The 56,149-nt window shown below is 66.6% G+C and carries 52 protein-coding genes, 1 tRNA gene, 1 pseudogene and 1 riboswitch (2 of these 55 running past the window's edge); of the genes and pseudogenes, 31 read left to right on the top strand and 23 right to left on the bottom strand.

Going from position 1 to position 56,149, the window contains the following annotated elements:
• Positions 1–658 carry the 3' portion of a 16S rRNA (uracil(1498)-N(3))-methyltransferase gene (locus POR01S_RS14280; protein WP_042136619.1) on the top strand. 53 nt of this gene lie to the left of the window's left edge, so only the last 658 of its 711 coding nucleotides appear in the window; its start codon lies beyond the left edge, outside the window; the stop codon is at positions 656–658.
• 71 nt (positions 659–729) lie between these two features.
• Here the strand turns inward: POR01S_RS14280 and mdoH are convergent, their stop codons facing one another.
• The 4 genes from mdoH to pip form a co-directional block, all read right to left on the bottom strand.
• A complete protein-coding gene (gene mdoH, locus POR01S_RS14275; RefSeq protein WP_042136617.1) occupies positions 730–3,327 on the bottom strand; it encodes a glucans biosynthesis glucosyltransferase MdoH in 2,598 nt (865 codons plus the stop codon).
• Positions 3,320–4,840: a glucan biosynthesis protein G gene (locus tag POR01S_RS14270; RefSeq protein ID WP_222932115.1), complete on the bottom strand. Its 1,521-nt coding sequence runs from the start codon at positions 4,838–4,840 to the stop codon at positions 3,320–3,322. The genes mdoH and POR01S_RS14270 overlap by 8 nt, the downstream gene beginning before the upstream one ends.
• A gap of 213 nt (positions 4,841–5,053) precedes the next feature.
• On the bottom strand, positions 5,054–5,491 hold the full coding sequence (gene dtd, locus POR01S_RS14265) for a D-aminoacyl-tRNA deacylase (RefSeq protein WP_027602894.1): 438 nt from the start codon (positions 5,489–5,491) through the stop codon (positions 5,054–5,056).
• Positions 5,488–6,453, bottom strand: coding sequence for a prolyl aminopeptidase (gene pip / locus POR01S_RS14260; protein WP_027602893.1), 966 nt, complete (start codon positions 6,451–6,453; stop codon positions 5,488–5,490). The genes dtd and pip overlap by 4 nt, the downstream gene beginning before the upstream one ends.
• A 132-nt stretch (positions 6,454–6,585) precedes the next feature.
• Here pip and POR01S_RS14255 point away from each other — a divergent pair, with 132 nt between their 5' ends.
• On the top strand, positions 6,586–7,389 hold the full coding sequence (locus POR01S_RS14255; protein WP_042136613.1) for a cysteine hydrolase family protein: 804 nt from the start codon (positions 6,586–6,588) through the stop codon (positions 7,387–7,389).
• Between the two features lie 17 nt (positions 7,390–7,406).
• Here the strand turns inward: POR01S_RS14255 and POR01S_RS14250 are convergent, their stop codons facing one another.
• From POR01S_RS14250 to POR01S_RS14220, 7 genes are all read right to left on the bottom strand, one after another.
• Positions 7,407–7,901, bottom strand: coding sequence for a YbhB/YbcL family Raf kinase inhibitor-like protein (locus POR01S_RS14250; RefSeq protein ID WP_081875220.1), 495 nt, complete (start codon positions 7,899–7,901; stop codon positions 7,407–7,409).
• A 16-nt stretch (positions 7,902–7,917) separates the two neighbouring features.
• Positions 7,918–8,481 carry a lipocalin family protein gene (locus POR01S_RS14245; RefSeq protein ID WP_007161595.1) on the bottom strand — a complete coding sequence of 188 codons (564 nt, stop codon included), beginning with the start codon at positions 8,479–8,481 and terminating at the stop codon, positions 7,918–7,920.
• Positions 8,478–8,732: a hypothetical protein gene (locus POR01S_RS14240; protein WP_007161594.1), complete on the bottom strand. Its 255-nt coding sequence runs from the start codon at positions 8,730–8,732 to the stop codon at positions 8,478–8,480. The genes POR01S_RS14245 and POR01S_RS14240 overlap by 4 nt, the downstream gene beginning before the upstream one ends.
• A gap of 64 nt (positions 8,733–8,796) precedes the next feature.
• Positions 8,797–10,710, bottom strand: coding sequence for an arginine decarboxylase (speA, locus tag POR01S_RS14235; RefSeq protein ID WP_007161593.1), 1,914 nt, complete (start codon positions 10,708–10,710; stop codon positions 8,797–8,799).
• An 86-nt stretch (positions 10,711–10,796) separates the two neighbouring features.
• Positions 10,797–11,141: a translation initiation factor Sui1 gene (locus POR01S_RS14230; RefSeq protein WP_042136611.1), complete on the bottom strand. Its 345-nt coding sequence runs from the start codon at positions 11,139–11,141 to the stop codon at positions 10,797–10,799.
• Positions 11,142–11,284: 143 nt separating this feature from the next.
• On the bottom strand, positions 11,285–11,836 hold the full coding sequence (locus POR01S_RS14225) for an NUDIX hydrolase (RefSeq protein WP_042136609.1): 552 nt from the start codon (positions 11,834–11,836) through the stop codon (positions 11,285–11,287).
• Entirely contained in the window at positions 11,836–12,852 is a 1,017-nt protein-coding gene (locus POR01S_RS14220; protein ID WP_007161590.1) for a DUF2333 family protein, read from the bottom strand. The genes POR01S_RS14225 and POR01S_RS14220 overlap by 1 nt, the downstream gene beginning before the upstream one ends.
• Before the next feature lie 268 nt (positions 12,853–13,120).
• Here POR01S_RS14220 and POR01S_RS14215 point away from each other — a divergent pair, with 268 nt between their 5' ends.
• The 12 genes from POR01S_RS14215 (at position 13,121) to POR01S_RS14160 (ending at position 28,875) form a co-directional block, all read left to right on the top strand.
• A complete protein-coding gene (locus POR01S_RS14215; RefSeq protein ID WP_017641054.1) occupies positions 13,121–14,740 on the top strand; it encodes a response regulator in 1,620 nt (539 codons plus the stop codon).
• Between the two features lie 51 nt (positions 14,741–14,791).
• Positions 14,792–16,546, top strand: a complete 1,755-nt coding sequence (gene dsbD / locus POR01S_RS14210; RefSeq protein WP_042136607.1) for a protein-disulfide reductase DsbD — start codon at positions 14,792–14,794, stop codon at positions 16,544–16,546.
• Between the two features lie 116 nt (positions 16,547–16,662).
• Complete coding sequence (gene aroQ, locus POR01S_RS14205) at positions 16,663–17,109, top strand: type II 3-dehydroquinate dehydratase (RefSeq protein ID WP_042136605.1); 447 nt, start codon at positions 16,663–16,665, stop codon at positions 17,107–17,109.
• A gap of 53 nt (positions 17,110–17,162) precedes the next feature.
• Positions 17,163–17,630, top strand: a complete 468-nt coding sequence (gene accB / locus POR01S_RS14200; RefSeq protein ID WP_007161586.1) for an acetyl-CoA carboxylase biotin carboxyl carrier protein — start codon at positions 17,163–17,165, stop codon at positions 17,628–17,630.
• A 16-nt stretch (positions 17,631–17,646) separates the two neighbouring features.
• Positions 17,647–18,993, top strand: coding sequence for an acetyl-CoA carboxylase biotin carboxylase subunit (accC, locus tag POR01S_RS14195; RefSeq protein WP_027598936.1), 1,347 nt, complete (start codon positions 17,647–17,649; stop codon positions 18,991–18,993).
• 94 nt (positions 18,994–19,087) lie between these two features.
• A complete protein-coding gene (gene prmA, locus POR01S_RS14190; protein ID WP_042136603.1) occupies positions 19,088–19,963 on the top strand; it encodes a 50S ribosomal protein L11 methyltransferase in 876 nt (291 codons plus the stop codon).
• A gap of 108 nt (positions 19,964–20,071) precedes the next feature.
• Entirely contained in the window at positions 20,072–21,511 is a 1,440-nt protein-coding gene (locus POR01S_RS14185) for a DUF3426 domain-containing protein (protein ID WP_042136601.1), read from the top strand.
• A gap of 155 nt (positions 21,512–21,666) precedes the next feature.
• Positions 21,667–22,659 carry a tRNA dihydrouridine synthase DusB gene (dusB, locus tag POR01S_RS14180; protein WP_027598939.1) on the top strand — a complete coding sequence of 331 codons (993 nt, stop codon included), beginning with the start codon at positions 21,667–21,669 and terminating at the stop codon, positions 22,657–22,659.
• On the top strand, positions 22,656–22,973 hold the full coding sequence (fis, locus tag POR01S_RS14175) for a DNA-binding transcriptional regulator Fis (protein ID WP_026083845.1): 318 nt from the start codon (positions 22,656–22,658) through the stop codon (positions 22,971–22,973). The genes dusB and fis overlap by 4 nt, the downstream gene beginning before the upstream one ends.
• A 66-nt stretch (positions 22,974–23,039) precedes the next feature.
• On the top strand, positions 23,040–24,632 hold the full coding sequence (gene purH / locus POR01S_RS14170; protein ID WP_042136598.1) for a bifunctional phosphoribosylaminoimidazolecarboxamide formyltransferase/IMP cyclohydrolase: 1,593 nt from the start codon (positions 23,040–23,042) through the stop codon (positions 24,630–24,632).
• 90 nt (positions 24,633–24,722) lie between these two features.
• Positions 24,723–26,006 (top strand): phosphoribosylamine--glycine ligase, encoded by a 1,284-nt coding sequence (purD, locus tag POR01S_RS14165; RefSeq protein ID WP_042136596.1) that lies wholly within the window; start codon positions 24,723–24,725, stop codon positions 26,004–26,006.
• A gap of 94 nt (positions 26,007–26,100) precedes the next feature.
• Entirely contained in the window at positions 26,101–28,875 is a 2,775-nt protein-coding gene (locus tag POR01S_RS14160) for a response regulator (RefSeq protein WP_042136594.1), read from the top strand.
• Here POR01S_RS14160 and POR01S_RS14155 read toward each other — a convergent pair.
• A complete protein-coding gene (locus POR01S_RS14155) occupies positions 28,859–29,254 on the bottom strand; it encodes an acyl-CoA thioesterase (protein WP_007161577.1) in 396 nt (131 codons plus the stop codon). The genes POR01S_RS14160 and POR01S_RS14155 overlap by 17 nt on opposite strands.
• Before the next feature lie 151 nt (positions 29,255–29,405).
• A riboswitch (S-adenosyl-L-homocysteine riboswitch) is annotated at positions 29,406–29,548 on the top strand.
• 22 nt (positions 29,549–29,570) lie between these two features.
• On the opposite strand from POR01S_RS14155, the gene ahcY reads away from it, so the two are divergent.
• From ahcY to rhlE2, 3 genes and pseudogenes are all read left to right on the top strand, one after another.
• A complete protein-coding gene (ahcY, locus tag POR01S_RS14150; RefSeq protein ID WP_007161576.1) occupies positions 29,571–30,977 on the top strand; it encodes an adenosylhomocysteinase in 1,407 nt (468 codons plus the stop codon).
• Between the two features lie 47 nt (positions 30,978–31,024).
• Positions 31,025–31,861, top strand: a complete 837-nt coding sequence (gene metF / locus POR01S_RS14145) for a methylenetetrahydrofolate reductase [NAD(P)H] (protein WP_042136591.1) — start codon at positions 31,025–31,027, stop codon at positions 31,859–31,861.
• A gap of 184 nt (positions 31,862–32,045) precedes the next feature.
• Positions 32,046–33,925 (top strand): annotated as a pseudogene (gene rhlE2, locus POR01S_RS14140) (RNA helicase RhlE2).
• A gap of 83 nt (positions 33,926–34,008) precedes the next feature.
• Here rhlE2 and POR01S_RS14135 read toward each other — a convergent pair.
• The 3 genes from POR01S_RS14135 to POR01S_RS14125 form a co-directional block, all read right to left on the bottom strand.
• Positions 34,009–34,296, bottom strand: a complete 288-nt coding sequence (locus tag POR01S_RS14135; protein WP_007161573.1) for a PA4642 family protein — start codon at positions 34,294–34,296, stop codon at positions 34,009–34,011.
• 116 nt (positions 34,297–34,412) lie between these two features.
• Positions 34,413–34,883, bottom strand: a complete 471-nt coding sequence (locus tag POR01S_RS14130; protein ID WP_042136589.1) for a WbuC family cupin fold metalloprotein — start codon at positions 34,881–34,883, stop codon at positions 34,413–34,415.
• A complete protein-coding gene (locus tag POR01S_RS14125) occupies positions 34,880–35,434 on the bottom strand; it encodes a hypoxanthine-guanine phosphoribosyltransferase (RefSeq protein WP_027602880.1) in 555 nt (184 codons plus the stop codon). Before POR01S_RS14125 ends, POR01S_RS14130 begins: the two co-directional genes overlap by 4 nt.
• A 255-nt stretch (positions 35,435–35,689) precedes the next feature.
• Here POR01S_RS14125 and upp point away from each other — a divergent pair, with 255 nt between their 5' ends.
• Both upp and POR01S_RS14115 read left to right on the top strand, forming a co-directional pair.
• Positions 35,690–36,328, top strand: coding sequence for a uracil phosphoribosyltransferase (gene upp / locus POR01S_RS14120; RefSeq protein WP_027598946.1), 639 nt, complete (start codon positions 35,690–35,692; stop codon positions 36,326–36,328).
• A 2-nt stretch (positions 36,329–36,330) separates the two neighbouring features.
• On the top strand, positions 36,331–37,596 hold the full coding sequence (locus POR01S_RS14115) for a uracil-xanthine permease family protein (RefSeq protein ID WP_027602879.1): 1,266 nt from the start codon (positions 36,331–36,333) through the stop codon (positions 37,594–37,596).
• A gap of 22 nt (positions 37,597–37,618) precedes the next feature.
• Here the strand turns inward: POR01S_RS14115 and POR01S_RS14110 are convergent, their stop codons facing one another.
• Together POR01S_RS14110 and POR01S_RS14105 are read right to left on the bottom strand one after the other, a co-directional pair.
• Positions 37,619–38,674, bottom strand: coding sequence for a ferrochelatase (locus tag POR01S_RS14110; protein WP_027598948.1), 1,056 nt, complete (start codon positions 38,672–38,674; stop codon positions 37,619–37,621).
• Complete coding sequence (locus POR01S_RS14105; RefSeq protein WP_042136587.1) at positions 38,671–39,579, bottom strand: TIGR01777 family oxidoreductase; 909 nt, start codon at positions 39,577–39,579, stop codon at positions 38,671–38,673. The genes POR01S_RS14110 and POR01S_RS14105 overlap by 4 nt, the downstream gene beginning before the upstream one ends.
• A 65-nt stretch (positions 39,580–39,644) precedes the next feature.
• Here POR01S_RS14105 and POR01S_RS14100 point away from each other — a divergent pair, with 65 nt between their 5' ends.
• From POR01S_RS14100 to POR01S_RS14085, 4 genes are all read left to right on the top strand, one after another.
• Positions 39,645–40,742 carry an NAD(P)/FAD-dependent oxidoreductase gene (locus tag POR01S_RS14100; protein ID WP_077173138.1) on the top strand — a complete coding sequence of 366 codons (1,098 nt, stop codon included), beginning with the start codon at positions 39,645–39,647 and terminating at the stop codon, positions 40,740–40,742.
• 125 nt (positions 40,743–40,867) lie between these two features.
• Complete coding sequence (locus POR01S_RS14095; RefSeq protein ID WP_027602876.1) at positions 40,868–41,839, top strand: YbgA family protein; 972 nt, start codon at positions 40,868–40,870, stop codon at positions 41,837–41,839.
• A gap of 10 nt (positions 41,840–41,849) precedes the next feature.
• The gene (locus tag POR01S_RS14090) at positions 41,850–42,773 is read left to right on the top strand and encodes a MerR family transcriptional regulator (protein ID WP_052382670.1); all 924 of its coding nucleotides are present in this window, start codon (positions 41,850–41,852) and stop codon (positions 42,771–42,773) included.
• The gene (locus tag POR01S_RS14085; protein WP_042136583.1) at positions 42,770–44,191 is read left to right on the top strand and encodes a cryptochrome/photolyase family protein; all 1,422 of its coding nucleotides are present in this window, start codon (positions 42,770–42,772) and stop codon (positions 44,189–44,191) included. The genes POR01S_RS14090 and POR01S_RS14085 overlap by 4 nt, the downstream gene beginning before the upstream one ends.
• 28 nt (positions 44,192–44,219) lie before the next feature.
• Here the strand turns inward: POR01S_RS14085 and POR01S_RS14080 are convergent, their stop codons facing one another.
• From POR01S_RS14080 to hemA, 6 genes are all read right to left on the bottom strand, one after another.
• Positions 44,220–44,744: an acyloxyacyl hydrolase gene (locus POR01S_RS14080; RefSeq protein ID WP_042136581.1), complete on the bottom strand. Its 525-nt coding sequence runs from the start codon at positions 44,742–44,744 to the stop codon at positions 44,220–44,222.
• 152 nt (positions 44,745–44,896) lie between these two features.
• Positions 44,897–45,688 (bottom strand): glutamate racemase, encoded by a 792-nt coding sequence (gene murI, locus POR01S_RS14075; protein WP_042136579.1) that lies wholly within the window; start codon positions 45,686–45,688, stop codon positions 44,897–44,899.
• Positions 45,681–46,436 (bottom strand): molybdopterin-synthase adenylyltransferase MoeB, encoded by a 756-nt coding sequence (locus tag POR01S_RS14070; protein ID WP_042136577.1) that lies wholly within the window; start codon positions 46,434–46,436, stop codon positions 45,681–45,683. The genes murI and POR01S_RS14070 overlap by 8 nt, the downstream gene beginning before the upstream one ends.
• Positions 46,430–47,260 (bottom strand): peptide chain release factor N(5)-glutamine methyltransferase, encoded by an 831-nt coding sequence (gene prmC / locus POR01S_RS14065; protein WP_042136575.1) that lies wholly within the window; start codon positions 47,258–47,260, stop codon positions 46,430–46,432. Before prmC ends, POR01S_RS14070 begins: the two co-directional genes overlap by 7 nt.
• 3 nt (positions 47,261–47,263) lie before the next feature.
• Positions 47,264–48,346: a peptide chain release factor 1 gene (prfA, locus tag POR01S_RS14060; RefSeq protein WP_042136573.1), complete on the bottom strand. Its 1,083-nt coding sequence runs from the start codon at positions 48,344–48,346 to the stop codon at positions 47,264–47,266.
• A complete protein-coding gene (gene hemA, locus POR01S_RS14055; protein WP_007161557.1) occupies positions 48,343–49,611 on the bottom strand; it encodes a glutamyl-tRNA reductase in 1,269 nt (422 codons plus the stop codon). The genes prfA and hemA overlap by 4 nt, the downstream gene beginning before the upstream one ends.
• Positions 49,612–49,856: 245 nt before the next feature.
• On the opposite strand from hemA, the gene POR01S_RS14050 reads away from it, so the two are divergent.
• The 8 genes from POR01S_RS14050 to ychF form a co-directional block, all read left to right on the top strand.
• Complete coding sequence (locus POR01S_RS14050; protein WP_027602869.1) at positions 49,857–51,581, top strand: tetratricopeptide repeat protein; 1,725 nt, start codon at positions 49,857–49,859, stop codon at positions 51,579–51,581.
• Positions 51,578–52,198: a lipoprotein insertase outer membrane protein LolB gene (gene lolB, locus POR01S_RS14045; protein WP_037007293.1), complete on the top strand. Its 621-nt coding sequence runs from the start codon at positions 51,578–51,580 to the stop codon at positions 52,196–52,198. The genes POR01S_RS14050 and lolB overlap by 4 nt, the downstream gene beginning before the upstream one ends.
• A complete protein-coding gene (gene ispE / locus POR01S_RS14040; RefSeq protein ID WP_042136570.1) occupies positions 52,195–53,055 on the top strand; it encodes a 4-(cytidine 5'-diphospho)-2-C-methyl-D-erythritol kinase in 861 nt (286 codons plus the stop codon). Before lolB ends, ispE begins: the two co-directional genes overlap by 4 nt.
• A 25-nt stretch (positions 53,056–53,080) precedes the next feature.
• A tRNA-Gln gene (locus POR01S_RS14035) sits at positions 53,081–53,155 on the top strand.
• Between the two features lie 41 nt (positions 53,156–53,196).
• Positions 53,197–54,138 (top strand): ribose-phosphate pyrophosphokinase, encoded by a 942-nt coding sequence (locus tag POR01S_RS14030; RefSeq protein ID WP_007161553.1) that lies wholly within the window; start codon positions 53,197–53,199, stop codon positions 54,136–54,138.
• Positions 54,139–54,260: 122 nt separating this feature from the next.
• Positions 54,261–54,884, top strand: a complete 624-nt coding sequence (locus POR01S_RS14025; RefSeq protein WP_027602867.1) for a 50S ribosomal protein L25/general stress protein Ctc — start codon at positions 54,261–54,263, stop codon at positions 54,882–54,884.
• 34 nt (positions 54,885–54,918) lie between these two features.
• Complete coding sequence (gene pth, locus POR01S_RS14020; RefSeq protein ID WP_042136568.1) at positions 54,919–55,503, top strand: aminoacyl-tRNA hydrolase; 585 nt, start codon at positions 54,919–54,921, stop codon at positions 55,501–55,503.
• A 42-nt stretch (positions 55,504–55,545) separates the two neighbouring features.
• A protein-coding gene (ychF, locus tag POR01S_RS14015) for a redox-regulated ATPase YchF (RefSeq protein ID WP_007161550.1) crosses the window boundary here: on the top strand, positions 55,546–56,149 show its 5' portion. The gene runs 497 nt beyond the window's last position; the window shows 604 of its 1,101 coding nt (coding positions 1–604); its start codon is at positions 55,546–55,548; its stop codon lies beyond the right edge, outside the window.

The raw sequence follows: 56,149 nt of genomic DNA, 5'->3' as shown, positions 1-56,149 counted from the left end.
GCTGCGCGATCCACGCCGTCTCGCCCATCTGCGCGAGGTCCACCAGGCGGCCGCTGGCGATCGGATGCGCGTCGGCCTGCTGGATGGTCTGATGGGTTCCGGCCAGATCGAGTCCCTCGACGCCGGCCAGGCCTGCCTGACCGTCACCCTCGACCAGCCACCGCCGGCCAAGCTGCCGCTCACTCTGCTGCTGGCCCTGCCCCGTCCCAAGATGCTGCGCCGGGTACTGCAGACCGTGTCCGCCATGGGCGTCGCGCGCCTGGTGCTACTGAACAGCTACCGGGTGGAAAAGAGCTTCTGGCAGACCCCGTTCCTGGAGCCCGCGGCTATCGAGGAGCAATTGCGCCTGGGACTGGAGCAGGCCCGGGACACGGTGCTGCCGGAGGTGCTGATCGAAAAGCGATTCAAGCCCTTCGTCGAGGATCGCCTGCCCGCGCTCGTCGCCGGCACCCGCGGCCTGGTCGGTCATCCGGGCAACTACCCGGCCTGCCCTCGCGCCCTCAACGAGCCCGTGACGCTGGCGATCGGTCCCGAGGGTGGCTGGATACCCTATGAGGTCGAAAAGCTGCAGGAAGCGGGTCTGGCGCCCGTACAGCTCGGTGAGCGCATCCTGCGCGTCGAGAACGCCGTACCCGCCCTACTCGCCCGCCTGTTCTAGCCCGATCACGGACAAGAAAAAGCCCCGGCGTCTCGCGACACCGGGGCTTTTTCAATGCGCGGAGCGCCTCCTCAGGAGGCGGGCCGCGGGGTCAGGCTGGCCGGACTGGCTGCGGCATCCACGGCCGAGTCGCTGTGGGAGCGCGGCCGCAGGGTGGCGTAGGCTTCCCGCCAGTTGCGGTGCTCTTCGGCCTTCCAGACCTGCAGGTGCAGTTGCGCCATGCCGTCCGGATCGCTGAGCAGACGCCACTGGTCGTCGCCCTTGGTCTTTTCCGGACCGGCGGCCAGGACCCGGGCCACCCGCTCTTCGCGCAGCCGGCGTGCCGGCTCCACCACCTTGCCGTGGCGACCGCGGGCCATGCCGATGGCCAGGGCATTGAGCACCGGATCGACGGTGGCGCGCAGGAAGCCCCTGGTCAGGGCATTGCGGTTGTTCAGGTGCAGGTACTCGTCGGTCGCCACCAGCTCGCGCGGCGGTGCGTACTCTTCCGGGATCAGGAACAGGTGATGGCGGCGACTGCCCAGACCCAGGTTGGTCCGGCTGGAAATCACCGACACCGGTGCCGACAGGATCAGCGACACCACGATGGGCGACAGCCACCAGAGGAAGCGCGGATCCAGCCAGGCCACGCCGGCGGTCCAGATCAGACCGAGCAGCATCTGCGAACCATGGCGGCGGAAGGCTTCGCTCCAGGGCGTGTCGTTGTCGTCCCGCTGGGGCGAATTCCACTGCACCGACCAGCCCAGGAAGGCGGCGGTCACGAACACCGTGTGGAACAGCATCCGCACCGGTGCCAGCAGCACCGAGAAGAGCATCTCCAGCATCATGGAAAGGAACAGCCGCAGGCCGCCACCGAATTCCTTGGCACCCTTGGCGATGATCAGCACCACGCTGAGCAGCTTGGGCAGGAACAGCAGGATCAGGGTGGTGGAGAACAGCGCGATGGCCTGCTCCGGATGCCACTGGGGCCAGACCGGGAACAGCTGGCGGGGCTGGAAGAAGTACTGCGGCTCCAGCAGCTTGTGGATCGCCAAGAGCGCCGTGGACAGCACCAGGAAGAGGAACCACAGCGGCGCCGACAGGTAGGACATCACCCCGGTGAGGAACACCGCGCGGTGTACCGGGTGCATGCCCTTGACCAGGAACAGCCGGAAGTTCATCAGGTTGCCATGGCACCAGCGACGGTCACGCTTGAGTTCGTCCAGCAGGTTGGGCGGCAGTTCTTCGTAGCTGCCCGGCAGGTCGTAGGCGATCCACACGCCCCAGCCGGAACGCCGCATCAGCGCCGCTTCGACAAAGTCGTGAGAGAGAATCGCACCGGCGAACGAACCCGTGCCCGGCAGCGGTGCCAGGGCGCAGTGGTCGATGAACGGCTTGACCCGGATGATGGCGTTGTGGCCCCAGTAGTGGGATTCACCCAGCTGCCAGAAGTGCAGGCCGGCGGTGAACAGCGGTCCGTACACGCGGGTGGCGAACTGCTGCAGGCGTGCATACAGGGTGTCCATGCCGGACGCCTTGGGCGCGGTCTGGATGATGCCGGCACGCGGATTGGCTTCCATCAGCCGGACCAGGCTGGCCAGGCATTCGCCGCTCATGACGCTGTCGGCGTCGAGCACCACCATATACTTGTACTGGCTGCCCCAGCGACGGCAGAAGTCGTCGATGTTGCCGCTCTTGCGCTTCACCCGACGACGACGACGGCGATAGAAGATGTGGCCGAAGCCACCAACCTCGCGGCACAGCTCCAGCCAGGCCTTTTCTTCGGCTACGCATTTGTCCGGATCGTTGCTGTCGCTAAGGATGAAGAAGTCGAAGTGCTCCAGCTCGCCGCTGGCGCGGACCGACTCGTAGGTGGCGCGCAGACCGGCGAAGACCCGTGGCACGTCTTCGTTGGCGATGGGCATCACCAGGGCGGTACGCGACTGGGGATCGATCGGCTCGGTGCCGGTGGAACTGGCCGAGATGCTGTACTTGTCGCGGCCGCTGAGCAGTTGCCAGAAGCCCATCAGGGCGGTCCAGAAACCGGCGGACACCCAGCAGAACAGCAGGGCGAAGAGCAGCAGGATGCTGGTCTGCACCACATAGGGCAGTACCTGGCGGATGGACTCGCCCCAGCCCTGACGGTAGACCTCGCCGAGATCGACCAGCGCCCAGCCCTGATAGGGCAGCACGGCCTTCATGTACCAAGTGGCGATGCCGGTCTGCACCAGCATCAGGATCAGCAGGATGAAGCGCCGGAAGGAACCGACCTTGCGCCAGTGCGCATGGGCATCGGCTTCGGGATCGGGTTGCCAGCGGCTGTGATCCTTGCGGCCGAGCAGCCGCTTCCAGCTCCGCGCCACGGGATTGGTGCGCCAGGGATCGGGCACCATCATGGAGCGGGTCATGGGCGGGGTGGCCTTGATGAAGACGCGACCCTGGGCATCGCTGCCCAGCAGCTCGCCATCCTCCAGGGTATCGTCCCAACCGGCGGCCAGACGCGCTTCGGTGGAGGCGATCACCGCCTCGGCACCCTGGGCGCCTTCGCCGCGGGCACCGGCCAGTTGCCGGTGCAGCGACTCGACGTCCGCCGTCTGGTCCAGCACCTGCCGTTGCCCGGCGGGCAACGGCAGGTGTTCGAGGTAGTCGCCAGCAGCGGCGACCGAGGTATCGCGGGTGGTGTTATTCATTGGCAGGTAGCTGGTAAGTCCAGGTTTCGCTGAGCGGTTTGTCACCCTGGGCGAGGTTGGCGCGCATTTCCACCGGCTTGGTCTGATCCTTGACCTTGAGTCTCAAGGTCAGGCGATAGCCCTTGGTAACCGGGTTGTAGCGCACAGAGTTCTCGACCAGTTCACCGTTGGCATCCAGGCTGACCTGGGAGCCGACCTGCGAATCCTCGGGCAGGTCATCGAGGTTCGGACCTTCGAAGTCGATGATGTAGGCCAGGCTGCCATCGGTCTGGCGCACCAGGTTGGACTGGCGCACGTCACCGGTGGACAGACGGGTCTGGGAGACCCAGGCCAAGTCCTTGGTGTGCAGGTTGGGTTCGTCGGTGGTGAAGTGCAGGCGATAGCTGACATCGATCGGCTGGCCCTTCTCCGGCAGGGTGTCCGGCGTCCAGAAGGCTACGATGTTGTCGTTGGTCTCGTCCGGGGTGGGGATTTCTACCAGCTCGACGTGCCCCTTGCCCCAGTCGCCCTTGGGCTCTACCCAGCCGCTGGGACGCTTGTCGTAGCGCTCGTCCAGGTCCTGGTACTTGTAGAACTCGTGGCCACGCTGCAGCAGACCGAAACCGCGCGGATTCTCGATGGTGTAGGTGCTGACCGACAGGCGGCGCGGGTTGTTCAGCGGACGCCACAGCCACTCGCCGTTGCCGGCATGGATGGCCAGACCGTTGGAGTCGTGCAGTGCCGGACGATAGTTGACCTGGGCGCTCGGCTGGTTGGGGCCGAACAGGTACATGCTGGTCAACGGCGCGATGCCCAGCTTGTTGACGTTGTCGCGCAGGAACACCTTGGCTTCGACGTCGACGGTGCTGTCCTTGCCGGGAGTCAGCACGAAGCGATAGGCACCGGTGGCGCGCGGCGAATCGAGCAGCGCATAGATCACCAGGTTGCGGCGATCCGACTGGGGCTGTTCGACCCAGAATTCGGTGAAGCGCGGAAATTCCTCGCCGGACGGCAGCGCGGTGTCGATGGCCAGGCCACGGGCGGACAGGCCATAGACCTGGTTCTTGCCGATCACGCGGAAATAGCTGGCGCCGAGCATGGTCATCAGCTCGTCATGCTTGTCCGCCTTGTTCAGCGGATAGAGCACCTTGAATCCGGCGAAGCCGAGATCCTTGAGCTGGGCCTGGTCGACCTGCAGGTTGCCGAAGTTGAACATCGATGGATCGTATTTGATCTCTTCGACATTGTTGGCGGTGACCTCGTTGATCTTCACCGGCACGCTGTAGTGCATGCCCTCGTGATAGAAATTCAGGCGGAAGGGCGTCTTGGCATCCTTCCAGTAGGCCTTGCCCTGATTGAAGGTGATCTGCTGATAGTCGGCATACTTCATGCCGCTGAAGGATGCGGGCAGGTTGCTCTTGGGCGCGACGAATTTCTGGCCGGAGAGTTCTTTGGCCTTGGCGGCCACGTCGTCCAGGCTGAAGGCCAGGGCCTGGGCACTGAACAGACCCAGAGCGACGGAGAGCCCGATCAGGGCGAAGCCCTGCTTGCCCGGCTTAACTTTGGAATGAGATAACACGCAGCCTCCTAAATCAGCGTACGAATACGTTTGGCGACGGGTGGTCGCGAAACGGATAGGCAGAGGTCCGACTCCCGCAGGGGTCAATGATTCCCCAGTTGGACGACCGTTCAAACTCGAACTGCGCAATCATAGACACTTGGCAGGGCGCTGTAAGGGGCGCCCTCACTAAATCGACAATAAAAATGTCACTGGTCCGTCGTTGACCAGGGAAACCTGCATGTCGGCGCCGAAACGACCGGTCTGGACCTCGGGATGAAGGTCGCGGGCGAGGCCTACCAGATGGTTGAACAGCCGCTCGCCCTGGGCCGGTGGCGCGGCGCTGGAAAAGCTCGGCCGGCGGCCGCTGCGGGTATCGGCGGCCAGGGTGAACTGGGAGACCAGCAGCAAGCCGCCGCCGACGTCCTGCAGGGACAGATTCATGCGCTGCTCGCCGTCGGCGAACACCCGGTACTCCAGCAGTCGCTTGAGCATGCGGCTGCAGGCGGCCTCGTCATCCGCAGGCTCGATACCGACCAGGACCAGCAGGCCCGCGCCTATGGCGCCGACCGTATGGCCCTCAACCTCGACGCTGGCGCGGCTGACCCTTTGCAGCAGCGCCTTCACTCGGCCTCCTGCGGCAGATCGAGCAGCTGGCGGGCGATCTGATCGGTCGCCCGCACCAGGGCGTCGCAGATACCGGGCTCGCTGGCCGCATGACCGGCGTCGCGGATGATCTGCAATTCGCTGCCCGGCCAGGCGTGGTGCAGGGCCCAGGCATTGTCCAGCGGGCAGACCATGTCGTAGCGGCCGTGCACGATCACCGCCGGGATATGGGCGATCCGGGGCATGTCGCGCAGGAGCTGGTCGGGCTCGAGGAAGGCATTGTTGATGAAGTAGTGGCACTCGATGCGGGCGATGGCCAGGGCGTGCTCGCTGAATTTCTCCAGCACGTCGGGATTGGGCCTCAGGGTCACCGTACGCCCCTCCCAGCAGGACCAGGCGCGCGCGGCGGACATCTGTGCCAGTTCGTCCGGACCGGTCAGGCGGCGATAGTAGGCCTGGATGAGGTTGCCGCGCTCTTCCTCGGCGATGGGGTGCAGATAGTCCTGCCAGAAATCGGGAAACAGCCGGCTCGCGCCTTCCTGGTAGAACCACTGCAGATCCACCGGGCGGCAGAGAAAGATGCCGCGCAGGACCATGGCCTTGACCCGCTCGGGATGGCGCTGGGCATAGGCCAGCGCCAGGGTCGACCCCCAGGAGCCACCGAACAGCACCCATTGCTCGATGCCCAGGTGTTCGCGCAGGCGCTCGATGTCCTCGACCAGGTGCCAGGTGGTGTTGTTCTCCAGGCTGGCATAGGGCGTGGAGCGACCGCAGCCGCGCTGATCGAAGGTGACGATGCGGTAGAGATTGGGATCGAAGAAGCGCCGGCTCAGGCGATCGCATCCGGAGCCGGGTCCGCCATGGATGAACAGCACCGGCAGACCATCCGGCGAGCCGCTCTCATCGACATAGAGCACATGGGGCGCTTCGACGGCCAGCTCGTGGCGGGCGTAAGGCTTGATTTCCGGATACAGATTCAGCATGTCGCGCTCCGCGGGGCAGGGTCGGCCCCTTCATCATAGACCTGCACCTTACCGGGTTTCCACGCTACCCGGGCTTGCTTCGCGTCCAGTGGCACCCGCACCATCGACGGCCAGTCGCCCGAGGAGATCGCCATGTCCCATGCCAAGCTGCAGTTGCTGCTGATCGATCCGCAAAACGATTTCTGCGACCTGCCGGGTGCGGCCCTGCCGGTGCCCGGTGCGGTGGCCGGACTGCGGCGCGTCGCGGCCCTGATCGAGCGCCTGGGTGCCCGCCTCAGCGGGGTGCAGGTGACCCTGGACTCCCATCAGCCGCTGCACATCGCCCATCCGCACGGCTGGCAGGATGCCCAGGGCCAGCCACCGGCGCCCTTTACCCAGATCGGTGCGGACGAGGTGGCCAGCGGTCGCTGGCAGACCCGTGATCCAGCCGAACGTGCCCGGGCGCTGGCCTATGTGCAGGCGCTGGAAGCCGGGGGTCGCTATCGCCTGGTGATCTGGCCGGAGCACTGCCTGGTGGGCGGCTGGGGCCATGGAGTGCAGCAGGATGTCCATCAGGCGCTCAATGCCTGGGGCCGGCAGCAGGGACGCCTGGTGGATTTCATCGCCAAGGGCGGCAATCCCCATACCGAACATTATTCGGCGCTGCGCGCCGAGGTCCCGGATCCGGCGGACCCGGGCACCGCGGTGGACGCTGGCCTGATCGCCCGCCTCCAGGCGGCCGATACCCTGTTGATCGCCGGCGAGGCGCTTTCGCACTGCGTGGCCAGCACCGTTCGCGATCTGCTGGAACTCTGGCCGCGGGAGAGGCGCCAGGACCTGGTGCTGCTGACCGACTGCAGTCATTCGGTGCCGGGCTTCGAAGCCCAGGGCGACGCCTTCCTCGCCGAGATGCGCGCCGCCGGCATCCGCCTGGCGACCTCGACGGAGGTGCTCTAGCCCGTCCGTCCGAGGCCCTACTTGATCTCGTAGAGACCGGTGTAGGTCGCCGAAGCCAGCTGATTGAGGTGGATCATGAAGCGACCGACCGCATTGGTCGCGTCCGCCGGCACCGGCAGCTGATCGACCTTGAGCGCATGCAGCTGGAAGATGTAGCGGTGCGGCTTGTCACCCTTGGGCGGCGCCGCGCCGCCGAAGCCGCGGGTGCCATAGTCGTTGATCAGCTGCAGGGCGCTTGCCGGCAGACCCGAGCCATCGGCGCGGCCGGCGTCTTCCGCCAGGCCCTGGGTACCGACCGGGATGTTGACCACCACCCAGTGCCAGAACCCGCTGCCGGTGGGGGCGTCCGGATCGTAGACGGTCAGCGCCAGGCTCTTGGTATCCGCCGGCAGATCGGACCACTGCAGCGCGGGCGAGATGTTGTCGCCGTGGGCACCGAAGTCGGCCACGTCGAATTCGTGGCGCTTGGGCATGAAGGCGTTGTCGGAAAAGGCATCGGTCCAGAGTTTCACGGAGAGCTCCTGTGGCCTAGGGCATGTGGGCGTCGGTCTCACGCCAGACCAGACGATTGAGGTTGTAGCCCTTCTCGCGAGCGATGCGCAGCAGCTTTTCGCTCTGCGCCGCGGAAATGTCGGGCTTGCGCGCCAGCAACCAGAGGTACTTGCGATCCGGACTGCCGACCAGGGCGGTCTTGTAGTCGTCGTCGACATAGAGGATCCAGTAGGGTCCCTTGGCGACATTGGGCAGGACACCGCTGAACCAGGTGTCGAAGCGCACTTCCAGGCGATCGGTCACGCCCGGCTTGATCGGGGTGGCGGTGCCGGTGGCTTCCTCCACCTTGCCGTCCAGGGTACGGCAGCGGTTGAACACGGCGACCGAGCCGTCGGCCATGACGTGATAGTTGGCTTCGGACTGGGCGCACTTGCGCTGGAAGAACATCGGCAGCCGCGCCACCTCGTACCAGTGTCCCTGGTAGCGCTGCAGGTCGACATTGCCCGCGGTGAGCGGCGGGACTTCGCGCGGGCCGCTGGCGCAGGCCGCGAGCAGTCCGGCGGCACCCGCCAGCAGTAGCAGTTTGGTAGAGGTTTTCATCGCAGACCCTGCCCGGCGAACATCGCCACCTTATCGTTGAGATACTGCACGCTGATGAAGGAGCCGCGATCGCCCCAGGTACAGGTGGTGACGCCCAGGGCACCCGCGCATTCCGTGGGTGCACCCAGGATCTGCTCCACCTCGGCCTTGGTCTGGCCGGCCTTGAGCCGGGAATAGTTTTCCTGATTGACCTTGCCGCAGCCGGCCAGCATCAGACTGCCCACCAGCAACAGCGCCAAGCGCCCTTTCATACCTCTGCTCCTCCATCCTGACGGCAAGGCTATAGAGCCCGCCCGGCCGCCAGGGTTCGCTTCGTCAGCCGGCGAGATAGGAGGAACGGGTCAGGCCCAGGCGCATGGCGTCGAGGAACTGGGTGCGCTCGCGCGCGGTGAGGCGCGCACTGGCGACCTTGTCGCGGTAGTAGGTCATCAGCTCCTCGGGCGAGAGGTGCACGTACCTGAGCATGTCCTCGATGGTGTCGTGGGTCTCGATGCCGCCGTGGCGCACACTGCCGTCGGCGTCCTGGTAGACGTTCACCGAATCGGTGTCGCCGAACAGGTTGTGCATGTCGCCGAGGATCTCCTGATAGGCGCCCACCAGGAACACCGCCAGCAGATAGTCCTCGCCCTCGCGCACCTCGTGCACCGGCAGGCTGGTCTCGATGCTCTGCTCGTCGACGTACTGCTTGATCTTGCCGTCGGAGTCGCAGGTCAGGTCCTGCAGCACGGCGCGGCGCACCGGCTCCTCGTCCAGGCGCGTCAGGGGCACGATGGGCAGGATCTGGTCGATGGCCCAGGTGTCGGGCAGGCTCTGGAACACCGAGAAGTTGCAGATGTACTTGTCGGCCAGCTTGTCGTTGAGTTCGTCGAGCACCTGGCGGTGGGAGCGCTGGCGGGCCTTGAGCTGGTTGTAGAGGCGACGGCAAATGGCGAAGTAGCACTGCTCGGCCAGGGCCTTGTCGCTCAGGCTCAGGGTGCCGGCGGCGTACTGGGCGGCGGCTTCGCTGACGTATTGGGTGGCGCGCCAGTAGGTCTCGGTGACCATCTCCGGATCGGTGTCGCCGAGCAGCTCGGCCAGCCACTGCACCACCTCGGCCTTGCCTTCGAAGCGCTCGCTGGCCGGCACGCTGTCGTTGTGGCGCTCGACGTCGGTGACCTGCATCACCAGCATGGCGTGGTGGGCGGTCATGGCGCGACCGCTTTCCGAGAAGATGTTCGGATGCGGCAACTCCTGCTGGTCGCAGAATTCCTTGAGCATGCCGACCACGGTACCGGCGTAGTCGTCCATGTCGTAGTTGATCGAGCTGGCGTTGCGCGAGTGGGTGCCGTCGTAGTCCACGCCCAGGCCACCACCGACGTCGATGTGGTCCAGCGGCAGACCCAGGGCGCGCAGCTCGGCGTAGTAGCGGATGGCTTCGCGGAAGCCCTGGCGGTAGTCGGCCAGGTTGGCGATCTGCGAGCCCATGTGGAAGTGCAGCAGGCGCACGCCCTGCTCCAGGCCGGCGGCGCGGAAGCGCTCGATCACCGACAGCAGCTGGGCGGCGGAGAGACCGAACTTGGACTTCTCGCCACCGGTGTCGGCCCATTTGCTCGACGCCAGGGACGACAGCCGCACGCGCAGGCCGACCTGGGGCGTGACCTTGAGCTCGGCCGCCTCCTCGATCACCAGCGGGACCTCGGATTCCTTCTCGATGACGATGAAGACGCTGTGGCCCAGCTTCTGGCCCATCAGCGCCAGGCGGATGAATTCGCGGTCCTTGTAGCCGTTGCAGACGATGGTGCCACCCTTGGGCGCCAGCGCCAGCACCGCCATCAGCTCCGGCTTGGAACCGGCTTCCAGGCCGATGGAGACGTCACGGGTGGCGATGATGTTTTCCACCACCGCTTCCTGCTGGTTGACCTTGATCGGATAGAGGGCGGTGTAGCGGCCCTGATAGTCGAGGCGCTCGATGTTGCGATCGAAGGCACCGGTCAGGTGGCGCACCTGGCCCTGGAGGATGTCGGGGAAACGCACCAGCAGCGGCAGCGACAGCCCCGCTTCGCGCAGCTGGCCGACCAGCACATGGAGGTCGATCGGCTGGCCGTCCGGGCCGTGGGGGCGGACTTCGACGTTGCCGGCGTCGCTGATGGCGAAGTAGCCGGCACCCCAGTGGCGAATACCATAGACGCTGCGGCTGTCCGCCACGGTCCACTGGCTGCCGTCATCTTTGCGCGTGCGTCGTGGGGACATTCGCGGGAATCTCCTGTAGGGAATCTTGCTTTGGATGGACCGCCGCCAGGGGCGGTAAGTTGTACGCGGAGGCTGGAAGGCCTGGCCTAGCCGCCCGATCTCTTGGTCTTGAAGCCGCGTTTTTCGAGTTCGCCGAGCAACAGGTCGACATGGTCCCCCTGGATCTCGATGACGCCATCCTTGAGCGCCCCGCCGGTGCCGCAGCGGCGCTTGAGCGCGCTGGCCAGGTCCTTGAGCGCTTCCTCGCCCAGGGGCACGCCGCTGACCGTGGTCACCGTCTTGCCGCCACGGCCCTTGGTCTCGCGGCGCACCCGGGCGATGCCGTCGCCCGCCGGAGCCGGCGCCTGGGGTTCTTCCGGGCGAATGCGGCCGACGTCGGTGGAGTACACCAGCCGGCTGAGATCCGACAGCGACGAGGTTTTCTTGCTCAAGGGACGGTCCTCCCAGTCGGGTTCAGGCGCCGGGCGCCTGGAGGAAGCCTTGGACGCAGCGCCGGCCGGCACGGGCCGCGCTGGTCCGGGGCCGCGCAATGTAGCAGCATCGTCCGCGGATGCTAAGGCGCGAATGCGAGAAATTAAGGCAGGGATGCGACATCCGCGCGGCTGAGCGCCAGCTGCAGGGCTTCCAGCGAATCCGGGCAATAGGGCCGCTCGCGTGCGTCGTCGAGGATGGCCGCCGGGGCCAGGAAGCGCGCCTCCAGTACCTCTTCCGGTTGCAGCCGCAACGGACCGTTCCAGCGCGCGCTGAACACGCCGCCCCAGAGACGATTGCCCGGCTCCTCGAAATAGAAGGTGCCATGGGCGCGCAGGGGCACGCCGCTGACGCCCAGTTCCTCGGCCAGCTCGCGAGCGGCCGACTCCGCATAGCTCTCGCCCGGTGCCACCATGCCGCCGGCGGCGACGTCCCAGTAGCCCGGGTAGAGCGCCTTACTCAGGGTGCGCCGGTGCACGCAGAGTTCGCCGGCGTCATTGAACAGGAGGATGAAGGTGCAGCGACCGATCAGGCCGCGGGCACGCAGTTCCGCCCGCGGCAATTCACCCTGGATGCGGTCGTCGCGATCGACCCAGACCACCCGTTCCCGGTCGGAGGCGGCGCGATGCGCCGCTTCGCGCGCGTCCGGCGTCATCAGCCCTGTTCCAGCAACTGGCGCAGGTCGATGATGGCGGCGTTGGCGCGGGAGATATAGTTGGCGATCACCAGCGAGTGGTTGGCCAGAATGCCGAAGCCGCTGCCGTTGAGGATCATCGGACTCCAGACCGGCTGCTGCGCCGCTTCCAGTTCGCGGATGATCTCGCGCACGTTCACCGTGGCGTTCTTCTTGGCCAGGGTGTCGGCGAAGTCGACCTCGATGGCGCGCAGGATGTGCGACAGCGCCCAGGCCTGACCGCGGGCCTCGTAGAAGACATTGTCGATCTGCAGCCAGGGCGTCTCGACGCGCTGCTCGTGCACCTCCGGCACCTGGCCGGCGGGGATGTCCTGGTTCGGCCGCACCTCGGCGTCCAGGCGAACCCGACCGACGCTGGCGGACAGCCGCTGGGACAGCGAACCCAGGCGGGTCTCGACGTCACCCAGCCAGTTGCGCAGGTTGTCCGAACGCGAATAGAAGTAGGCGGTGGGCTGGCCCTGGGCATTCTGGCCACCCAGGCGCGCCAGGTAGCGGTCCAGGGAGGCGATGCCGGCGCGGTATTCCGATTCCGACGAGGGCATGGCCCAGCTGTGGTTGTCGAAGTTGAAGCGCGGCTCAGCCTGGGCCAGGTCGACGTCCTCGGTGGACTGCGACTGGGAACGGGCGAAGTCCTTGCGCAGGGCGCGCGCCAGGTCGCGGGTCTGCACCAGCACGCCGTATTCCCAGGACGGCATGTCGTCGAGCCAGAGGCCCGGCGGGAAGATGTCGTTGGAGAGATAGCCACCCGGTTTGTCCAGCAGGGTACCGGCCACCTGCTTGAGGGTCTCGACCGTGGTGTAGCCAAGCACCAGCTTGCGCCCGCTGGCAGCGGCCGCCTCCTGGGCATGCTGCTGCACCGGGAAGAAATCCGGTTCGCGACTCCAGTACCAGCCTATCGCCAGGGTGACCAGCAGGTAGAGCGCGACCAGCACTGCCACCAGCCGGAGCCATCCCGACCTCAAGTTCCACTCCCGCATGGGCAATTCCTTGCAATGTTTTCAAAGGTGTTGGCGCTTGGACCCCTGCCCGCGGCGCCGGTTGCGCAGCCTTGGCGGCCGGCGCGGGCGCCAGGCACCCGGGCAGCCGCTTCCGAGACTAGGGTAACAGGCGACGGACGCTACTCCAGAAGCGACCGACAGTGTCCATGCGAGCGGCATAGTCGCCGCTAACCAGGGTACCGCCTCTCCCCTGCCCGCCAGCAATTGGTAGCATAGGGCCACCACCTCAAGAATGACGGAACAATTCGTGAGCGAACCAGATGATCCGAGCCGGGACCGCCTCAAGCTGCACTTCGCGCAACGGGTCATCCACCAGTCGCGCCAGGTGCTGGAGATCTGGCAACGGCTGCAACGAGACGAGTGGACGGCCGGCAGCCTGGTCGAGCTGACCGACGCCAACGCACGCCTGTTGCAATACGCCAAGCGCTTCGAGCAGCAGGGCCATGCCGAGCTCGCTGAGGCCATCGGCGCCTCCCTGGCCCAGGTCGCCGCCAATCGCGGTCGCCTCAACAGCCAGGCCATCACCGAACTCAGCCTGGCCATGCAGAGCCTGTCGCGCACCGGACTGCGCCAGGGTGACCAGCTGGAAACCACCAGCCTGCCGCCGCTGCGCAAGCCGATCTACATCGCCCTGCTCGACACCGAGCGCGCCGAGCGCCTGGCGCAGCAGATGGAATACTTCGGCGTCACCATCCAGATCATCCACGGCGCCGACGACTTCCGCGCGATGATGGACAGCCGGCACCCGGCGGTCATCGTCATGGACGTGGACTTCGGCGGCGCGGGTGCCGGCATCCAACTGGCGCTGGAGGCCCAGACCGGTCTGGAGCGCAAGCTGCCGGTGCTGTTCTACAGCCACCAGGAAGCCGACACCCCCTTTCGCCTGGCCGCGGTGCGCGCCGGCGGCCAGGAGTTCTACACCGGCACCCTGGATTCGGCGCGGCTGCTGGAAAAGATCGAGACCCTCACCCGCACCGTCTACTACGATCCGATCCGTGCCCTGGTGGTGGACGACTCCCGCGCCCAGGCCATGGCCACGGAAATGGCGCTCAACAGCGCCGGCATCGTCACCCGCACCCTGATGCAACCCGGCGCGGTGATGGCGCACCTGGCCGAATTCGTGCCCGATCTGATCATCCTCGACATGTACATGCCCGAGTGCACCGGCACCGAGCTGGCCAAGGTCATCCGCCAGCACGAGCGCTATGTCAGCGTGCCCATCATCTACCTGTCGGCCGAGGACGACCTCGACAAGCAGCTGGACGCCATGAGCGAAGGCGGCGACGACTTCCTCACCAAGCCGATCAAGCCGCGCCACCTGATCGCCACCGTGCGTACCCGCGCGGCCCGGGCGCGCAGCCTGCAGGCGCGCATCGTCCAGGACAGTCTCACCGGCCTGTACAACCACACCCACACTTTGCAACTGCTGGAAGACGCCTGCTTCCGCGCCCGGCGCAGCCAGCGGCCGATCACCTTTGCCATGCTGGACATCGACCACTTCAAGCAGGTCAACGACCACTACGGCCATCCCATGGGCGATCGGGTGATCAAGAGCCTGGCGCTGTTCCTCAAGCAGCGCCTGCGCAAGTCCGACCACATCGGCCGTTATGGCGGAGAGGAATTCGCCATCGTGCTGCCCGACACCGACCTGGCCACCGCCACCCGCCTGATCGACGAGATCCGCCAGCGCTTCGCCGAGATCCACTATCCGGCGCCGCCCAAGGAACTCAGCTGCACCTTCAGCGCCGGCGTGGCGCAGCTGCAGCCCGGCCAGGAGATGCCCGCGCTGGCCAAACAGGCGGACGAAGCCCTCTATGCCGCCAAGCATGCGGGACGCAATTGCGTACGCCAGTACGGCCAGGACTGACCAGCCAGATGCCTCTGCTATGATCGGCCGCTGCCGATCGCCGAGAAGCCCATGCGTGTCCTGCTGTTCCTGCTCACCCTGCTGCTGACCCTGCCCGCCGCCGCCGGGCTGTTCGATGCGCCACGCCCGAGCGCCGCGCTGGGCCTGGACGGTCAGCGCCCCAGTCAGCCATTCCTGCCGGTGGATCAGGCCTTTCGCCTGGAGCAGCGCCGCGACGCCGAGGGCCGTCCCCAGCTGCGCTTCACCATCGCCGAGGGCTACTACCTCTATCGGCAACGCTTCGCCTTCGACGCCGACCCCGGCCTGCTCACCGCGCCGGTAGCCCTGCCGCCCGGCGAGCCCAAGCACGATGAATGGTTCGGCGACGTCCAGGTCTATCACGCCGGCGTCGACATCCCCCTGCCCCTGGCGCCCGACCGCGGCGGCCAGATCAAGGTGACCTACCAGGGCTGCGCCGATCGCGGCCTCTGCTATCCGCCGGAAACCCGCACCCTGGACATCGCCGGCCCTGCGCTTGCGACCCCGGCGGCCACCGTGCCCGTCCCCGCTCAGCTCGACTGGCACAGGATCCTGCTGGCCTTTCTCGCCGGACTCGGGCTGACCTTCACCCCCTGCGTCCTGCCGATGCTGCCCATCGTCTCGGCGGTGGTTCTGGCCGGCAAGGCGCGCCCCGGACGTGGCCTGCTGCTGGCGCTGGCCTACGTGGTGCCCATGGCCCTGAGCTTCGCCGCCCTGGGCGCACTCATGGGCGTCTTTGGCGCCAGTCTCAATCTGCAGGCGCAATTGCAGTCGGCCTGGGTGCTGATTCCCTTCGCCGCGCTATTCGCGCTGTTCGCCCTGGCCATGTTCGGTCTCTTCGAACTGCGCCTGCCGGCGGTCCTGCGCGAGCGCCTGGAGCAGCTGGCCAGCGGCACCCGCGGCGGTTCCCTGGGCGGCGCGGCCACCCTGGGCGTGCTCTCCAGCCTGATCGTCTCGCCCTGCGTCTCGGCGCCCCTGGCGGGCCTGCTGCTCTATATCAGCAGCACCGCCGACTGGCTCGGCGGCGGACTGGCGCTGTTCGCCCTGGGCCTGGGCATGGGTACCCCACTGATCCTCATCGCCGCCGGTGGCGGCGCCCTGCTGCCACGCAGCGGCGCCTGGCTGGTGGGCATGCGCAATGCCTTCGGCGTCCTGTTGCTGGCGGTAGCCCTGTGGCTGCTCGAACGGCTGCTGCCGGGGCCGCTGGCGCTGGCCGCCTGGGGCCTGCTGGCGGCCGGCGTCGGGCTGTTTCTCGGCGCCCTGGAATTCGTACCCAAGCCACCCCGTCAGCGGCTGCTGCAACTCGCCGGCCTGACCCTGGTGGTTTACGGCGCGACCGCCGGTATCGGCGCCCTGCGTGGGGCCAGCGATCCCCTGCGACCGCTGGGCGACGCCGCGGCGCCCGCCGTGGCCGGCCGCGCGGACGTCATGCACAGCCTCAGCGATCCGGCGGCCCTGGCCAGCCGTCTCGGCCAGGGGCGACCGGTGCTGGTGGACGTCTATGCCGACTGGTGCATCAGTTGCAAGCTGATCGAGCGCGAGGTGTTCGGCAATCCCGAGGTCCAGGCGCGTTTGCGCGACTTCACGCTGATCCGCTTCGATATGACGCAAAGCACCCGGGAACAGCGGCAGTGGCTGGAACGGCAGGGACTGTTCGGTCCGCCAGCGATCCTGTTCTATGCCGGCAGTGGCCAGGAGCAGACCCAGGCGCGCATCGTCGGCGAAATCGACGCCGCGGGTTTTCTCGCCCGACTCGGTGAAGCAAAAAGGCTTATCGCCAGCGATTAAAAGAATTTCGCCCAACGTGCGGGCATTTCCGGCAAACGTCTAGCGACTGGACAGTCACCTCCGGTTGCGGCATAGTCCGCGGCCAATCTGGTTGCGAAATCGCGAGGCAAGTGGCTATGGCGCATCTGCTGGTACTGCACGGGCCCAACCTGAATCTCCTGGGCACCCGCGAGCCGGGCGTCTACGGGGCCACCACCCTGGCCCAGATCAACGCCGATCTCGAAGCCCGCGCCACTGCGGCGGGGCATCGCCTGCAATACCTGCAAAGCAACGCCGAGCACCTGCTGATCGAACGCATCCATGCCGCGCGTGACGAAGAGGTGGATTTCATCCTCATCAATCCGGCTGCCTTCACCCATACCAGTGTCGCCCTACGTGACGCCTTGCTCGCGGTGAGCATCCCATTCATCGAAGTGCACCTGTCGAACGTGCACAAGCGCGAGGCCTTCCGCCACCATTCCTATTTTTCCGACGTGGCGGTCGGTGTCATCTGCGGGCTCGGTGCCAGTGGCTATCGCCTGGCCCTGGAAGCCGCCTGCGAACAGCTCGCCGCCCGCGGCTGAGCGCGACTCAATATCCAGAACATCACCAGAACCCGAGGGGAGAGCCAACGCCAATGGACATCCGTAAAGTCAAGAAACTGATCGAGCTGCTGGAAGAGTCCGGTATCGACGAGCTGGAAATCCGCGAAGGCGAAGAATCCGTCCGCATCAGCCGCAACACCGGCCGCGGCCAGGGCATGCAGACCGTCTACGCCGCTGCCCCCGCTCCGGTCGCCGCCCCGGCCCCGGCTGCCGCGCCGGCCGCTGCCGCTGCACCCGCCAGCGAAGCCGCCGCGCCGCAACTGACCGGTAACGTGGCGCGCTCGCCCATGGTCGGCACCTTCTACCGCGCCTCCTCGCCCACCACCCCGGCCTTCGTCGAAGTCGGCCAGCAGGTGAAGAAAGGCGACATCCTGTGCATCGTCGAAGCCATGAAGATGATGAACCACATCGAAGCCGAAGCCAGCGGCACCATCGGCCAGGTGCTGGTCGAGAACGGTCAGCCCGTCGAATTCGACCAGCCGCTGTTCACCATTGTCTAAGCCCGTGGAGCCCACGATGCTGGAAAAAGTCCTGATCGCCAACCGCGGGGAAATCGCCCTGCGCGTGGTGCGTGCCTGCAAGGAGCTGGGCATCAAGACGGTGGCGGTTCATTCCACCGCCGACCGCGAACTGATGCATCTGTCCCTCGCCGACGAATCGGTGTGCATCGGCCCGGCCCCCTCGCCCCAGTCCTACCTGAACATCCCGGCCATCATCAGTGCCGCGGAAGTCACCGGCGCCACCGCCATCCACCCCGGCTACGGCTTTCTCGCCGAGAACGCCGACTTCGCCGAGCAGGTGGAGCAGTCCGGATTCGCCTTCGTCGGCCCCACCGCCGACGTGATTCGCCTGATGGGCGACAAGGTGTCCGCCAAGAACGCCATGAAGCAGGCCGGTGTGCCCACCGTGCCGGGCTCCGACGGCGCCCTGCCGGATGACGAGGCCGAGTGCCTGCGCATCGGCCGCGAAGTCGGCTATCCGGTGATCATCAAGGCCGCCGGTGGCGGTGGTGGTCGCGGCATGCGCGTGGTCGAGGACGAGGCCGAGCTGATCAAGTCGATCAAGCTGACCCAGACCGAAGCCGGCGCCGCCTTTGGCAACTCCATGGTCTACATGGAGAAATTCCTCGGCAATCCGCGTCACGTGGAAGTCCAGGTGCTCTCCGATGGCCAGGGCAACGCCGTGCACCTCTATGACCGCGACTGCTCGCTGCAGCGTCGTCACCAGAAGGTCATCGAGGAGGCGCCTGCGCCCCAGATCGACGAGAAGGCCCGCGAAGAAGTCCTGGCACGCTGCGTCAAGGCCTGCATCGACATCGGCTACCGCGGCGCCGGCACCTTCGAGTTCCTCTACGAAGACGGTCGCTTCTACTTCATCGAGATGAACACCCGCGTGCAGGTGGAGCATCCGGTGACCGAGATGATCACTGGCGTCGACATCGTCAAGGAGATGCTCAGCATCGCCGCGGGCAACCCGCTGTCGATCAAGCAGGAAGACATCAAGATCACCGGTCACGCCATCGAGTGCCGGATCAACGCCGAAGATCCCAAGACCTTCATGCCCTCTCCGGGCCTGGTCAAGCACTACCATGCACCGGGCGGCAACGGCGTGCGGGTGGATTCGCACCTGTACAGCGGCTACAAGGTTCCGCCGAACTACGATTCGCTGATCGCCAAGCTGATCACCTGGGGCAAGACCCGCGACGAGGCCATGGCCCGGATGCGCAATGCCCTGGACGAGCTGATCGTCGACGGCATCAAGACCAATGCCGATCTGCACCGGATGCTGACCCGCGACCAGGCCTTCGGCCAGGGCGGCGTGAACATCCACTACCTGGAGAAGAAGCTCGGCCTGCGCCACTGAGGACGTGACGAGCTCTGATTCAGCGAACGGGCTGCCCTCGGGCAGCCCGTTTTCATTTACCCTCCCCGCTTTGACCCGATTCAGGTAGCCCTCCATGTCCTGGCTGCAAGTCCGCCTCGCCCTCACCCCCGCCCAGGCGGAAACCTACGAAGACCTCATGCTCGAACTGGGCGCCGTCTCGGTGACCTTCATGGACGCCGAGGACCAGCCGATCTTCGAGCCGGATCTCGGCACCACCCCGCTGTGGTCCCAGACCCACCTGCTGGCGCTGTTCGAAGGCGATACCGACGCCGCCGCCCTGGAGCAGCGCGTGCAGCTCCTGGCCAACGGCCTCGTCTACGAGGTGGAGCGCCTGGAAGACCAGGAATGGGAACGCAGCTGGATGGACAACTTCCAGCCCATGCGTTTCGGCCAGCGACTGTGGATCGTGCCCAGCTGGCACGAGGCCCCGGAACCCGAGGCGGTCAATCTGCTGCTGGATCCGGGCCTGGCCTTTGGCACCGGCACCCACCCCACCACCTCGCTGTGCCTGCAGTGGCTGGACGGTGAACCGGTCCAGGGCCTGCAGGTGCTGGATTTCGGCTGCGGTTCGGGCATCCTCGCCATCGCTGCCCTGCTGCTGGGCGCCGAGCGCGCCGTGGGTACCGACATCGACGTCCAGGCCCTGGAAGCCTCGCGGGAGAATGCCAATCGCAACGGCATCGACCCGGCACGCTTTCCGCTGTACCTGCCCGCCGATCTGCCAGGCGAGCCGGCCGACGTGGTGGTGGCCAACATCCTCGCCGGTCCGCTGGTCGGCCTGGCCGAGCAGATCACCCGCCTGACCCGCATCGGCGGTCGCCTGGCCCTTTCCGGCATCCTCGCCGAGCAGGCCGAGGACGTGCGCGCCGCCTATGCCGGCTGCTTCGACCTGGAACCCACCGCCACCCTGGACGGCTGGGTACGCATCAGCGGCACCCGTCGTCGCTGACCTGCGCACCGCCACCGGTCCGCTCACCCGGCGGCCCGGTGGAGGCCCTTCTTTCGCCAGGGCCTTCGGGTACACTAGCGCGCTTCACTCCCTGGCTGTCGCCTCGCCATGACCGAATCCCTCGTCGCCCAGTGTCCGCATTGCCATACCCGCTTCCGCGTCACCCAGGAACACCTGGCTGCCGCGGACGGCGACGTACGCTGTGGCGTCTGCCTGGAAGTGTTCAACGCCAGCAACCAGGCCGCGCCCCTGACGGCGCCGCAGCCCATGCCCGTGCCACCCGCGCCCGTGGCCGAACCGGCACCGACGCCCAGTGAAGCGGCCTGGCCCCATGACGAACTGGACCTGAGCCACCTGGAGCTGGACGCCGAGGTCGCCCGCCTGGGCGCCTTGGAAGAACAGCGCCGCGCGCCGGCAGCACCTTCCGCAGCAGCAACGCCGCCCGCCGTGGCCGCGCCGCGGGAAGAACCGGCACCGGCCCAGGGCCTGGCGGCCCATCGCCCCCAGGACGACGAAGACCCCTTCGAACTGCCGTCGCTCGGCGCCGCCTCCGCCGAGCGCGAACCCGAGCCGGAATCCCTGCGCCTGCCGGCCGAACCCGAGGTCGAGTTCGAGCCGCAGCCCGCCCCCTTGCCGCTTCCCGCCGCCGAGCCGGAATCGGAGCCCGAGCCCGAGCCCGCCGTGGAGGTCCGGCCGGAGCCGGACATCGCTCCCGTGCCGACGGCAGCACCGGTGGCACCGCTCGCGGCCACGCGCGCCCCGCTCAAGCCCGCCCCGGCCACGCCGCCCGCGCCCCTCACCACCGCGCCCCCGCGTGAACGCCAGGAGCCGGCACTCGGGCGAGTCGAAGCCGACGACGACGAACGCGCCGAACCCGGCCTGGGTCGGCTCGACGACTGGCAGGAGCCCGTTGCCGAACCCCTCAGCGCCGCGCGCGACGGCGACGACGAGCCGCTGCCGGCCAAGGCCACGACCGCCCTGCGCAGCGAACCGGAATGGCAGGACGATCCCCTGCTGGACCTGCACGACGATCCGCTGCAGCTGGACAGCCAGCCACGGCGCCCGCACTGGGGTCGCCGCCTGCTGTGGATCCTGCTCTGCCTGCTGGCGCTGCTCGGCCTGGCCGGCCAGTACGTCTATTACCACTTCGACGAACTGGCGCGGCAGGACAGCTATCGCCCGCTGTTCGTCCAGGCCTGCGCCAGCCTGGGCTGCAAGGTGCCGTCCAAGGTCGATGTCCAGCAGATCCGCAGCAGCAACCTGGTGGTGCGCAGCCATCCGCAATTTTCCGGGGCCCTGCGCGTAGATGCCATCCTCTACAACCGGGCGCCCTTCTCGCAGCCTTTTCCGCTGCTGGAATTGCGCTTCGCCGACCTCAACGGCCAGTTGCTCGCCAGCCGCCGTTTCAAGCCCGGCGAGTACCTGAACGGCGAGCTCAAGGGCCAGGACGAGATGCCGCCGCAGACGCCGATCCACATCGCCCTGGACATTCTCGACCCCGGTCCGCGCGCGGTGAACTACAGCCTGAGCTTCTTCTCGCCGGAGTAGCGCCAGGGCGAATTGCTCATAAACTAGCCAACTCGCGCTTTATCCGGAGGCGGCGAGCGGGTATCATTCCCAACCCTTTTCAAGCACAGCAGCCCCTGTCCGCGGCCGGTTTCCGGCGCAGGCGGAACAGGCGCCTATTCGCCAGGGAAAAAGATATGTCGATGGTACGCATCGGCCCTTATACCTTGCCCAATCCGCTGATTCTCGCGCCCATGGCCGGGGTCACCGACCTGCCCTTCCGGCGCCTGTGCCTGGCACTCGGCGCCGGCATGGCCGTGTCGGAAATGGTGACCAGTGACGTGCGGCTCTATGACAGCCGCAAGTCGCGGCTGCGCCTGATCCACGCCAGCGAGCAGGAACCGCGCTCGGTGCAGATCGCCGGCGGCGATCCGGCGATGCTGGCCGAAGCAGCCCAGCGCAATGTCGAACTGGGTGCCCAGATCATCGACATCAATATGGGCTGCCCGGCGAAAAAGGTCTGCAACAAGGCCGCCGGCTCCGCGCTGATGAAGGACGAGGTCCTGGTGGCCGAGATCCTCGCCGCCGTGGTGGCCGCGGTGGACGTTCCGGTGACCCTGAAGATCCGCACCGGCTGGAATCCCGAGAATCGCAACGGCCTGCGCATCGCGCAGCTGGCCGAAGCCGCCGGCATCCAGGCACTGGCCGTGCACGGCCGCACCCGTGACGACAGGTTCCTGGGCGCCGCCGAGTACGACACCATCGCCGCGATCAAGCAGGCGGTCGGTATCCCGGTGTTCGCCAATGGCGACATCGACAGCCCGGAAAAGGCCCGGCGCGTGCTCGAGCACACCGGCTGCGACGGCCTGCTGATCGGCCGCGCCGCCCAGGGCCGCCCCTGGATCTTCCGCGAGATCGCCCACTACCTGGCGACCGGCGAGCACCTGGCGGCGCCGAGCGATGCCGAGGTGGAGGCCATCCTGCTGGAGCACCTCGACGCCCTGCATGCCTTCTATGGCCCGGAAATGGGCGTGCGCATCGCCCGCAAGCACGTCGGCTGGTACCTGGCCGACCGGCCAGGCGCCGCGGAATCGCGCGCCCAGTTCAACCGACTGCAAGACACCCAAGCCCAGCACGCCAGCATTCGCGCGTTCTTCGCGCAGCCCCCGATCGGGAAGCAGGTGGCATGAATTCGATGACCGAGACTTTGACTGGAACAGCGCCCGTGAGTGACAACGGCGACCTCAAGCAGCACCTGACCGCTCCCCTGCAGGAGGGCCAGACGCTGCGCGACAGCGTGGAAAAGGCGCTGCGCAACTATTTCGCCCACCTCGATGGGCAGCCGGTGACCGACGTCTACAACATGGTGCTCTGCGAAGTGGAAGCACCCCTGCTCGAAAGCGTGATGAATTACGTCAAGGGCAACCAGACCAAGGCATCGGAGATGCTCGGGCTCAATCGCGGCACCCTGCGCAAGAAGCTCAAGCAATACGACCTGCTCTGATCCGCCTCATCGCCGGCGGCCCAGGGGGCTTGACCGGCGGTCTCTCTCCTCCTGATGGACATGACCATGACCGACCAGACCTCTCGCCTCCCCGTCCGCCGTGCGCTGATCAGCGTGTCCGACAAGACGGGCGTCGTCGACTTCGCCCGTGAACTCGCGGCCATCGGCGTGGAAATCCTGTCCACCGGCGGGACCTACAAGCTGCTGCGCGACGAAGGCATCCCGGCGGTGGAAGTCGCCGACTACACCGGCTTCCCGGAAATGATGGACGGCCGCGTCAAGACCCTGCATCCGAAGATCCACGGCGGCATCCTCGGCCGCCGCGGCATCGACCACGAGGTCATGAGCGAGCACGGCATCCGCCCGATCGACTTGGTCGCGGTCAATCTCTACCCCTTCGCCGCCACCGTGGCCAAGCCCGGCTGCAGCCTGGCCGACGCCATCGAGAACATCGACATCGGCGGTCCGACCATGGTCCGCAGCGCGGCCAAGAACCACAAGGACGTCGCCATCGTGGTCAATGCCAGCGACTACGCGTCCATCCTCGACGACCTCAAGGCCGGCGGCCTGAGCTATGCCCAGCGCTTCGACCTGGCGCTCAAGGCCTTCGAGCACACCGCCGCCTACGACGGCATGATCGCCAACTACCTGGGCAGCATCGACCAGCGGGCCGAGACCCTGTCCACCGAAGGCCGCGCCGCCTTCCCGCGTACCTTCAGCGCCCAGTTCATCAAGGCGCAGGACATGAGATACGGCGAGAACCCGCACCAGCAGGCGGCCTTCTATGTCGAGCACGCCAGCGAGGCCTGCGTGGCCACCGCCACCCAGCTGCAGGGCAAGGAACTGTCCTTCAACAACGTCGCCGACACCGACGCCGCCCTGGAAACCGTCAAGAGCTACGAGGAGCCGGCCTGCGTCATCGTCAAGCACGCCAACCCCTGTGGCGTGGCCGTGGCCGGCGACATCCGCCAGGCCTATGAACTGGCCTATGCCACCGACAGCGAGTCGGCCTTCGGCGGCATCATCGCCTTCAACCGCGAACTGGACGCCGAGACCGCCCGCGCCATCGTCGAGCGCCAGTTCGTCGAGGTGATCATCGCCCCGCGCGTCAGCGCCGAGGCCCGCGACGTCGTCGCGGCCAAGGCCAACGTCCGCCTGCTGGAGTGCGGCGAGTGGCCCGCCGAGCGCAAGCCCGGCCTGGACCTCAAGCGCGTCAATGGCGGTCTGCTGGTGCAGAGCCGCGACATCGCCATGATCACCGCCGCCGACCTCAAGGTGGTGACCCAGCGCGCCCCCAGCGAGCAGGAACTGCAGGACCTGATCTTCGCCTGGAAGGTGGCCAAGTTCGTCAAGTCCAACGCCATCGTCTACGCCAAGGGCCAGCAGACCGTGGGTATCGGCGCCGGCCAGATGAGTCGCGTCAACTCGGCGCGCATCGCCGCCATCAAGGCCGAGCACGCCGGCCTGGCCGTGGCCGGCGCGGTCATGGCCTCGGACGCCTTCTTCCCCTTCCGTGACGGCATCGACAACGCCGCGGCCAACGGCATCACCGCGGTGATCCAGCCGGGCGGCTCCATGCGCGACGCCGAGGTCATCGCCGCCGCCGACGAAGCCGGCATCGCCATGGTCTTTACCGGCATGCGTCACTTCCGCCACTAAGGGCCCGTCCCGGCGAGGCCGCACGCGCCTCGCCGTCGCTCCAATTCAAAGTGCGGACGCCACCCTGCGGCCGCCCGAGAGGAACACTGCATGAACGTACTCATCATCGGCAGCGGCGGTCGCGAACACGCCCTGGCCTGGAAGGTCGCCCAGGACACCCGGGTCACCAAGGTCTATGTGGCCCCGGGCAACGCCGGCACCGCCACCGAAGCCAAGTGCGAGAACGTCGCCCTGGACGTCCTGGCCCTGGAACAACTGGCCGACTTCGCCGCCGCCAACGTCGAGCTGACCATCGTCGGCCCCGAGGCGCCGCTGGTGGCCGGGGTGGTCGACCTGTTCCGCAGCCGTGGCCTGCCCTGCTTCGGCCCCACTGCCGGTGCGGCCCAGCTGGAAGGCTCCAAGGCCTTCACCAAGGATTTCCTGGCGCGCCACCAGATCCCCACCGCCGCCTACGCCAACTTCACCGAGGTGGAGCCGGCCCTGGCCTATCTGCGCGAGCAGGGTGCGCCGATCGTGATCAAGGCCGACGGCCTGGCCGCCGGCAAGGGCGTGATCGTCGCCATGACTCTCGCCGAAGCCGAGGACGCGGTGCGTGACATGCTTTCCGGCAATGCCTTCGGCGACGCCGGTGCCCGCGTGGTGATCGAGGAATTCCTCGACGGCGAGGAAGCCAGCTTCATCGTCATGGTCGATGGCAAGAATGTCCTGCCGATGGCCACCAGCCAGGATCACAAGCGCGTCGGCGACGGCGACAGCGGTCCCAACACCGGCGGCATGGGCGCCTATTCCCCGGCGCCGGTGGTGACCCCCGAGGTCCACGAGCGGGTCATGCGCGAGATCATCGAGCCCACCGTGGCCGGCATGGCCAGCGAAGGCAATGTCTACACCGGCTTCCTCTATGCCGGCCTGATGATCGACCAGAGCGGTGCGCCCAAGGTCATCGAATTCAACTGCCGATTCGGCGATCCCGAGACCCAGCCGGTGATGCTGCGCCTGCAGTCCAGCCTGGTGCTGTTGGTGGAGGCCGCCCTGGCCGAGGCGCTCGACAAGATCGAAGCCTGCTGGGATCCGCGTCCGAGCCTGGGCATCGTCCTGGCCGCCGGCGGCTATCCGGGCGACTACGCCAAGGGTGACGCCATCGCCGGTCTCGAAGCCGCCGCGGCGCTGCCGGGCAAGGTGTTCCACGCCGGCACCAGCCTGCGCGATGGTCAGGTCGTCACGGCCGGCGGTCGGGTGCTGTGCGCCACGGCCCTGGGCGAAACGGTCTCCGCCGCCCAGCAGAACGCCTATGCGCTGGCCCAGGAAATCTCTTGGAAGGGCTGCTTCTACCGCAGTGACATCGGCTACCGCGCCATCGCCCGCGAGCGACAGTGAAGCTCGCCTAAGGGATCAGCCTGTTACACTGTTACGTCAACAGACGTGACGGGCTGATCTATACTCGACGTCCGCATTTGCGAAGGGAACTCTCGTGCACCGGCTCTGGATCGCCATAGGCTTTGTGGTCAGCTGGCTGCTGTTGCTGCTGGTGGCCAATTCCGTGCAGGCCGAGAATTCGCCGGATGCGGGCTGGGCGCAATACGAGGACGCCACGGGCGAATTCTCGCTCGACGACGTCCGTGACCGGCTGTCCGCCTTCAAGCCGCTGACCACCGCCCGCGCCCACCGCCCCGCCGGCCCCGGGGCGCTCTGGCTGCACACCCGCATCCAGCCCGACACCCAGCAGCGCCTGCTGCGCATCATTTCGCCCAATGTCGGCTATCTGGACTTCTTCGCCTATCGCGACGACCAGTTGCTCAGCGAGATCCGCGATGGCCTGTCGCGGCCGCTGCTCAATCCGCAGCAACTCAGTCGCGACTTCGTCTTTCCGATTCCGCAGAGCGACCAGCCGCTCGACCTCTTCCTGAGATTCGAATCGCCCCAGCCGATGCGGATCGCCCTGACCCTGAGCAGCAGTGCCGAAGCCGAGGTCACCCATCGGCTGGTGATGTTCGGCGTGCTGCTCGGCTGCCTGGCCATGCTGGCGCTGTACAACGGCGCCCAGCTGCTCTATCACCGCAGTCGCGCCACCAGCGCCCTCACCCTGCTGCTGGTGATGCTGGTCTGCGTGGCCCTGAACATTTTCGGGCTGAGCAAGTTCTTCCTGGGCGGCTTCAAGGGCCAGACGCCGCTGCTGACCGATCTGTCGGTGCTGGCCTGCAGCGCCGCCGGGCTGAATTTCGTGGGGGCCTTCTTTGGCTGGCGGCGACTGCCGCTGTGGATCCGCCGCACGCTCAGGGGCCTGCTGGCGCTGGTCGCCCTGGCCGCCGTGGTGCGCATCGCCGCCGGCGAGTTCTATATCGGCGACTGGCTCATGGCGGTCAATGGTCTGGCGCTGTTCGCCTGCCTGACCATCGCCCTTGAGCGCTGGCACCAGGGTGCCCGCTATGCGCGGCTGCTGGTGGTGAGCTGCGCCCTGCTGGCCCTGGCCGGGCTGATCGCCCTGCCGATCCTGGCCGGTTACGCCAATCCGCCGGTGTGGATGGGCCGCGGCCTGATCGCCAGCTGCATGTTCAGCGGCATCCTGCTCACCCTGGCCCTGGAGGAGCGCCGTCGCTATCTGCGCGAAGAGCATTTCACCCGTACCCGTGACAGAGCGGCCAACCATGCGGAGCTCAAGGGCAAGGCCGAATTCCTTTCGCGCATCAGCCACGAGATCCGCACGCCCATGAACGGCGTGCTGGGCATGACCGAGTTGCTGCAGGGCACGGCGCTGTCGGCCAAGCAGCGCGACTATGTGCAGACCATCCACAGCGCCGGTGCAGAACTGCTCAACCTGATCAACGAGATCATCGACATCACCCGTCTGGAAAGTGGCCAGATCGAACTGGAAGAGGTCACCTTCGACCTCAATGCCCTGCTCGACGACTGCCTAGACATCTTCCGGCCGCGCGCCGAGGAGCACCGGGTCGAACTGCTCAGCTTCATCCAGCCCCAGGTGCCCCGCCGTTTCATCGGCGATCCGACCCGCCTGCGCCAGATCCTGCTCAACCTGCTGGAAAACGCCTTCCAGCGCACCGAGGAAGGCGAGATCCTCCTGGTGATCTCCCTGGAAGAGGCCACCGGCCAGCCGCCACGCCTGCGCATCTCGGTGCAGGACAGCGGCACCCCGCTGGATGCGGCGCTGAGTCGCCAGCTGCTGTCCACCCACCTCGACCGCCGCGACTTCCTCGCCAGCGACACCGACAGCCTGGATTTCGGCCTGATCATCGCCCGCCAACTGGTGCTGCTGATGCAGGGCGACTTCGGCATCCAGAACAACGCCGAGGGCGGTTCCAGCTTCTGGATCAGCCTGCCTATCCCGGCCCAAGCGCTGGTGCTGTCGCGCGGCGACAGCGACTATCCGCTGCAGGACGTACGGGTGCTGGTGGTCGACGACAACGAGCTCTGCCGCAAGGTCCTGCAGCAGCAGTGCAGCGCCTGGGGCATGCAGGCGGTCACCGCCGCGTCCGGACGCGAAGCCCTGGCCCTGCTGCGCACCCAGTCGCACCTGCGGGAATACTTCGACGTGGTGCTGCTCGACCAGCAGATGCCGGGCATGACCGGCATGCAGCTGGCCGCGCGCATCAACGAAGACGAGAATCTCAACCACGACCTGCTGCTGATCATGCTCACCGGCCTGAGCAATGCGCCGAGCAAGGTCATCGCCCGCAACGCCGGCATCAAGCGGGTGCTGGCCAAGCCGGTGGCCGGCTATACCCTCAGGGCGACCCTGGCGGACGAGCTGTCGCGCCGCGGCCAGCGGGTCAGCGAACCCGAGCCCGAAGAACAGCCCAGCGGCATCCCCAGCGATTTCCGCGTGCTGGTGGCCGAGGACAACAGCATCTCGGTCAAGGTGATCCGCGGCATGCTGAAGAAGCTCGGCGTCGAACCCGACACCGTGAGCAACGGCCTGGAAGCCTTCGAAAAGCTCCAGCAGAACACCTACGACCTGATCCTGATGGATTGCGAGATGCCCCTGCTGGACGGCTTCGGCGCCACCCGCCGGCTACGCGCCTGGGAACAGCAGAATCATAGGTCGCGCACCCCGGTGGTGGCCCTCACCGCCCACATCCTCGCCGAGCACAAGGATCGCGCCCAGGAGGCCGGCATGGACGGCCACATGGGCAAGCCGATCGAACTCTCGCAGCTGCGCGAACTGCTGCTCTACTGGGCCGAGCGGCGGCGGCTGGACGTGACCCGCGCGGGCCTCAAGGCGACTCCTTGAACCTGTCCTTGACGTAGGTGATCTCGGTCTTGCCGTGCGGCACCGGATTGCCTTCCTCGTCGAGATTGACGAAGACGATCTTGTCGATGGTGAGGATGCTCTTGCGGGTGATCTTGTTGCGCACCTCGCATCTGAGGGTGATGGAGGTACGCCCGAACTCGGTGGCGGTGATGCCCAGTTCGATGATGTCGCCCTGGCGCGAGGCGCTGATGAAGTTGATCTCGGAGATGTACTTGGTCACCACCTTGGGATTTTCCAGCTGCACGATGGCGTAGATCGCCGCCTCCTCGTCGATCCACTTGAGCAGACTGCCGCCGAACAGGGTGCCATTGGCGTTGAGGTCTTCGGGTTTCACCCACTTGCGGGTATGGAAGTTCATCAGGGCTCCTTGAATTCCCGGGGTCTTGAGGCATCAGATCAGGGTGCGCGCGGTAGATTCCGGTCGACATGAGGCAGAGCGCCACCCTTTGGGTTTATCGCGATCCTCGTTATACTGCCCGCGCATCGCGGCCACCAGGCCGCCCCGCCTTCCGTTCGAGGGGCGCTGCAGCACGCTGCGTTATCCCATCCTAGCCGACCCGCCGCTGGCGCGGGACCCTCGGCGGGCATGACGCCAGACGTTGTCAGGCTCGAGCGGAGCGTTATCAGAACGCATCAACGGCGCCCATTCGCACCTAACGAATGGAGACTCTTCAATGAGCGCTGTCCTCACGCCTGCCGCTTTCAACGATTTCAAGGTCGCCGACATCTCCCTGGCCGACTGGGGTCGTCGCGAAGTCATCATCGCCGAATCGGAAATGCCCGCCCTCATGGGTCTGAGACGCAAGTACGCCGGCGAGCAACCCCTGGCTGGCGCCAAGATCCTCGGCTGCATCCACATGACCATCCAGACCGCCGTGCTCATCGAGACCCTGGTGGCCCTGGGCGCCGAAGTGCGCTGGTCGAGCTGCAACATCTTCTCCACCCAGGACCAGGCCGCGGCCGCCATCGCCGCCGCCGGCATCCCGGTGTTCGCCTGGAAGGGCGAGACCGAAGCCGAATACGAGTGGTGCATCGAGCAGACCATCCTCAAGGATGGCCAGCCCTGGGACGCCAACATGGTGCTGGACGACGGCGGTGACCTGACCCAGATCCTGCACGACAAGTATCCGCAGGTGCTGGAGCGCGTGCACGGCATCACCGAAGAGACCACCACCGGCGTGCACCGCCTGCTGGACATGCTCAAGGACGGCACCCTCAAGGTCCCGGCGATCAACGTCAACGATTCGGTCACCAAGAGCAAGAACGACAACAAGTACGGCTGCCGCCACAGCCTCAACGACGCCATCAAGCGCGCCACCGACCACCTGCTGTCCGGCAAGCAGGCGCTGGTGATCGGCTACGGCGACGTGGGCAAGGGCTCGGCCGCCTCGCTGCGTCAGGAAGGCATGATCGTCAAGGTCTCGGAAGTCGATCCGATCTGCGCCATGCAGGCCTGCATGGACGGCTACGAGCTGGTCTCGCCCTATGTCGACGGCCTGAACGACGGCACCGAAGCCTCCGTGGATCGCGCCCTGCTGGGCAAGATCGACCTGATCGTCACCACCACCGGCAACGTAAACGTCTGTGACGCCAACATGCTCAAGGCCCTGAAGAAGCGCGCCTTGGTGTGCAACATCGGTCACTTCGACAACGAGATCGACACCGCCTTCATGCGCCAGCACTGGGGCTGGGAAGAGGTGAAGCCGCAGGTGCACAAGATCCACCGCACCGGCCTGACCGTCGATCCGGCCAACGACGACTACCTGATCCTGCTGGCCGAGGGCCGCCTGGTGAACCTGGGCAACGCCACCGGTCACCCCAGCCGCATCATGGACGGCTCCTTCGCCAACCAGGTGCTGGCGCAGATCCACCTGTACCAGGAGAAGTTCGCCGACCTGCCGGTCGCCGAGAAGACCGCCAACGTCACCGTCATGGTCCTGCCCAAGAAGCTCGACGAAGAAGTGGCGCTGGAAATGGTGAAGGGCTTCGGTGGCGTGGTGACCCGCCTGACCGAGGCTCAGGCCAAGTACATCGGCGTGACCCAGGAAGGCCCCTTCAAGCCCGACAGCTACCGCTACTGATGGCCAGCCCCGCCCGTAAGGGCGGGGCCGCTCACGAGAGAGACGCCGTGAAACCCAGTCTGAGTTTCGAATTCTTTCCCTGCAAGACCGAAGCGGGCCACGAGAAGCTGATCGCCACCGCGCGACAGCTGGCGAGTCATGGGCCGGAGTTCTTTTCCTGCACCTACGGCGCCGGCGGCTCCACCCGCGACGGCACCTATCGTACCGTGCGCCAGCTCAACGACGAGGTCGGGGTACCGACCGCGCCGCACCTGTCCTGCGTCGGCGACAGCAAGGCCAAGTTGCGCGAGCTGCTGCAGCAGTACCGGGAAGCCGGCATCAACCGCATCGTCGCCCTGCGCGGCGACCTGCCGTCCGGCATGGGCCTGTCCGGTGGTGGCGAATTGCGTTATGCCAGCGATCTGGTCGCCTTCATCCGCGAGGAAACCGGCGATCACTTCCATATCGAGGTCGCCGCCTATCCGGAAACCCATCCGCAGGCGCGCAGCTTTACGGACGACGTGCGCAATTTCGTGTACAAGATGCAGGTCGGTGCTGACCGCGCGGTCACCCAGTACTTCTTCAACGCCGACTGCTACTTCCATTTTGTGGAACGTGTCCGCAAACTGGGAGTCGAAGCCCCAGTGATCCCTGGCATCATGCCGATCACCAACTACAGCAAGTTGGCGCGCTTCTCCGATGCCTGTGGCGCTGAACTGCCACGCTGGCTGCGGAAGCAACTGGAAGCCTACGGTGACGACACCCAGAGCATCCAGGCCTTTGGCGAAGAAGTCATGACCGCCCTCTGCGAGCGACTGCTCGAAGGCGGGGCACCCGGTGTGCACTTCTATACCCTGAACCAAGCGGAGCCGTGTATCGCCATCTGGCGAAACCTCGGTTTTTGAAGTCGGCCACGCGAACTGGCGGCGACTTCACCCAATCGTGATTACCGCTACCGGTCATCGCCCGACTCTTCATCCAGCGCAGGATGACGAGGGCGGGCGAGACGTCCGAAACCTTTTGGACGTCAACCGGAAGCGCAACCGCGCCCCCACGTCGGCGGGACGCCGACAGAGACAGGAACCCCGCATGTCCTTCATTTCCCTCGGTCTCTCCGAGGCCCTTGCCCGCGCCGTGGAAGACGCTGGCTACACGAATCCCACTCCTGTTCAGCAACGCGCCATTCCGGCCGTCCTGCAGGGTCGCGATCTGATGGTGGCTGCCCAGACCGGCACCGGCAAGACCGGTGGCTTCGCGCTGCCGGTGCTCGAGCGCCTGTTTCCCAATGGTCATCCCGATGGCCGCCAGCACGTGGCCAAGCAGCCGCGCGTACTGGTCCTGACGCCGACCCGCGAACTGGCGGCCCAGGTCCACGACAGCTTCAAGGTCTATGCCCGTGACCTGCCCATGCGCAGCGCCTGCGTCTTCGGTGGCGTCGGCCTCAAGCCGCAGGTCACCGCCCTGGCCAAGGGCGTCGACGTGCTCGTCGCCTGCCCGGGGCGTCTGCTGGATCTCGCCGGTCAGCAGAGCGTCGACCTGTCCGCCGTCGAGATCCTGGTGCTGGACGAAGCCGACCGCATGCTCGACATGGGCTTCATCCACGACGTCAAGAAGGTCCTGGCCCGTCTGCCGGCCCGCCGCCAGAACCTGCTGTTCTCGGCCACCTTCTCCAAGGACATCACCGACCTCGCCGGCAAGTTGCTGCAGGATCCCGAGCGGATCGAGGTCACCCCGCCGAACACCACCGTCGAGCGCATCGAGCAGCGGCTGTTCCGCATCCCCGCCAACCAGAAGCGCGCTCTGCTCGCCCACCTGATCACCCTGGGTGCCTGGGAACAGGTGCTGGTGTTCACCCGCACCAAGCACGGCGCCAACCGCCTGGCCGAGTACCTGAACAAGCATGGCCTGCCGGCCGCGCCGATCCATGGCAACAAGAGCCAGAACGCCCGCACCAAGGCCCTGGCCGACTTCAAGAGCAACGAGGTCCGCGTCCTCGTCGCCACCGACATCGCCGCCCGCGGCCTGGACATCGACCAGTTGCCCCACGTGGTCAACTTCGAGCTGCCCAATGTCGAGGAAGACTATGTCCACCGCATCGGCCGTACCGGTCGGGCCGGGCGTAGCGGCGAAGCCATCTCCCTGGTTTCGCCCGACGAAGAGAAGCTGCTCAAGGCCATCGAGCGTCTGACCAAGCAGAGCATCCCCGACGGCGACATGCAGGGCTTCGATCCGCAGTCCGTGCCGCCGGAGCAGCCGGAAGTGCGCGCCCCGCGCGAGCCGCGTGGCAAGCCGCAGCAGAATCGCCAGAAGAAGGCTGACAAGCCGGCGCGCAGCGAAGGCAAAGGCCAGAATCAGGGCCAGGGCAAGGCCGCCAGTGGCGAGCAGTCCGGTGCCCAGCCCCAGGGCGAGCGCAAGGGCCGTACCCGCAATCGTCGCGACCGCCGTGATCGCGACGACGCCGGTCAGCCAATGCGCAACCCGGCCAGGCCGCGGCCCAGCAGCCGCGCAATCGCGATCCGGAAGAGTTCCTGGACGACGATTACGACAACTTCGGCAACAGCGTCGACTACGTCAGCCCCTACCAGGGCAAGGGTCGCAACGGCCAGCGCCGTGGCAACGGCGGCAACGGTGCCCGTCCGGCAGCCGCGAGCAGCAATGGTCAGCAGCCCCGTCAGGGTCAAGGCCAGGGCCAGGGCGCTGCCCGCGCCCAGCGTGGCCAGCAACAGCAGCAGCCCGGCAAGCGCCGTGGCCAGAATGGCCAGCCCCGCGCCGCCCGCCCCTACGAGGCCGCACCCAGCGAGCCGCGTGCCTATGCCCAGGAAGAGCGGGCATCGAGCAAGCCGCAACCGAAGATCGTGCACAAGCCGTCGCGTGCCGACCGCCTGCCTACCCTGGAGCAGCTGGAAGACCTGCCGAGCCGGCCGCGCAGCGAGAAGCCCGCGCTGCTGACCCGCAACCGCGAAGCCTGATGAAGTGCGGGCCGCCCAGGCGGCCCAAACTCCAGGCAAAAAGAAACCCCGCCTTGGCGGGGTTTCTTTTTGCCTGCGGCAGATCAGGCGTGCGCGGCGCGCAGGGCGTCGATATAGGGCTCGGCCTGGCGATGGCTGCGGATCAGCTCGATGAAGTCTTCACCCTGATCGTTACGGGCATCCAGATCGTAGCCGGCCTCGACGAAGAAGCCGACGAAGCGCTCGAAATCGTCCGGACGCAGACCGCGATAGGCCTTGACCAGCTTGTGCAGAGACGCGGGGGTATCGTCCGCCGGCTCGACCGCGAGAAACAGCTTGATCTGCTCGTCGCTGATCTCTTCACCGATGACCTGCTTTTTATCCTTGCGCATCCTTTGGCTACCTGTGCTGGGGGATTCTTTGGAGAAAAGAGGGCCGATTCTAACCCCGCCCCTCGCCTGCCCGCCAGTGACAAAGCCAGGGCAATACCGCGACCCCGATCAAAAGTTCAATCGAATTGAGCGCGCATCCAGCGGCGATAGCGCTCGGCATCGGCGGCGCCTTCCAGCGGTGCCCAGCCTGGTCGCTCACCCTCGCCCAGAGGCACGAAGGGCCCGGCCTTGCATTCGAAGAACAGGCAGTCGCCCTCCAGGGCAACCAGCGCATGGTAGTGCCCGGGGGCGAGATCGACGCCCGGGCAACCGGCGCGCTGGGACAACTCGCGGCGCAGCAGCACCTGCCCTTCTTCGCTGAAGGTCAACAGCCCGAGTCGGCCCTGCAGCACCAGCAGACTCTCGGACTTGTGCGGATCCAGGTGGCGATGGGGCGGGATGTAGCTGTCCTCGCACATGCCCACCACCAGGCGGTGGCAGGGCTCGTCCATGGCGTGCAGGTTGTGATGGGCACGGCGGCGCGGACTGGCCGCCGCCTGCCGGAGCAGGTCGGCGAACAGCGCCTGATCGAACAGCCGGGCGGTCACAGTCCCTTCACGGCGTAGATGCCGGGGGCATTGCGCCAGTAGCCCTTGTAGTCCATGCCGTAGCCGAAGATGTAGCGATCGATGCAGGGCAGGCCGACATAGGTGGCTTGCAGGCCCTTGACCTTGCGGTCGTGGGTCTTGTCGATCAGCACCGCGGTATGGACCTCGCGGGCGCCGGCATGGCGGCAGAAGTCGATGATGGCCTTGAGGGTGTGGCCCTCGTCGAAGATGTCGTCGACGATCAGGACGTCGCGATCGATGAAGGACACCTCGGGCTTGGCCTTCCAGAACAGCTCGCCGCCAGTGGTCTCGTTGCGATAGCGTGTGGCGTGCAGATAGGACATTTCCAGCGGGAAATTCAGCCGGGTGGCCAGCTTGCCGGTCAGGATCAGGCCGCCATTCATGACGCAGAAGACCACTGGATTGCGCTCGGCGAGATCGGCGGTGATGGCCGCGGCGATCCGGTCGATGGCCGCTTCGACCTGGGCTTCGTCATACAGGCAATCGGCTTCCTGCATGACCTGGCGGATGTGGGCGAGATCGGCGGACATGGGGCTTCTCCGGGGGACGGGGCGCCTGCGGGGTGGTTGGCGCGGATAAAAGGCGGCAAAGGTACAGACACCGCGGACCGATCTCAAGCGCCGCCAGGCGGCTACTATTGTCGCAGGGTACTGCCCACCTCGAGCCGGATGCTTTAATGTACCGCGGTTTTTTTGTGCGCCTGCCCTTCCTGCGGCAGGCCTTCGGGCCGCCGGTCGTACCGAAACCGCCCTCGATCCGCTGCCCTACCGTCTCTGGAGAATCCCATGCCCGTCCACGAAATCCGCCACCCGCTCATCCGTCACAAGCTCGGTCTGATGCGGCGCGCCGACATCAGCACCAAAAACTTCCGTGAACTGGCCCAGGAAGTCGGTGCCCTGCTGACCTACGAGGCGACCAAGGACCTACCGGTGGAAGAGGTGGACATCGAGGGCTGGTGCGGCACCGTCAAGGTGGAAAAGATCTCCGGCAAGAAGGTCACCGTGGTGCCCATCCTGCGCGCCGGCATCGGCATGCTCGACGGCGTGCTCAGCCTGATCCCCAGCGCCCGGGTCAGCGTGGTCGGCCTCGCCCGCAACGAATCCACCCTGCAGGCCCACACCTACTTGGAAAAGCTGGTGGGTGAACTGGACCAGCGCCTGGCCATGATCATCGATCCCATGCTGGCCACCGGCGGCTCCCTGATCGCCACCATCGATCTGCTGAAGAAGGCCGGGGCCAAGGAGATCCGCGCCCTAGTGCTGGTCGCGGCGCCCGAGGGCATCGCCGCGGTCGAGCAAGCCCATCCGGACGTGCGCCTCTACACCGCCTCCATCGACGAGCGCCTCAACGAGCATGGCTACATCCTGCCGGGCCTGGGCGATGCCGGTGACAAGATCTTCGGCACCAAGCAGAAGGACGCCTGAGCGTGACCGCGCGGGAACCGCTCTGGCGGGAGATCTTGGTCGGCGCCCAGATGCTCTTCGTGGCCTTTGGCGCCCTGGTGCTGATGCCACTGATCACCGGCATGGACCCCAATGTGGCCCTCTTCACCGCAGGCTTCGGCACCCTGCTGTTCCATCTGGTCACCGGCCGTCAGGTCCCGGTGTTCCTGGCATCGAGCTTTGCCTTCATCGCCCCGATCATCGCCGCCAAGGCCGAATTCGGCCTGCCGGCGGTGCTGGGCGGCGTGGTGGCGGCCGGCTTCGTCTACACCTTCCTGGGGCTGGCGGTGAAGCTGCGTGGCGTGGGCTTCATCGACCGCCTGCTGCCGCCGGTGGTGATCGCCCCGGTGATCATTTCCATCGGCCTGGGCCTATCGCCGGTGGCGGCCAACATGGCCATGGGCAAGGCCGGTGACGGCAGCGCCCAGCTGGTGCCCTATGCCACGGCGATGATGATCTCCATGCCGGCGCTGGTCACCACCCTGCTGGTGGCCATCTACGGCAAGGGCATGTTCCGCCTTGTGCCGATCCTCGCCGGGGTCTTCGTCGGCTACGCGCTGGCCTTCGTCTTCGGCATCGTCCATACCGAGGGCATCGGCGCTGCGCCCTGGCTGGCGATCCCGGCCTTCGTCGCACCGGAATTCCACTGGGGCGCCATCCTGTTCATGGTCCCGGTGGCCCTGGCGCCGGCCATCGAGCATGTCGGCGGGGTGATAGCGGTGGGCGGGGTGACCGGCAAGAACTACCTCAAGCAACCCGGTCTGCACCGCACCCTGCTGGGTGACGGCCTGGCCACCTCCTCCGCCGGCCTGTTCGGCGGACCGCCCAACACCACCTACGCCGAGGTGACCGGCGCGGTGATGCTGACCAAGAACCACAATCCGCGGGTCATGCTGTGGGCGGCGGGCTTCGCCATGGTGCTGGCTTTCGTCGGCAAGTTCGGCGCGGCGCTGCAGACCATACCGGTGCCGGTCATGGGCGGCATTCTCTGCCTGCTGTTCGGCTCCATCGCGGTGGTGGGGCTGAACATCCTGATCCGCCATCAGGTGGATCTGTCCGAGGCGCGCAACCTGGTGATCGTCTCGGTGACCCTGGTGTTCGGCATCGGCGGCATCGTCTTCGGCAACGGCGAGATCGGCCTCAAGGGCATCTCCCTCTGCGGCCTGATCGCCATCGGCCTCAACCTGGTCCTGCCCGGGCACAACGCCTGGAAGAAGGACGCCGAGCCGCCTGAGCGTCCGCTGCTCTGACGGCACCCCTCCAGATGCCGGCCTAGGCCGGCATCTTGGGTTGCTCGATGGGCTGCGGCGGCAGCTCCGCCACCTCTTCGCACAGTTCCACCAGCGCCTGCGCCCAGGCCGGGTTGTCGTTGACGCAGGGGATCAGCACCAGCTCCCGGCCACCGGCTTCGATGAACTGCTCGCGCCCGCGATCGCCGATCTCTTCCAGTGTCTCGATGCAGTCGGCGACAAAGGCCGGGCACATCACCAGCAGGCGCTTCACGCCGGCCTTGGCCAGCTCGTCCAGCCGCGCCTCGGTGTAGGGCTCGATCCACTTGTCCTTGCCCAGCCGTGACTGGAAGGACACCGACCACTTGCCATCGGGAATGCCCAGGCGCCGGGCCACCAGCTCGGCGGTGCGCTGGCACTGGCTGCGATAGCAGACGGCCAGGGCCTTGGCGCTGACCTTGCTGCTGTCGGGCGCGCGCAGGTCGTGGCTGCGATCCTTGACCAGCTTGCGGATGTGCCGCTCGGGCAGGCCGTGGAAGGACAGCAACAGGTGGTCGTAGGGCTCCTCGAGATAGGGCTCGACGCTGGCCGCCAGCGCCGCCTGGTATTCCGGACGGTCGTAGAAGGGCGGCAGGATCTTCAGCGTCAGCGGCAGCTGGTGGGCCTCGATCACCCGCCGTGCCTCGACGATGGCGGTGGTGGTGGTGCTGTCGGCGAACTGCGGATAGAGCGGCGCATAGGTCACTTCGCGGATGCCCTGGCTGGCCAGGCGCTTGAGCACCGATTCCACCGAGGGCTCGCCGTATCTCATGCACAACTCCACCGGACCGTGGCGCCAGAGGGGCCGCACGGCCTCTTGCAGGCGGCGGCTGAGCACGATCAGCGGCGAGCCGTCGTCCCACCAGATCGACTCATAGGCCTCGGCCGAGGCGGCGGGTCGCTTGATCAGCACCAGGGACACCAGCAGACGGCGCAGCGGCCAGGGCAGATCGACCACATAGGGGTCCATCAGGAACTGGTTCAGATAGCGCTTCACGTCGGGGACGTGGGGCGAATCGGGCGAACCCAGGTTGGCGAGCAGCAGAGCGTTGGTAGTCATCGTGAATCCTTGGCAGCGAGCAGGTCGGCCAGGGCCGCGTCCAGCTCGGGATAGCGAAAGACATACCCGGCCGCGAGCAGGCGCTCGGGTCGGGCGCGCTGACCACCCAGCAGGAGGATGGACAGCTCTCCCATCAGGCGCAGGGCGAAGGCGGGAATCAGCAATCGCGCCGGGCGCCGCAAGGCCCGCCCCAGCGCTTCGGTGAACTCGCGGTTGCGGACCGGCTGGGGGGCACAGAGATTATAGGGACCCTGGGCGTCGCTTCGGTTGAGAAGAAAATCGATGGCCCCGATTTGATCCTGTAAATGAATCCAGGGCATCCATTGGCGTCCATTGCCCAGGCGCGCGCCCAGGCCGAAGCGGAAGGGCGGCAGCAGGCGCAGCAGAAAGCCGTCGTCGGCGGCCAGTACCAGGCCGGTGCGCAGGTTGACCACGCGGATGCCCAGTTGCTCGGCCTCGTTGGCGATCTGCTCCCAGGCCAGGCACAGCTCGCCAGCGAAGTCGGGGCCGGCCAGGCTGTCGGCCTCGCTCACCGGTTTTTCGCCGCTGTCGCCATAGAAGCCGGTGGCCGAGCCGGAGAGCAGGACCGCGGGTTTCTGCGGGCGCCCGCGCAGCCACTCGATCAGGCGCTCGGTGGTGCCGATGCGGCTCTGCCAGAGTTCGGCCTTGCGACTGCGGGTCCAGGGCTTGTCGGCGATGGGCGCGCCGGCCAGGTTGACCACCGCGTCCAGCTGCTCGTCGCCCAGCGCGTCCAGCTGGGCGATGCCGCGCACGCCGGGTCCGCATTCGCGCGCTACCCGCGCCGGGTCGCGGCTGAGCACGGTGAGCTGGTGCCCGGCAGCCGCCCATTGGCGGCACAGCGCGCGGCCGATCAATCCGGTGCCACCTGTCAGCAGGATATGCATGTCGTCACTTCCTTCTCGTATTGCCCTGCCGCCCGTATGCATCTGAACGAAGGGAAGAGGATTGTTTGGTATGGTCGTGGGTCGAAAGATCCAGAACGGTTGCCAGTCGTAGCCGTAGAGCCCTTGCGCGCGCAAACGTTCGACAAGGGCGAATCGTCAGACAAGCGAGGTCCATCATGACTGCCCCCATCGCCATCGTTGGCGCAGGAATAGCCGGACTTGCCGCGGCCCAGACGCTGATTCGCGCCGGGCAGCAGGTCCAGATCTTCGACAAGAGCCGCGGCAGCGGCGGCCGCATGGCCAGCAAGCGCAGCGAAGCCGGTGCCCTGGACCTGGGCGCCCAGTATTTCACCGCCCGCGACCGGCGCTTCATCGACGCCCTCAACGAATGGCGGCGAGCCGGTTGCGCGGCCGAATGGAATCCGGTGCTCTACCAGTATCGCGACGGGCGCCTGAGTCCCTCCCAGGACGAGCAGCCGCGCTGGGTCGGGGTGCCGCGCATGAGCGCCATCACCCGCCACCTGCTGGCCGATCTGCCGGTCACCTTCGACTGCCGCATCACCGAGGTCTTTCGCGGCGCCCAGCACTGGCACCTGCTGGACGCCAGCGGCGAGACCCACGGCCCCTTCGCCCAGGTCGTCATCGCCATGCCGGCGCCCCAGGCCACCGCCCTGCTCTCCAGCGTGCCCAAGCTGGCGGCCACCGTGGCCGGCGTCAGCATGGAACCGACCTGGTCGGTGGCCCTGGCCTTCGCCACGCCCCTGCAGACCCCGGTGGAAGGCTGCTTCGTGCAGGGCAGCGAACTGGACTGGCTGGCGCGCAATCGCTGCAAGCCCGGGCGCGACACCACCCTGGACACCTGGGTGCTGCACGCCACCAGCGCCTGGAGCAAGGCGCACATCGATGCCTCCAAGGACGCGGTGATCGAACGTCTGCACGGCGCCTTCGCCGAGCTGATCGGCTGTCCGCTGCCGGCGCCGGCCTTTACCCTGGCCCATCGCTGGCTCTATGCACGCCCCGCGCAACCTCACCAGTGGGGCGCCCTGGCCGACCCCGACATGGGCGTCTTCGTCTGTGGCGACTGGTGCTCCAGCGGGCGGGTGGAAGGGGCCTGGTTGAGTGGTCATGAGGCTGCGCAGCAGCTCCTGAGCAGTCTGGATTAAGCGACGAAGCGCACGCCGTCTGTAACCTGCGGCGAATCTTTTGCCGCAGCCCCCTGTCGAAAGTTGCACCAAACTTGTACAAACAGGAAAACCTTGTACAAGAAAATACACGACAGGGGATCTCCATGCTTGCCAACTCCTCCTCCAGCCTGCCCCGCCCGCGCCTGGGCATCAGTGCCTGCCTGCTGGGTGACGAAGTCCGCTATAACGGTGGACACAAGGAATCCCGGCTCTGCAGCCAGACCTTCGCCGAGCACTTCGACTTCGTCCGGGTCTGCCCGGAAATGGCCATCGGCCTCGGCACGCCCCGCGAACCCATCCGCCTGGTGGGCGACTCCCAGGCGCCGCGCGCGGTGGGCACCGTCGATCCCAGCCTGGACGTGACCGCCGCCCTGACCCGCTACGGGGAAAAGATGGCGGGCGAGCTCACCGACCTGTCCGGCTTCATCTTCATGCAGAAATCGCCTTCCTGTGGCATGGAAAGGGTCAAGGTCTATCACGCCAATGGCCAGGGCAGCGAAACCGACGGTCGCGGCCTGTTCGCCGCCGCCATCATGCGTCTACGACCGGACTTGCCGGTGGAAGAAGCCGGGCGCCTGAATGATCCGGTGCTGCGGGAAAACTTCGTCACCCGCGTCTTCGCCCACGCTCATTGGCTGCAGCTCATGCAACAAGGCCTGACGGCACGTGCCCTGCTGTCCTATCATTCGCGCTACAAGTACCAACTCATGGCCCATGATGCCCACCGGGCCCGGGCGCTTGGTCAGTTGGTCGGCAGCATCGGCCAGCGCAATCTGGACGAGCTGGGACAGGAGTATTTCAGTGGCCTGATGGCTGCACTGAAAAAGTGCGCTACCCGTGGTACTCACTGCAATGTGCTCTATCATCTATTCGGTTATCTGCGTCGGGTCCTGAGCGACAGCGAGAAGCAGGAAATGCAACAGCTCATCGAGCAGTACCACGAGGGCGTCGTTCCTCTGGTCGTGCCCCTGACGCTGCTCAAGCACCACTTCCGCCAGCATCCGGATCGTTATGTGAACGAGCAGGCCTATCTCCAACCGCACCCCGAACGCCTGAGTCTGCGAAATGCCATCTAGCGCCTCTCCCTTGCCTTCGTCGTCCAACGCCGAAGAGCAGGACTACCAGTCCGCTCTCCATGAGGGCTGGCTGCCCATCCGGGAAATCGCCCGGCGCACCGGCGTGAACGCCGTGACGTTGAGGGCCTGGGAGCGGCGCTATGGCTTGCTGGTGCCCAAGCGCACCCCCAAGGGCCATCGGCTGTACAGCGAGGCCCATGTGGTCCGGGTGCAGCAGATCCTCGCCTGGATCGCCCGCGGCGTGGCGGTCAGCCAGGTCAAGGGACTGCTCGACGAACAGCGGCCCGCCGCGGTACCTAGCGACACGCCTTGGCAGGGCATCCATCAGGAGATGATGGACGCCATCGGCCGGCTGGCCTCGCGCGCCCTGGACGAAGCCTACAATCGCGCCGCCTCGCTCTATCCCCCGCGGGTGCTGCTGGACCAGTTGCTCTGGCCGCTGCTGCGGGAACTGGAGCGCCTGAGCCAGGCCACCGACGATGGCCGCTTGCAACAGGTGTTCTTCCAGTCCTGGCTGCGCAGCAAGCTGGGCGCGCGGATCTACCACAGCCAGCACAGCCTGAGAGGCGCCCCCCTGGTGCTGCTCAATCTCGACGACACGCCGATGAATGTGTCCCTGTGGCTCTGCGCCTGGCTGATCAGCACCGCCGAGTGCCCGGTCGAGATCGTGGAATGGGCGGTCCCCGCGGGCAATCTGGATCGCCTGGTCGAGCAGCTGGAGCCCCGGGCGCTGGTGCTCTGCCGTGACAGTCGACCCGACAGCGAGCTGCGCCGCCAGCTGCAGACCTTCGCCAACCGCCATGCCCGCCCCTGCCTGACCCTGGGCGCTCTGGGCGAATCCCTCACCGCCGATGCCGCACCGGCGCGCAGCCCGGGGGAGGCCTTCGACCGCCTGCAGAGTGCCGGCCTCCTGCGCCAGGAACGCCACGCATGAGTCAGCTCGTCTGGTTTCGTACCGACCTGCGCACCCTCGATCATCCCGCTCTCCACGCCGCCGCCGAACAGGGTCCGGTGGTGGCCGTCTTCCTGCTGAGTCCTGCCCAGTGGCAGGAACATGACGAGGCGGCGGTCAAGGTCGATTTCTGGCTGCGCAATCTCGCCGAACTGGGCAAGACGCTCGGTTCTCTCGGTATTCCCTTGCTGGTGCGTAGCGCCGAGCGCTGGAAACAGGCGCCCCAGGTACTGCTTGAGCTGGCCAGGGAACTGGACCTCGAACACCTGCACTTCAATGACGAATACGGGGTCAACGAAGCCGCGCGCGACGACGCCGTGGCTGAAGCCTTCGAAGCGGCGGGGCTGACGGCCCATCGCTATCTGGACCAGACGCTGTTCGCGCCGGGTACGGTGCTGACCAAGAGCGGCGGCTATTTCAAGGTCTTCGGCCAGTTCAGGAAGACCTGCCTGGCACGCCTGGAAACCGGTCTGCCGACGCCCCTGCCCGCTCCCGGCAAGCAGAAGAAAAGTCTGGTCCAGGCGGATGACCTGCCCACCTCGGTCGCCGGCTTTGCGGCCATCTCGCCCGAGGTGCAACAGCTGTGGCCGGCCGGTGAAGAGGCCGGCCTGCAGCGTCTGCAGGCCTTTATCCAGGACGACCTGGAGGACTATCACCAGGCGCGGGACATTCCCTCCACACCCGGTACCAGCCAGTTGTCCGCCTACCTCAACGCCGGCGTGCTGACGCCCCGGCAGTGCCTGCAGGCGGCGGTCCGCGCCAATGACGGCCTGCTTAGCGGTGGCAAGCAGGGAGCGGCCACCTGGATCACCGAGTTGCTCTGGCGCGAATTCTATCGCCACGTACTGGTGGGCTATCCCTGGGTTTCGCGGCACCAGCCGTTCAACCGGGACCTGGCCGCCCTGCCCTGGCGTAACGACCGCGAAGGCCTCGACGCCTGGCAGCAGGGGCGCACCGGGATTCCCATCATCGATGCCGCCATGCGCCAGCTCCTGCAGACCGGCTGGATGCACAATCGCATGCGCATGCTGACCGCCATGTTTCTCTGCAAGAATCTGCTGATCGACTGGCGTGAAGGTGAACGCTGGTTCATGCAGCACCTCATCGACGGCGACCTGGCCTCTAACAACGGCGGCTGGCAGTGGAGCGCCTCCACCGGGACCGATTCGGTGCCCTATTTCCGGGTGTTCAATCCCCATACCCAGGCGCTCAAGATCGATGCCCGGGGCGATTATGTGCGCACCTGGATACCGGAGCTAGCCGACCTCAAGGGCAAGGCCGTGCACACCCCCGGGGGCCGCTACCTGACGCCGCTGGTGGACCTGGGCGAGAGTCGCCAGCGCGCCCTGGCCGCCTACCGCGGCATGGCGCGCAAGACGGAAACGAAAAAGCCGGACTAGGTCCGGCTTTTTTCATAGCAGCCCTGGATCAGAGGGTATGGCTGTAGAACAGCGCATAGGACTCGATGCCATCGTTGGGCTGCTTGATGCCGGCGTTGGAATAGTGGGTCGCGCGGATGCCGACGCGCTGGGTGTCGCCGAACTTCAGGCCCAGGCCGATGCGGTCTTCGAAGTTGAAGGCCGAACCCAGGTCCTGTTCGCCGACCTTGGTGCTGGAGAAGACCGAGACGCCGATACCGGCCTCGACGAAGGGCTTCACCTGGCCCTGGCCGAATTCGTAGACGAACACCGGGGCGAAGGACAGCGAATGCTGGTCGGAAGAATGGCCGTTGTCACCTTCCCAGTAGGTGTAGCCCGCATCCCAGTAACCGGTCAGGCGGCCGGTGGAGCTCTGCCACCAGCTCTTGTCCCAGCTCCAGCCGGCACCGATGCGGTAGGTCATGCCGCTCTGGCTGGTGGCGCCGACCGCCCCGGTGATTTCCACAGCCTGTGCCGCTGCCACGCCACCCAGCGAAAGCGCGGCGGCTACTGCGAGGGAAAGCAATTTGTTCATGAGAGTGCCCTTATGGATGTTTCTAGTTTTTACGAACCGCCAGCATTGACCCCTAAGTCGTGAAGGTGTTCACAGGCTGGGACATTTTTACCTACAAGGTCGGATGCTAGTCGCTGGACAGGCATTTGGCGAGCAAAACCCGGGCAGAAAAGTCAGACGAACGCCTTTACCTCGGCACCTGCCGGCCAGAGTTGCGGCAGTACCGCCTCCAGGTCGGCGGGCTCGCCGGACGTCCAGATCCGCGTCGGGCCGGCGGGTCCACGGGCCAGGCGCGCGTCCCGCGCCAGCAGACTCTGCAGGCGTCGGGCCACGGCGGCGCCGGTGTCCACCAGGATGATTTCTGGCGGCACCAGTTCGGCCAGCAAGGGGCGCAGGAAGGGGTAGTGGGTGCACCCCAGGATCAGGGTGTCGCACTCTGCCGTCAGCAGCGGCTCGAGAAAACCCTGCAGCAGGCGCCGGGTCTCGGGGCCGTGCAGATCGCCGCGCTCGACCTGCTCCACCAGTCCCGGGCAGGGCTGGGTCACGACCTGGACGCCCAGGGCGAATCGGTCCAGCAAGGCCGCGAACTTGGCGCTCTGCAGCGTACCCGTGGTCGCCAGCACCCCGACCCGGCCATTGCGGGTGGCGGCGGCCGCCGGCTTCACCGCCGGCTCCATGCCGACGATGGGCCAGCGGGGATAGCGTTCGCGCAGATCGGCCACCGCCGCCACGGTGGCGGTGTTGCAGGCCACCACCAGGGCCTTGGCACCCTGGGCGTGCAGCCGCGCCGCGATCAGCTGGCAGCGCTCGCGGATGAAGGCGGGGGTCTTTTCCCCATAGGGGATATGGCCGCAGTCGGCGATGTAATGCAGGGTTTCCGCTGGCAACAGCTGGCGGATCTCGGCCAGCACCGACAGGCCGCCGACGCCCGAGTCGAAGACCCCGACCGGCGCCTCCTCAGCCATGGCGGGCGCCGCACACCGGGCACCCCGGATCGCGCCGGACGCGCAATTCGCGGAAGCGACTGCCCGCGGCATCCACCAGCAGTAGCCGTCCCACCAGCGGCTCGCCGAAGCCGGCCAGCAACTTGAGCGCTTCCAGTGCCTGCAGACTGCCCACCAGGCCCACCACCGGACCAAGCACCCCGGCTTCGCTGCAACTGAGCTCGGCTTCGCTGCCCTCGCCATAGAGGCAGTGATAGCAGGGACTGTCGGCACGACGCGGATCGAAGACGCTGAGCTGGCCTTCCAGGCGAATGGCCGCGCCACTCACCAGCGGCCGCCCGGTGGCGACGCAGGCGGCGTTCACGGCCGCGCGGGTGGTGAAGTTGTCCGAGCAGTCCAGCACCAGGTCCACCGCGGCGATGCGCGCCGCCAGGCTGTCGGCGTCCAGCGCCTCGCGCAGCGGCACCAGGCGTACCTCCGGATTGAGCGCCGCCAGGCGTTGCAGGGCGGAATCCACCTTGCCCTGGCCGATGCGGCTCTCGTCGTGCAGCACCTGGCGCTGCAGGTTGCTCAGGTCCACCTGGTCGAAGTCGGCCAGGTGCAATTCGCCGACGCCGGCGGCAGCCAGGTAGAGCGCCACCGGCGACCCCAGACCGCCGAGGCCGACGATGAGCACCCTGGCGTCCTTCAGTCGCAATTGTCCGGCGATATCCACCTGGGCCAGCAAGATCTGCCGGCTGTAGCGCAGCAGTTCGCCATCGCTCAGCATGGCCAGCGGCCTCCGCTGATGCGCGCATGACCACCCAGGTCCTGGCGACTCTCGACCTCGATGAAGCCCTGGCGCACCAGCAGTTCGCGTACCGCGGCGGCCTGCTCGAAGCCGTGCTCCAGCCACAGCCAGCCACCCGGCTGCAGGTGCGCGGGCGCCGCCGCGATCAGCTCGCGGATGTCGTCCAGGCCATCGGCGCCAGCCACTAGGGCGCTGCGCGGCTCGAAGCGCACATCGCCTTCGTCGAGATGGCGATCGCTGCCGGCGATATAGGGCGGATTGCTGACGATCAGCTCGAAACGCTGTCCGGCGAGGGCGGCGAACCAGTGACTCTGCTGGAAGCCGACGTTGCCCAGCCGCAGGCGCTGGGCGTTGCGTTGCGCCAGCTCCACTGCGGCCGGGATGCGATCCACGCCGCTGACCTGCCAGCGCGGTCGTTCATGGGCCAGGGCCAGGGCGATGGCGCCGGTACCCGTGCCCAGATCCAGCACCCGCACCTCGTCGGCCAGGGGCAGCGCCAGGGCGGTTTCCACCAGCACCTCGGTGTCGGGACGCGGGATCAGGGTATCGGGGCTGACCTCCAGGTCCAGCGACCAGAAGCCCTGCTGGCCGAGGATATAGGCCACCGGCTCGCCCTGCCGGCGGCGTTCGAGATCGGCCTGGAACCGTGCCAGGGCCTCGCGCGGCACCAGCTTTTCCGGCCAGGTGCGCAGGTAGCTGCGTGGCTTGTCCAGGGCGGCCGCCAGCAGCAATTCCACGTCGAGGCGGGCGCTGGGCGAATCCGGCAACTGGCTTTCGCGCACCAGGGCGCCGATGGTGGCCATGGCTTAGTCTCCCAGGGCCGCCAGCTGGTCGGCCTGGTATTCCTGCAGCAGCGGATCGATGACCTGCTGGACGTCGCCGTTGACCACCTCGCTGAGAGAATAGAGGGTCAGGTTGATGCGGTGATCGGTCACCCGCCCCTGGGGGAAGTTGTAGGTACGGATGCGCTCGGAGCGGTCACCCGACCCCACCAGCAGCCGGCGGGTGTCGGACATTTCCTTGTGCGCCGCCGCGTCCTGCTGGTCGTTGAGCTTGGCCGACAGCCAGGCCATGGCCTTGGCGCGGTTCTTGTGCTGGGAGCGTTCCTCCTGGCACTCCACCACGATGCCGGTGGGCAGGTGGGTGATGCGCACCGCGGAGTCGGTCTTGTTGACGTGCTGACCGCCCGCCCCGGAGGAGCGATAGGTGTCGACGCGCAGATCGGCCGGATTGATCTCGATGGCCTGCTGCTCGTCGGGCTCGGGCAGCACCGCCACGGTACAGGCCGAGGTGTGGATGCGGCCCTGGGATTCGGTTTCCGGCACCCGCTGCACCCGGTGCGCGCCGGACTCGAACTTGAGCTTGGCGTAGACGTTGTCGCCCTCGACCCGGGCGATGACCTCCTTGAAGCCGCCGTGCTCGCCCTCGTTTTCCGAGAGCACTTCCAGTCGCCAGCCCTGGCGTTCGGCATAGCGCGAATACATGCGGAACAGATCGCCGGCAAAGATCGCCGCCTCGTCGCCACCGGTACCGGCGCGGATTTCCAGGAAGACGTTGCGGCCGTCGTTGGGATCGCGCGGCAGCATCATGCGCTGCAACTCGTCTTCCAGTTCCTGCAGGCGCGCCTTGGCAGTGCCGACCTCTTCCTCGGCCATCTCGCGCAGATCCGGATCGCTGTCCTTGAGTAGCGCCTGGGCGCCCTCCAGGTCGGCCTGCACCTTGCGGTATTCGGTGAACGCCTGGCTGACCGGCTCGAGTTCAGCGTATTCCTTGGAATAGGCGCGGAACTGGGTCTGGTCGCTGATGACTTCGGCGTCGCCCAACAGCGCGGTCAGCTCCTCGAAGCGGTCCTGCAGACCGTCGAGCTTGTGCAACAGAGAGGTCTTCATGTCTTGTCCAAACCCTCGTCGAGGGCGAAGAGTTCCTGAGCCAGGGTCAGCGCGTCGACGCGTCCCTCGGCGGATAGTTTCTTGAGCTGCACGCTCGGTGCGTGCATCAGCTTGTTGGTGAGGCTGCGCGCCAGGGCGGCCAGGGCTTCCTGGGGATCGGCGCCATTGGCCAGCTGGCGCTGGGCGCGAGCCAGTTCGTCGTCGCGGATCTGCTCGCCCTGCTGACGATAGGCGCGGACCACGTCCACCGCGGCGCGCTCGCGTAGCCGCTGCATGAAGTCGTCGACCCCGGCCAGCACCAGCTTCTCGGCGGCCTGGGCCGCGCCCTGGCGACTCTTGAGATTTTCCGCCACCACCTCGTGCAGGTCGTCCACCGTATAGAGGTAGACGTCTTCCAGCTCGCTCACCTCCGGCTCGATGTCGCGCGGCACGGCGATGTCGACCATGAAGATGGGCTTGTGCCGACGCTGCTTGAGCGCCCGTTCCACCGCGCCCTTGCCGAGGATGGGCAACTGGCTGGCAGTGGAACTGATGACGATGTCGCTGTTGACCAGTTCGTCGGGAATGTCGGCCAGGAGCACGGTATGGGCGCCGAATTCCTCGGCCAGGTGGCTGGCGCGCTCCAGGGTGCGGTTGGCGACGACGATGCGGCGCACGCCCTGTTCGTGCAGATGGCGGGCGACCAGGGTGATGGTCTCGCCAGCGCCGATCAGCAACGCCTGGCTGCGGCTGAGGTCGCTGAAGATCTGCTTGGCCAGGCTGACCGCGGCAAAGGCCACCGACACCGGGTTCTCGCCGATCGCCGTGTCGGTGCGCACCGCCTTGGCGGTGTTGAAGGTGGCCTGGAACAGGCGGCCTAGCAGCGGCCCCACGGTGCCGGCCTCGCGGGCCACGGCATAGGCCGACTTGAGCTGGCCAAGGATCTGCGGCTCGCCCAGCACCATGGAGTCCAGCCCGGCGGCCACCCGCATCATGTGGCGCACCGCGGCTTCGTCCTGGTGCAGATAGATGCTGGCGCGCAGGTCTTCCAGAGGCACCCGGTGGTACTGGGCGAGCCAGGCCAGCACGGCGTCCGCCAGGCTGGGCTCCAGCTCCAGGTAGAGTTCGCTGCGATTGCAGGTGGAAAGAATCGCCGCTTCGCGACTGTGGGTGGCCTGCTCCAGCTGGCGCAGGGCCTCGACCGTCTGCTCTGGAGTGAAAGCCACGCGTTCGCGCACCTCAACCGAGGCGGTCTTGTGATTGATGCCGAGCGCGAGAAAGGCCATGGACGCAAGCAGTCGAACGGATTGGGAAAGCCGAACATTGTCCTACGCGCGGGCGGTGGCGACAACCAGCAGCGACGAGACGTCGGACAATCGCCGTCATAGCCTGGGCGAATGAATCTTGCCGGGCAAAAGGCGTCAACAGCCTCGACCACCGCACTTCTCGGCCCGCCGCTCCGCATGTGCGACGCGGCCACGGCGACTCTTGTGGCATGATGGACCGACTGTAAAAAGGCCGCCCTGACCCTATGACCAGATACCTCGCGCTGCTGACGACCGCCCTGCTGCTCGCCGGCTGCCAGAACCTCGGCCGGCAGCCGACGCCCGCCGCCGCCATCCCGCCGCCCACCGCCAAGACCAGTACGCCGCAACCGGCCGGCTCCTTTCGCGAAGACACCCTCTATGACCTGCTGGTCGGCGAGCTGGCCGGTCAGCGCAACCGTTTCGACATCGCCCTGACCAACTATGTCGAGCAGGCTAAGTCGACCCAGGACCCAGGGGTCGCCGAGCGCGCCTTCCGCATCGCCGAATACCTGGGCGCCGATACCCCGGCGCTGGAAACCGCACAGATCTGGGCGCGCAACGCCCCCGACAACCTGGATGCCCAGCGCGCCGCCGCCATCATGCTGGCCCGCGCCGGGCGCTACGACGAATCCATGGCCTATATGGAGCGCGTGCTCCAGGGCCAGGGCGACACCCACTTCGATTTCCTCGCCCTGTCCGCGGCGGAAACCGACGAGACCACCCGCGCCGGGCTGCTCAAGAGCTTCGATCGACTGCTGGCCAAATATCCGCGCAACGGCCAGCTGCTGTTCGGCAAGGCGCTGCTCTTGCAGCAGGACGGCCGCGCCGACGAGGCGCTGAAACTGCTGGAGCGCAATCCGGCGGCCAAGCGCGAAGTCGCCCCGCTGCTCCTGCGCGCGCGCCTGCTGCAGAGCCAGGACCGCAGCGCCGAGGCCCTGCCGCTGCTCGAAGCCGGCATCCGCCAGCACCCGGAAGATCGCCGCCTGCGCCTGGCCCATGCCCGGCTGCTGGTGGAGCTGGATCGCCTGGACCAGGCCAAGCGCGAATTCGCCGAGCTGGTCACCCAGTTCCCGGACGACGACGACCTCAGATTCTCCCTGGCGCTGGTCTGCCTGGAAGCCCAGGCCTGGCGCGAAGCCCAGATCTATCTCAAGGAACTGCTCGAGCGCGGCAGCCATGTGGACGCCGCGCACCTCAACCTGGGGCGCAGCTACGAAGAACTCGACCAGCCCGAACAGGCGCTGGCCGAATACGCCCAGGTCGGACCGGGCACCGACTACCTGGCCGCCCAGCAGCGCCAGGCGGAAATCCTGCTGGGCAGTGGGCGCATCGCCGAGGCCCGTCAGCGCCTGGCCGACGCCCGCAAGCGCCAGAGCGAATACGCCGTGCCGCTCTATCTGCTGGAAGTCGAAGGCCTGGCCAGTGCCGACCAGACCGCCCTCGCCGACCAGACCGTGCAGCAGGCCTTGCAGCAGTATCCCAACGACCTGAATCTGCTCTATGTCCGCTCCATGCTGGCGGAAAAGCGCGGTGATCTCGGTCAGCTGGAAGCCGATCTGCGCTATATCATCGCCCACGACCCCGACAACGCCATGGCGCTCAACGCCCTCGGCTACACCCTGGCCGATCGCACTCCGCGACTGGCCGAGGCGCGCCAGCTGATCGACAAGGCGCACCAGCTGAGTCCGGACGATCCGGCGATCCTCGACAGCATGGGCTGGATCCGCTATCGCCAGGGCCAGCTGGCCGACGCCGAACGCTATCTGCGCCAGGCCTACGAACGCTTCCCCGATGCCGAGGTGGCGGCCCACCTGGGCGAGGTGCTCTGGGCCCAGGGCAAGCGCAGCGAAGCGCGCAAGGTCTGGCGCGTGGGCCTCGACGCCGACGCCGATGACGCCATCCTGCGCAGTACCCTCAAACGCCTGACTGGAAGCGAAACCCTCCGATGATCCGCCTGCGTACCCTCTTCACCCTGTTGCTGCTCGCCCTGCTGGCCGGTTGCGCCAGCACCTCTCGCCAGGAGGCCGTGGAAGGCCAGGGCAACGCCGCCCAGTGGCAGGCCCATAAAAAACGTATTGCCGCCCTCGACGGTTGGCAGATCGACGGCAAGGTCGGCATCCGCGCGCCGCGCGATTCCGGCAGCGGCACCCTGTTCTGGCTGCAACGCCAGGACTACTACGACATCCGTCTGGCCGGCCCCCTGGGGCGCGGCGCCACCCGCCTCACCGGGCGTCCGGGCGCCGTCACCCTCGACGTCTCCGGCCAGGGCAGCTATCAGGCCGATTCCCCCGAGGCCCTGCTGGAACAGCAACTCGGCTGGCGCCTGCCGGTGTCGCACCTGCTCTGGTGGGTGCGCGGCCTGCCGGCCCCGGACAGCCGCAGCCAGCTGACCCTGGACGCCGACAGCCACCTGGCGCGCCTGGTGCAGGACGGCTGGACCGTGGAATACACCCGCTACACCGAGCAGAACGGCTACACCCTGCCCGAGCGTCTCAAGCTCACCGGCAAGGACCTGGAAGTCATCCTGGTGGTGAAGACCTGGCAGCCGCGCGAGCTGGGCAAATGACCCCAGCGCCCGCCTTCACCCTGCCGGCGCCGGCCAAGCTCAATCTGTTCCTGCACATCCTCGGGCGCCGCGCGGACGGGTATCACGAACTGCAGACGCTGTTTCAGTTTCTCGACTGGGGCGACGATCTGGGCTTTGCCGGACGCGACGACGGCGAATTGCAGCTGCACGACGGCCTGCCGGGCGTCGCCCCCGAGCAGAATCTCATCCTGCGCGCCGCCCGGTTGCTGCAGCAGGAAAGCGGTACCCGGCAGGGCGCCGATCTCTGGCTGACCAAGCGGCTGCCCATGGGCGGCGGCATCGGCGGAGGCAGTTCGGATGCCGCCACCACCCTGCTCGGCCTAAATCACCTCTGGGGTCTGGGCGCCAGCCTCGACGACCTGGCGGCCCTGGGACTGCGCCTGGGCGCCGACGTACCGGTGTTCGTCCGCGGCCAGGCCGCCTTCGCCGAGGGCGTGGGCGAAAAGCTCACCCCGGTCGCACCGCCGGAACCCTGGTATCTCGTGGCCGTGCCGCAAGTCTCTGTAAGTACAGCAGAAATTTTTTCAGATCCGCTGTTGACACGGGACACTCCCGCCATTAAAGTTTGCGCCGTTCTCAAGTGGTCAGGTCGAAACGACTGCCAGAGTACGGTCGAAAGGCGTTACCCAGAAATTCGTAACGCTTTGATCTTGCTAAACAAATTTGTTTCAGCTAGATTAACCGGCACTGGAGGTTGCATATTTGGAAGCTTTCCAAATAAGACCGAAGCTGATACAGTAGCAAGCCAGCTACCAGCATCACTTCCAGGCTTCGTAGCCAAAGGCAGCAACACTTCCATGTTGCACCGGGCGCTAGCAAGTCTGACCAGAGAATGAGTACAGCTAGTACTCTGCAAGATACAGGGGCGTCGCCAAGCGGTAAGGCAGCAGGTTTTGATCCTGCCATGCGTTGGTTCGAATCCAGCCGCCCCTGCCATTTTCCTTCCAAGACCCACCTCAAGCCGCAGGAACTGCAGCGTGTCCAAGATGATGGTCTTCACGGGGAACGCCAACCCCGATCTGGCACGGCGCATCGTGCGCCAGCTGCACATCCCTCTCGGTGACGTCTCCGTCGGAAAATTCTCCGATGGCGAGATCAGCGTCGAAATCAACGAGAACGTTCGGGGCAAGGATGTCTTCATCATCCAGCCCACCTGCGAGCCGACCAACGACAACCTGATGGAACTGGTGGTGATGGCCGACGCCTTCCGCCGCTCCTCGGCCACTCGTATCACCGCAGTCATCCCCTATTTCGGCTATGCGCGCCAGGATCGCCGTCCGCGTTCCGCGCGCGTCGCCATCACCGCCAAGGTCGTGGCCGACATGCTGACCGTGGTGGGCATCAATCGGGTGCTCACCGTCGATCTGCACGCCGACCAGATCCAGGGTTTCTTCGATATTCCCGTGGACAACATCTACGGCTCCCCCGCCCTGGTGGATGACATCGAAGACCAGCGTTTCGAAAATCTGATGATCGTCTCCCCGGACATCGGCGGCGTGGTGCGTGCGCGTGCCGTGGCCAAGAGCCTGGGTGTGGACCTGGCGATCATCGATAAGCGTCGTCCCAAGGCCAACCAGTCGGAAGTGATGCACATCATCGGTGACATCCAGGACCGCACCTGCGTGCTGGTCGACGACATGGTCGATACCGCCGGCACCCTGTGCCACGCGGCCAAGGCCCTGAAGGAACACGGCGCCGCCAAGGTCCTGGCCTACTGCACCCACCCGGTGCTGTCGGGTCGGGCCATCGAGAACATCGACAACTCCGTGCTGGACGAGCTGGTGGTGACCAACACCATTCCGCTTTCCGCCGCGGCTCAGGCCTGCAGCCGTATCCGCCAACTGGACATCGCGCCGGTGGTGGCCGAGGCGGTACGCCGGATCAGCAACGAAGAATCCATCAGCGCGATGTTCCGTTAAGGAACAGCCGCTCTGGAAGCGCCCCGGAAGGCCGTGACGGTCTACCGGGGCTTTTTAGTCGGTAGGGCCGTAGAACTGGTCGCAAGTCTCGGTCTGCCGATTCCTTATCCTGGAGATTCACAATGGTTGATTTCACTCTGAATGCCGAAGTGCGTTCCGACCTGGGGAAAGGTGCGAGCCGCCGCCTGCGTCGTAATGCCGGTAACGTTCCCGCCGTGATCTACGGTGGCGACAAGGCTCCGACCTCCATCACCCTGGTCGGCAAAGACCTGGCCAAGATGCTGGAAAGCGAAGCCGCTTTCGCCAGCGTCATCACCCTGAAGGTCGGTGGCAGCAACGAAAGCGTCCTGGTCAAGGCCCTGCAGCGTCATCCCTCCAAGGGCTACGTCATGCACGCTGACTTCCTGCGCGTCATCGCCGGCCAGAAGCTGACCGCCCACGTCCCCCTGCACTTCATGAACCAGGAAACCTCCGTGGGCGTGAAGCAGCAAGGTGGCGAGATCCTGCACACCATCAACGAAGTCGAAGTTTCCTGCCTGCCGAAAGACCTGCCGGAATTCATCGAAGTCGACATGGCCAAGGTCGAGCTGGACCAGATCGTTCACCTGAGCGACCTGAACGTCCCGGCTGGCGTCGAGCTGGTGTCCCTGGCCCACGGCAGCGATCTGCCGGTTGCCAGCATCCACATGCCGCGCATCCGTGAAGAAGCTGCTGACGGCGCTGCCGAAGAAGGCGCTGCCGAGTAAGTTCTCGCACGCCTGAAAGAGAAGGGCTCCTGACATGACTGCCGTCCAACTGATCGTCGGCCTGGGTAATCCGGGCCCCGAATACGACCAGACCCGGCACAATGCAGGGGCCCTTTTCGTTGAGCGGCTGGCAGCCGCCCAGGGCGCGAGCCTGGCTGTCGACCGCAAGTATCACGGCCTCGTGGGGCGTTTTCGCCACGCGGGCAACGATGTTCGTCTGCTCATCCCCACCACCTACATGAACCGCAGCGGCCAGGCCGTGGCGGCGCTCGCCGGCTTTTTCCGCATCCCGCCGGCGGCCATCCTGGTGGCCCATGACGAACTCGACCTGCCACCCGGCACCGCACGCCTCAAGACCGGCGGCGGCCACGGCGGGCACAACGGGCTGCGCGACATCATCGCCCAGCTCGGCAATCAGAACGGCTTCCAGCGCCTGCGCCTGGGCATCGGCCATCCGGGCCATGCCAGCCTGGTTTCCAACTTCGTGCTGGGCCGCGCACCGCGCAGCGAGCAGGACCTGCTCGACACCAGCATCGAGGCCGCCCTGGAGGTGGTACCGGCGCTGCTGGACGGCGAGCTGACCCGCGCCATGCAACGCCTGCACAGCCGCAAGGCCTGACCTACCCTACCCTCTTCCTTTTCTTCCGCGAGGACACACACCATGGGATTCAATTGCGGCATCGTCGGCCTGCCCAACGTCGGCAAGTCCACCCTGTTCAATGCCCTGACCCAATCCGGTATCGCGGCGGAAAACTTCCCCTTCTGCACCATCGAGCCCAACAGCGGCATCGTGCCCATGCCCGATGCGCGACTGAACGCCCTGGCGGAGATCGTCAAACCCGAGCGGGTGATCCCCACCACCATGGAATTCGTCGACATCGCCGGCCTGGTGGCGGGTGCCTCCAAGGGTGAAGGCCTGGGCAACAAGTTTCTCGCCAACATCCGCGAGACCGATGCCATCGCCCACGTGGTGCGCTGCTTCGAAGACGAGAACGTCATCCACGTGGCCAACTCGGTGGACCCCAAGCGGGACATCGAGGTGATCGACCTGGAGCTGATCTTCGCCGACCTCGACAGCTGCGAAAAGCAGCTGCAGCGCGTGACCCGCAACGCCAAGGGCGGTGACAAGGAAGCCCTGGCGCAAAAGGCCCTGCTGGAACAGCTGATTCCCCACTTCGAGGCCGGCAAGCCCGCCCGCAGCCTGATGAAGGGCCTGGACGAGGAGCAGAAGCGCCTGGTGCGCAGCTTCCACCTGCTGACCAGCA

This window comes from Pseudomonas oryzihabitans NBRC 102199 (assembly GCF_000730625.1).
Lineage (GTDB): Bacteria > Pseudomonadota > Gammaproteobacteria > Pseudomonadales > Pseudomonadaceae > Chryseomonas > Chryseomonas oryzihabitans.
Note: the sequence above shows the minus strand (reverse complement) of the source record. Positions and strands in the feature narration are given on the sequence as shown.

Coding starts and splice junctions, on each gene's coding strand:
- dsbD (WP_042136607.1), top strand. CDS start 14,792: ATGCGTGTCCTGCTGTTCCTGCTCACCCTGCTGCTGACCCTGCCCGCC.
- POR01S_RS14255 (WP_042136613.1), top strand. CDS start 6,586: ATGTCCCATGCCAAGCTGCAGTTGCTGCTGATCGATCCGCAAAACGAT.
- purH (WP_042136598.1), top strand. CDS start 23,040: ATGACCGACCAGACCTCTCGCCTCCCCGTCCGCCGTGCGCTGATCAGC.
- upp (WP_027598946.1), top strand. CDS start 35,690: ATGCCCGTCCACGAAATCCGCCACCCGCTCATCCGTCACAAGCTCGGT.
- POR01S_RS14240 (WP_007161594.1), bottom strand. CDS start 8,732: ATGAAAGGGCGCTTGGCGCTGTTGCTGGTGGGCAGTCTGATGCTGGCC.
- prmA (WP_042136603.1), top strand. CDS start 19,088: ATGTCCTGGCTGCAAGTCCGCCTCGCCCTCACCCCCGCCCAGGCGGAA.
- lolB (WP_037007293.1), top strand. CDS start 51,578: ATGATCCGCCTGCGTACCCTCTTCACCCTGTTGCTGCTCGCCCTGCTG.
- POR01S_RS14185 (WP_042136601.1), top strand. CDS start 20,072: ATGACCGAATCCCTCGTCGCCCAGTGTCCGCATTGCCATACCCGCTTC.
- POR01S_RS14070 (WP_042136577.1), bottom strand. CDS start 46,436: ATGCTGAGCGATGGCGAACTGCTGCGCTACAGCCGGCAGATCTTGCTG.
- POR01S_RS14095 (WP_027602876.1), top strand. CDS start 40,868: ATGCTTGCCAACTCCTCCTCCAGCCTGCCCCGCCCGCGCCTGGGCATC.
- dusB (WP_027598939.1), top strand. CDS start 21,667: ATGTCGATGGTACGCATCGGCCCTTATACCTTGCCCAATCCGCTGATT.
- accC (WP_027598936.1), top strand. CDS start 17,647: ATGCTGGAAAAAGTCCTGATCGCCAACCGCGGGGAAATCGCCCTGCGC.
- POR01S_RS14025 (WP_027602867.1), top strand. CDS start 54,261: ATGGTTGATTTCACTCTGAATGCCGAAGTGCGTTCCGACCTGGGGAAA.
- fis (WP_026083845.1), top strand. CDS start 22,656: ATGAATTCGATGACCGAGACTTTGACTGGAACAGCGCCCGTGAGTGAC.
- POR01S_RS14105 (WP_042136587.1), bottom strand. CDS start 39,579: ATGCATATCCTGCTGACAGGTGGCACCGGATTGATCGGCCGCGCGCTG.
- POR01S_RS14220 (WP_007161590.1), bottom strand. CDS start 12,852: ATGCGGGAGTGGAACTTGAGGTCGGGATGGCTCCGGCTGGTGGCAGTG.
- purD (WP_042136596.1), top strand. CDS start 24,723: ATGAACGTACTCATCATCGGCAGCGGCGGTCGCGAACACGCCCTGGCC.
- POR01S_RS14125 (WP_027602880.1), bottom strand. CDS start 35,434: ATGTCCGCCGATCTCGCCCACATCCGCCAGGTCATGCAGGAAGCCGAT.
- pth (WP_042136568.1), top strand. CDS start 54,919: ATGACTGCCGTCCAACTGATCGTCGGCCTGGGTAATCCGGGCCCCGAA.
- hemA (WP_007161557.1), bottom strand. CDS start 49,611: ATGGCCTTTCTCGCGCTCGGCATCAATCACAAGACCGCCTCGGTTGAG.
- accB (WP_007161586.1), top strand. CDS start 17,163: ATGGACATCCGTAAAGTCAAGAAACTGATCGAGCTGCTGGAAGAGTCC.
- prfA (WP_042136573.1), bottom strand. CDS start 48,346: ATGAAGACCTCTCTGTTGCACAAGCTCGACGGTCTGCAGGACCGCTTC.
- POR01S_RS14245 (WP_007161595.1), bottom strand. CDS start 8,481: ATGAAAACCTCTACCAAACTGCTACTGCTGGCGGGTGCCGCCGGACTG.
- POR01S_RS14135 (WP_007161573.1), bottom strand. CDS start 34,296: ATGCGCAAGGATAAAAAGCAGGTCATCGGTGAAGAGATCAGCGACGAG.
- prmC (WP_042136575.1), bottom strand. CDS start 47,260: ATGGCCACCATCGGCGCCCTGGTGCGCGAAAGCCAGTTGCCGGATTCG.
- POR01S_RS14050 (WP_027602869.1), top strand. CDS start 49,857: ATGACCAGATACCTCGCGCTGCTGACGACCGCCCTGCTGCTCGCCGGC.
- aroQ (WP_042136605.1), top strand. CDS start 16,663: ATGGCGCATCTGCTGGTACTGCACGGGCCCAACCTGAATCTCCTGGGC.
- ispE (WP_042136570.1), top strand. CDS start 52,195: ATGACCCCAGCGCCCGCCTTCACCCTGCCGGCGCCGGCCAAGCTCAAT.
- pip (WP_027602893.1), bottom strand. CDS start 6,453: ATGCTGAATCTGTATCCGGAAATCAAGCCTTACGCCCGCCACGAGCTG.
- POR01S_RS14085 (WP_042136583.1), top strand. CDS start 42,770: ATGAGTCAGCTCGTCTGGTTTCGTACCGACCTGCGCACCCTCGATCAT.
- POR01S_RS14080 (WP_042136581.1), bottom strand. CDS start 44,744: ATGAACAAATTGCTTTCCCTCGCAGTAGCCGCCGCGCTTTCGCTGGGT.
- POR01S_RS14155 (WP_007161577.1), bottom strand. CDS start 29,254: ATGAACTTCCATACCCGCAAGTGGGTGAAACCCGAAGACCTCAACGCC.
- mdoH (WP_042136617.1), bottom strand. CDS start 3,327: ATGAATAACACCACCCGCGATACCTCGGTCGCCGCTGCTGGCGACTAC.
- ahcY (WP_007161576.1), top strand. CDS start 29,571: ATGAGCGCTGTCCTCACGCCTGCCGCTTTCAACGATTTCAAGGTCGCC.
- murI (WP_042136579.1), bottom strand. CDS start 45,688: ATGGCTGAGGAGGCGCCGGTCGGGGTCTTCGACTCGGGCGTCGGCGGC.
- POR01S_RS14225 (WP_042136609.1), bottom strand. CDS start 11,836: ATGACGCCGGACGCGCGCGAAGCGGCGCATCGCGCCGCCTCCGACCGG.
- POR01S_RS14110 (WP_027598948.1), bottom strand. CDS start 38,674: ATGACTACCAACGCTCTGCTGCTCGCCAACCTGGGTTCGCCCGATTCG.
- speA (WP_007161593.1), bottom strand. CDS start 10,710: ATGTCCCCACGACGCACGCGCAAAGATGACGGCAGCCAGTGGACCGTG.